Source organism: Haloarchaeobius marinus (assembly GCF_051207415.1).
Lineage (GTDB): Archaea > Halobacteriota > Halobacteria > Halobacteriales > Natrialbaceae > Haloarchaeobius.
The window spans coordinates 1-57,159 of sequence record NZ_JBPKGD010000006.1; the positions used below are offsets into that span (position 1 = coordinate 1).

Sequence of the window (57,159 nt, forward strand, 5' to 3'; positions counted from 1 at the left end):
CCATGGCCGTCGAGACGATGGAACCCGCCGACACCCAGGGCGTCCGCGTCGAAGAGATGGTCGTCGTCCGCGAAAACGGCGTCGAACTCCTCAGCCAGTGGCCCGTCGACGAAATCACCCGAATCGATTACTAGACGATAGCCCGGTCGCTCCCGGTTCCGGCATCGGCAGTCCGGGCGGCGACCGCATCACGCCGAGCAGTCGACGACCCGGTAGTACCGGGTGAACTTCACGTACCCCGGCGGGTCCTCGATAACACCGACGCAGCCTCGCTCGCCGTCCATCGCGGCGAGTTCGGTCTGGACGTGCTCGTCCAGTTCGTCGTAGTGACGCACGGTCGCGTCGACGGGCAACTCTGCCGGGTCGATGGGGCTGACTCTGACTCCCATTGTACACGAGTGAACGGACGGGTGCTGCAAACTGCCACCGGTATCGGTACTGCTTGCCCCGACCGACCGTCACCCGTTCGTTCCGTAGCGGAGGCTGATGTGTATCTCGTCGAGCGCCGCGAGCAACTTGTCGGGGAGTTCCGCCTCTAATAGTTGCCCCTTGACGCGGTTCGCGGGCCCGGAGATGCTTATCGCCCCGACCGGGTAGTCGTCCTCGTCACGGATCGGCGCACCGATGGCGTTCAGGCCGGTGATGGACTCGCCGATGTTGAACGCGTACCCGCGCGCCCTGATGTCGTCGAGTTCGTCGCGCAACTCCCGTTCGGACGTGATGGTGTTCTCCGTCGTCTCCTCGAGTCCCCGCCGGTCGATGATGTCGTCGAGTTCGTCGTCGGGGAGGTACGCGAGGATGGCCTTCCCGGCCGCGAGCTGGTGGAGGTCGCGACGCTGGCCGACCTTCGCGGACGTCACCAGCGGGTTCTCGCCGTGGGCCTTGTAGAGGTGCACGCTGGAGTCGCCCTCCTTGGCGACGAGCCAGACCTTCTCGCCGGTCTCTTCGGCGAGTCGGTCGACGTGGTCGCGGGCGACGTCGAAGAACTCGACGTTCTCGCGCGCCCGGTGACCGAAGTCGAGAAGGCGCAGTCCGAGCGAGAAGGTGCCGTCGTCCTCGTCGCGCACGACGAGGTCGTTCGCCTCCAGCGTCAGCAGGTGTCGGTGGATGGTGCTCCGTGCGATGTCGAACTCGTCCGTCAACTCCGCGAGCGTCTGTCCCGGGCGGGCCTTGAGCGATTCGAGGATTCGGATAGAGGATTCGGTCGTCGTGACCGCCCGATTCACCCGGTCGTCGTGTGCCATACGACACGCAAGTGGGGCGAGCGATTTAGTTCTTGGCAGAGCCGTCCCAGCTATCGGGACGGCGTGGTGCCGACCCGTCGACGACCGGGCCGTCCGTCGCCTTCTCTCCGTTGTGTCACGCCTCCAGTTCGAGCGAGTAGAGTCGCTTTCGCGCGTCGGTGAAGCAGTACCTGGATTCGAGGTAGCCGTCTTCCTCGAGCGTGTTGACGGCCTGTCTGACCGTCCGTACCGGGAGGAGGGACTCCTCGACGAGTCGCTGCTGGCTCAACTCCCCCTCGACGTCGAGGACCTTCGCGACGAGTTTGACGCTCGGTGGATACTCCGCGAGTGCTGCTGCTGCCCGTTCCCAGGGCTGGGCGGTCCGCTGTGCGTTGCAGGCCATCTCCGTTCGGTGAGGGACGATACCGAACGGCGAGCAAAAACCGTTGTGGTCTGACTGGCAGTGTGCGCCCGGCTCGACGCCCGTCCGAGCACTGTGACGGAGAGAGCGTCACCTGCGACCCGGACGGCTGGGCTGACGTCGCACGGTGGGGGCACTCCGCTCGGAATCGCTCGGTCCAAACTACTCGGACGAGGGGTCTGGAGGGGTGGCCGAACCGACCAGGACTGGACCAAACCGTAGCGACTTCCCGACGACCGGTCGCACGGTAAATCGTAATCGAGTCGAATCGACGTCCGTGTAGACAAAATCTGGATATAGAAGGAGCCCAGCAGTCGGCAACCCATCCTCGACGGTCTGACGACGGTCTACTACAGGCCTTCGTTCGGCAACCCTCCCTGCGAGAAAAGTCCAAGCTATTCGGACTCACTCGGTCTGTTACGGCGATACGAGCGTAACGGGTGACTCTGACCGCTCGTCCACGGACGCGTGTGTTTGAGATGGTCAAACGAACATGTCCGTCGACCGGCGACGAACTGCCAGGACCCGACGTGGGCGACCGCCGGTGACGACAGATTGCAGCAGTCGAAACTCGGGCAGGGAGGGTCACTGACCCAGAATCTTAATAACGTAGCCGTGTTAGGCTACCAGTATGCCGACGCTGGAGGTACTGGGCACCGCACAGGACGCTGGCGTCCCTCACATCGGGTGTCGGTGTGACCGCTGTAATCGGGCCCGGTCAGACGACGGCCGCCCCCGGTACGCGAGCGCAGTCCTGTTACGAGATGGGGGTGAGTACCTGTTCGACGCTACACCGGACATCCGGTTCCAGGTCGAGACGGTTCCCGACGGGGTGTTCCTCACGCACGCACACCTCGGTCATCTGCCGGGACTGCTGTTCTTCGGCCGGGAGGCCGCCAACGCCGACCGAACCCCGGTGTACGCGACCGACGGGATGGCGACGGTGATCCGGAAGAACGCACCGCTGAACCTCCTGGTCGAACAGGACAACGTCGACCTCCAGACGCTCACGCATGAGTCAGCCGTCACCCTCGGGGAGTCGACGGTCGCGTGCCACCACGTCGACCACAGGGAATCGCTCTCCACCGGGACGCTGGCGTACGAGATCAGAGGTCCCGACCGCTCGTTGCTCTACATGACCGACATCGACGAGTGGTCGCCGGCGACGCGCGAACTGGTCAAGCGCGTCGACGTCGCACTCGTCGACGGGACGTTCTGGAGCCAGCACGAACTCGACCGGAGCGAGGACGTCCCACATCCCTACGTGGAGCGATCTGTCGAGGTCCTCGACCCGGACCAGACGGACGTCTATTTCACACACATGAACCACACCAACCCGCTTCTCGATGCGGATAGCGAAGCGGCCAGGCGGCTCAGGGAGGCCGGCTTCGACGTTCTCGGCAGAGGGGCGACGTTCGAACTGTAGCAACAGCCAAACGCGACCGTATACGAACTCCCAGCCGGCGTCTCCGCCGACTGCGTCACACCATCCGTTCGTCGTCCTCCGTCTCGTACTCCTGTACGTGGTTGATGAGCCTGTTGAGCCCCCAGACGAAGGGGACGATAGTCACGCCCAGTACGACCAGTGCCGTCAGTATCACCTGTAATTGACTTGCTGCCATGGTATCACCCGAAGATGTCCCAGAGGTACGCAAAGAGGATTCCTGCTGGGTAGACGTACTTCCCCCAGTAGACGAACCATCCTCCGAGGTCGATGCCGGGACCGGCGTTTATCTGTTCCAGTGCGTTCTGGGCATCGTACGCCCAGAAGAGGCCGAGCGGTGCGAGCAACGCGGCGAGCGGGCCCGAGTAGAGTACCACAGTCGTGAGCGTGTCGAAGAGTTCTGACGACATCGCCGTCGGGATGGCGACGATGGCGATGAACCCGACGAGTACCGGTGTAACCGTCTTCCGTGACAGTCCGAAGTGATACCGGAGCGTGTCGACCGGGACCTCCAGTATCGAGATGCCCGTCGATATCGCCGCGAGAGCGGCGGCCACGAAGAAGCCGACGACGACGAGCGTCGAACCAGGGATCTGCTGTGCGATCTGTGGAATCGAGATGAACAGCAGCCCAGCCCCCGTCGATTCGGGTTCGACTCCCACGGCGAGGGCCGCCGGGAAGATGGCGAACCCCGCGAGGATGGCGATTGTGGCGTTCCCGAACGTCGTCGTGATCGCAGCCGTGACCGTATCGGCCTTCTCGCTCAGGTAGCTCCCGTACACGATCATGGGCGCGCCTGCCAGACTCGCCGTGAAGAACGCCTGTGCCATCGCGTTCAGGAAGACGGACGCCGTGAGTTTGTCGAAGTCGGGTATCAGGTAGAACCTGAGCCCCTCCATGCTCCCCGGGAGGAGGACACTCCTGATTCCGAGTAGCACGACGAGGACGAACAGGAGCCCTATCATCCCTTTCGTCGCCGGTTCGATGCCCTCTTTGACGCCGAAGTAAACGATGGACCCGACGAGGAGGACGGTGATGACGGCGAATATCGCCGAATTCAAGCCCGAATTCACCGTTCCGAAGAACGCGCTCGGTTCCTGCCAGAAGGTATCGCTCGCGGGCGCACCGATGTATCGTAGCGTCCACCCGGCGATGCTCGAGTAGAACGCGAAGACGACCAGGGGCCGGAACCCCGGTATCAACCCGATGTACTTCCCGAAGGGCATCCCGAGTTCCTCGTACGCGCCCGCAGGACCCTGCTGGGCGATTCGCCCCGTATTGAACTCGATGACGAGCCCAGTCCACACGAACGTGAACGTGAAGAAGAAGTACGGGATGAGGAAGGCTGCCCCACCGTTCTGTCCAACTAGCATCGGGAACAACCAGATGTTCCCGAGGCCAACTGCGGACCCGATCGCGCCTGCGATGAGCCCCAGCTCCGATGACCACCGTTCTCGTGTTTCAGTCATGGTATCACCTAGCGCAACAGTCGGTACCACCGAATCCACACGTAAATAACTACTATAATATTGCATATAACAGCAACTGGAAACATGTGTCCAACAGCAATGGCCAATCTCCAGGGCTGTGACGGTTCCCACGGATCCATGGCTGAGAGACGGCCTCGACGTGTGGGGTCGTCTGCACGACGCGCCCCGTCCGGAATCGAACGGTGGACCTGTTTGACGATGCAAAACTTTACGGTCGCAACGACAGTCTGTCGTCACATGTCATCGGACCGACGTCGAATCCGGGCGGTCGAAACGACGTCCAAGATACTCGCCGAACTCAAGGAGACCGGCGAGACGACGGTCGCCACGCTCGACGCGCGACTGGACGTGACGAAAGGGACGATCCACACCCATTTGATGACGCTAAACGCCCAGGGCTTCGTCGAGAAACGCGACGACAGGTATCGACTCGGGTCGGGGTTCATGACCTACGGCGCTCACGTGAAGAATCGTCACGTGGTCTTCCAGGCAGGGAAGGCCCAGGCGAAGGAACTGGCCCTCGAGACGGGCGAACTCTGCGAGATCGCCACCGAGCACGAGGGCCGCTGCGTCATCCTACATCGGTTCTACGGTGAGAACACGCTCGATACCGGGTACCAGCGAGAGAGCCTGGAGGAGTTCCGGCACCTTCACTATGGGGCGACGGGCAAATCGATGCTCGCACACATGCCGCTGGAGCGTGTAGACCAGGTCATCGAAGAGTATGGACTTCCAAAGCGGACCGAGAAGACCATCACCGACCGGGAGACGCTACTCGACGAACTCGAACGGATCCGTGGCCGCGGGTACGCCTTCAACGACGAGGAGGAGGTTCACGGCATCCGTGCCGTCGGCGCGCCAGTACTCAATTCGAACCGTGACCTACTCGGAGCGATCTGTCTCGCCGGTCCCCGCGGACGAGTGGACGACGAACGGTTCTCGACGGAGTTCCCGGCTCTCGTCAGCGAGGCTCGAAGCCTCGTGGAGGTGAACGTCGAGACGAACGAGTTCGATACGTTCAGTGTCTGATCCTTCTGGTTCTCGCCGACGATACAGGCTGGCAGGAGGCCCGCGTCCGATTCGCCGTGATGGACGCCGGCCGTCGTGGCGAGACCCTGTCGGAACGGGGAACGACGGTCTCGTCGCCGACGCCACCCGCGTATTACGGGCATAGTAGTGTAACACGACTCCGGGACGAGTTCCGACCGTCGGTCACACTGGTGGGTTCACCGAGCGACGCCCTGAGCCCGCACGTCCAGCAGTGGCCACGCCACACCGGACGATACTATCAGATAGTCTTAATTCATGAATATCTATCAGGCCGCCAGTATGGAATTTCGGACGAGAAGGCGTAGCTCCACGTCGTAAGCTCTCTAAGCGGTTTCTATACACGTATCGCGCACTATCCCATCCCTGAACAGTTTCAGCCACGACAGGTTTCGATAGAAGCCGTTTGTAGCTCCCAACCGGCCCTCAAATGCGATTTTGGCGGGTTCGGGCCGGCTTTTCCAGACGAGAGGAGTGAAAAATCAATAAAGTTATCTTAACGTACTATAGTCAGTTCACTTACTTCGAATACGTGGGTCCTGTTGACCTCCTCGCCGACCCGTCTTCGACGTCTCATTGCCGCGCGTCTGCCCGCCCCCGGTCGCGGCAAAGAGACCCGGTTCGGACCGTCTCAACACTGTGCACGTCGTGCAGGAACGTACTGGATGAGCACACCGTCTCCGCCGCCCGTCCGACCCCGCTCCGACGTCTACGACGCGGCCTACGCCGGCGTTCCGAACTGGGACATCGGGCGCCCACAGCGGGCGTTCGTCTACCTCGTCGAGGCCGGTCTCGTCACCGACCCGGTGCTCGACCTCGGCTGTGGGACGGGCGAGCTGTCGCTGTTTCTCGCTCGACGGGGCTACGACGTCCTCGGCATCGACCTCTCGACGGTCGCCATCCGACAGGCCCGTGCGAAGGCGCGCTGGCGACGCATCGAAGCCGAGTTCCTCGTCTGGGACGCGCTCTACCTCCGGAGGCTCGCCGTGGCAGGGCTGTCCTTCCGGACGGTCGTGGACTGTGCGATGTACCACGTCCTCGGAGAACTGGAGCGCGAGCGACTCGTGACCGAACTCGAGTCCGTCGTGCCGAGCGGTGGCCGGTACTGCGTCCTCGGCGACGCGCCGATGGGTCGTCGACCCGGCTACGGGATGACCCCGGACGAACTCAGGGCCCGGTTCTGCGACGACGGCGGGTGGGACCTGGAGTTCGCCCACCGGACGGCGTTCGACCGTCGTCGGGGGTCGAGTCCGGCGTACTTCGTCGGCCTGCGACGGAACTGACCGGACCTCGGCTGTTGCGTTCGAGGCGGGCGGCCCCCGGAGAGAGTCAGTCGGTCACTCGTCCTTCGCGAGGTCCTCCTCGCTCTGTTCGTCCTCGCGCTCTTCCCGTTCCTCGTCCGACTTCTCGATCTCCTCCAGTTCCTCCTCCATCTCCCACTCGCGCTGTCGGTCGTCCTCCTCTCGCCCTTTGTCTTGCCGGCCTTCTTTGGTGTCTCCCATAGTTGGAGCAGACGCGCTGTAGTCACATAATTCCTCGACCAGTCCACAGAGGTACTCCCGGGTCAGTCGCTGCAGACGACGCGGAGTCCCCCGTCGTGGGCAGGCAGCAGACGCTCGGCTGCCTTCGAGGGCGTCGCCAGGTGGGTCCCGACAGCGTTTATTATGCACCGATGAGCAACTACTACGTATGGACCCCGACACCGCCGCGTTCCTCGCCGGGTCCGACGACCGGCTGGCCCTTCTCACCTACCTCACGGACCGGTCCGCGGCACCGGCGACCATCTCGGACGACCTGTCGCTCCCGCGCAGGAGCGTCCAGCGCCACCTCTCGCAGTTCGTCGACCGGGGGTGGGCCACCAGGGACGACGGCGCGTACGGCCTCACGACGCTCGGCGAACTGGTCGCCGCCGAACACGCCTCGTACCTGGAGACGCTGTCTCGCCTCGACGAGTTCGGCCAGCTCTACAGGCACCTTCCGGACCGGGAACACGCACCGGACCCGCGACTGCTCGAGGACGCCGACGTGGTGGTCGCGTCCGACGCGGACCCACAGGCGCCGATGCACCACTACCTCACGGCGATGCGCGAGTTCGAGTCCGACCGCATCAGGATGCTCTCGCCCGTCCTCAGTCGCCTCTTCCACGACGCACACGCCGACCTGGCCATCGAGGGCGCCCACACGGAACTCGTCATGACGGACGACCTCGTCGACCGGGCGCGCGAACTGAACCCGGTGGAGTTCGACGTGGTCGTCAGCGTCGACGTCCTCGACCTGTACCGGCACCCGGGTCCCATCGACTTCGGGATGACGCTGGGCGAGAACCGCGTCCTCCTCAGCGCGTACGCGGACGGACAGCTTACGGCGTGCGTCGATTCGACGAATCCCGACCTGGTGACGTGGGCGGGGGACCTCTTCGAACGGTACCGGGAGGAGGCAGCGGAGATGGAGCCCACCATCTCGCTCCCGTTCAGCCTCCGGAACCGGTGAGTGACCCGGGTCGGGCCGCCTACCCCGCGGTCGACCGGCTCCCGGACAGGGAGTGACGGGTGTGACGCCGGGTGGCGTACCCGACCGGAGGTGACGTAAACAGTCTGCAGTGCGTCCGTCCACACATGCACGTACTGCTGGTCGGTGGGACCGGGTTCGTCGGGTCGGCACTCGCGCGAGAACTGCACGACCGCGGCCACGCGGTGACGGTGCTCGCCAGGACGCCGGACGACGCGTCGCTCCCCGACGGGATCCGGACGGTCGCGGGCGACGTCACCGACTACGACTCCATCGAGGCCGCCTTCGAGGGCCAGGACGTCGTCGTCAACCTCGTCGCACTGTCGCCGCTGTTCCAGCCACCCGGTGGCGCGGGGATGCACGAACGTGTCCACCTCGGCGGGACCGAGAACGTCGTCGAGGCGGCCGAGGCGCACGGCGTCGACCGACTCGTCCAGGTGTCGGCGCTCGGTGCCGACCCGGACGGCCCGACCGCGTACATCCGGGCGAAGGGGGCCGCCGAGGCCGTCGTCCGGTCGTCGTCGCTGGAGTGGACCGTCGTCCGGCCGTCGGTGGTCTTCGGCGACGGGGGCGAGTTCGTGACGTTCACGAAGAAGCTCACCACGCCGTACGTCACCGGCCTTCCCGGCGGTGGGAAGACCCGGTTCCAGCCCATCTGGGTCGGCGACCTCGCACCGATGCTCGCCGACTGCGCCGTCGAGCACCGCCACGTCGGCGAGGTCTACGAACTCGGTGGCCCCGAGGTCCTGACGCTCGCCGAGGTGGCGTCGCTCGCGTACCGTGCCGACGGTCGCTCCGTCGCCGTGCTCCCGGTGCCGATGCCGCTGGCCCGCATCGGGTTGACCCTCGCCGACGTGGTCCCGGGGATTCCGATGGGTGTCGACCAGTATCGCTCGCTGAAGTTCGACAACACCGTCGCGGAGAACGACGTCGCGGCATTCGGTCGGTCTCCGGGCGATCTCCGGACGCTCGCGGCGTACCTGGGGGTCTCCGAACCCGACCGGACGGACGCCGAGCAGGAGCGACGCGCCGCGCCCGACGGCGGTGGTCGAGGGGGAACGCGGACTGATACCGCGTCTGCCGTGACCTCCGGGCTCCTTGCCTGGGCCGTCGTCGTCGGGGTCGTTCTCGCGGCGGGGCTGGTCACGGGCATCTGGGTCCCCGGTGACGTCTCGGCCCACGCCGACGAGCTACTCTCGTTCTTCGGGTTGCAGTATCTCGCGACCACGGTGCTGCTCGTGGGCGGGCCGGTGGCCGTCTACCGACGGTACGGGCTCGTGACGCCGCTGCTCGGCCTGCTCGTCTACTTCGGTGTCTGGGTCGTCTACGGCGTGTCGTCTGGCTTCGGCGGCGTCCGGAGTCTCTACATCGCGTTCCTCTACGGGGGGTTCGGGCTCGTCGGACTCGTCGTCGTCGGACTGCTCGAATCCGTCCTGCGCGCGCTGCTCCCCGGTCGGTCCCGACGGCCGAACGGGAACGGGAACGGCGACCACGCGAACCGACAGTAGCGCCCAACACGAGCAGTTCTCCTGCCCTGCACTGGTCGTCGTCCGGCCCCTCGGTCACTGCTCTGCGAACGAGCCGTCGAACTCCTCGTCGGTGAGTCGCCGGGGACTGTTCGGATGCGCGGTCAGCACGTCGTCTCGACCGATGACGTCACGGTAGGTGCCGTATGCCCGGTACTCCGTCCCGCCGTGCTGGAAGCGGTCCGGGCCGAACTCCGCGTCGAACACGCCCCAGTCGGTCCCGTCCTTCTCGACCGCGTGGTCGAACCAGCAGGCCATCCTGACGTCGTTGTCCGCCATGAAGTCGTAGACGGACGCGATCCACTCGTCCTTTCGCTCCGGGCAGTGGCCGTCCTCGCAGTCGGCCGAGGCACCGAACTCGCTGAACGCGGCCGGGACGTCGGAGAACTCGCGGACGGTCCGGAGTGCGTCGCCGTAGATGCCCTCCGCCGTGTCCCAGCCGCCCCAGTTCGACCAGTTGTAGCCGGTGATGCTGACCCAGTCGGCGTACCGGTCGCCGGGGTAACACTCCGCGAGCGGGACCGACCCGCTGCTCGTGTGGTTGACGGTCCAGACCCACTGGACGTGGTCGGATTCGAGGTCCGTCGCCATCACGACGTCGTGGATGTGACGCCACATCCGGATGTAACTGTCCGGCGTGGTCTCCGGCGTCGGGATGCCCCACGGCACCCAGCTCCCGTTCAACTCGGGGGCGAGGTTGAGGTAGACGCGACGGTCGGTCCCGTCGGGGCGGACCGCCCACTCGGCGATGGCGTCGGCCCACGCGTGCAGCCGGTCGTCGTACTCGCCGTCCGCGACCGCCTGCGTCACCCGCTGTCTGTCGTCGTCCGACGCCCCGAAGTACGGTTGCCAGAACATGAGCGGGACGGCCCCCCGGTTCCAGACGGTCTCGAGCGTGGACACCCGCTGTTCGATGCCCTCGTCGGAGCGGTCCATGTCGGCGAAGAAGACCGTGATGGCCTGCCGGGCGCCGAGCCACTCCTCGACCGCCTCGGTGTACGACGACGAGAACGACCGGGGAGACATCCCCGACAGCGTGCGTCCGGCGCGCGTCTCCGCCTCCGGCTTCGAGGTGGCAGTCGAGTCCGCGGGGGAAGAGCCGGTGGCCTCGCGCGTGTCCTCGGCCGGGGTCGTTCCGCTGCCGTCCGACCCGGGGACGTCCTCGCGGGCATCCCTCGTGTAGAGGCCGTACGCGCCGACGCCGACGCTCAGCACACTCCCGGAAGCCGCCAGGAACGTCCGTCGGTTCATACTGGTACTCGAACGCAACCAACCATCTAATTATTCTCTCCATTACTGCACTATACAGACGCTATGCGTGGGTAATGCGTCCATAGAAAATACCTACTGGAACGGGGTTGCTGACGTGCCTTCGCAAGAGCGGTACTCACAGGCGAGCGTTCCGGCCCAGGAACCGGCACGGGAATCCGTTCAGTGCCCGGGCTGTACCGGAGCCACGACCGAGATGGCCGTCTACGAACACCCGGCGTGTGGGTTCGTCGGGTTCTACGGTGACTGTCGGACGGAGTCCGGGCCAACGTGCCCGAAGTGCAGCGAAGCAATCGAAGACCCGGAGGAACTGGACCGACTGGGCGAACTCTACGTCTGTGTCGACTGCGAACGGCGGTTCGAACTGGAGGACGCACAGACGGCGGACGACGCATGATCGAGTCCGGACAGACGAGACAGCTCGGCAGGGGACAGACCGCGTTGCTCGTCGCGGTCGTCGTCGTCGCGTACGCGGCCGGGTTCCTGGTGCTCCCCGACGGGACGTTCGCCCTGTCGACCGCGTTCGTCGCCACCACCGGCGTCGGACTACTCGGGTCGTACCACGCGTTCGGCGATGGGGTGGTCCCGATGCGGTCCCACATCGGCCTGCTACGGTGGTTCCTGCTCGGACTGACCATCGTCACTGGACTCGCGGTCGTCGCCGTCGAGACCGGTCGACTGGACCTCGAAGCAGTCGGCTTCGCAGCGTTCGTCGTCGTTCCCGGGAGCTACCTCGTCTCCCTCGTGGCTCGAACGGTCCGTCGCCGGGCGACGCCCCCGTCCTACGCCGTTCCCCTGTGGCTCGGCGGGACGATGCTCCTGTTCGGGGCGACGGCGGCTGTCGGTCGATACGTCGTCGACCTGTCGCCGTTCGAACTCGTCTTGCTCGGGGGCCTCGAGGTGATGGCGTTCTACGTCGGCTTCATCGTCCCGGTCGGAATCTGGGAGATCATGACCGATAGCGACCCGCCAGACGCGACCGAACCGTACCCGGAGGTCAGCGTCGCGATCCCCGCCTACAACGAGGAAGCGTGGATCGGCAAGTGCCTCGACAGCGTCCTGGCGTCGAACTATCCGGCGGAGAAACTGGAGGTTATCGTGGTCGACGACGGGAGCGAGGACGCGACCTACGAACGCGCCTCGGAGTACCGTGACCGGGGCGTCCGCGTGGTTCAGCGGCCGAACGGTGGCCGCGACGCCGCGCTTAACTACGGGTTCTTCTGCTCGAACGGCGACGTCTTCGTCATGGTCGACGCCGACAGTCTGCTCGCCCCCGACGCGTTGAGCAAGATCGTCGGCGCGCTCCAGGCCGACCCGGACCTGGGGGCGGTCGCGGGAGACATCCGGGTGCTGAACACGGACCGCCTCATCACCAAGATACAGGCCATCGAGTACGTCTTCTCGATAAACACGTTCCGACGGGCCTGCTCGTTCTTCAACGCGGTCCCCATCGCCCCGGGGGCACTGAGTGGGTTCCGTCGGGAGGCGCTCGAGGCGGTCGGCGGCTTCGACCCGGACACGCTGACGGAGGACTTCGACACGACGGTGCAGATTCTCGAGCACGACTGGACGGTCCGGCAGGTGAGCGCCATCTCGTACACGGAAGCACCGTTCACGCTTCGTGACCTCTACACCCAGCGCATCCGGTGGTACACCGGTGGACTCCAGTGCATCCTGAAGCACGTGAACGTCTTCGCGGGCTCCCGGTCCAGCTATCTCCACCGGTTCACGTTCCCGTTCCTCTCGCTCTCGTACGTGTTCCGGCCGATCGTCGGACTCGCCGCGACGGGCATCATCGTCTACGGTTTGCTCACCAGCCAGGCCGTGCTGACGCTCGTGGGCTTCGGCTACTTCGTCGCCGTCGTCGGGGTCGTCGCCGCCATCACGCTCTACATGCTGAACGTGTCGTTCCGCATCCTCCCCTGGTACGTGTTCCTGATGGTGGGGTACAAGCAGTTCATCGACGTCGTGTTCCTCCGGAGCATCGTCAAGGTCGTCACCGGCGCGGAGGTCGAGTGGGGCACCATCAGGCGACAGGCGGAGGTGGACTGGTCGTCCAGGCGGTAGGGGTTTCCGCCCGGGTCGATACGTTACCCGTCTTCGACAGACGGTCGGGGGCGAAAGCGTCGGCCCCCTACAGGTCCGAGTCCACGAACCGTCGATAACCGACCGCGAGGGGGACGAGGCTCCAGGCGACCAGCAGCACGAGGCCCATCCACCAGTCGACGTAGACGGGGACGCCGTCGCCGAGGTACTGGCTGGCCCGCCCGACGTCGAAGCCCACCTGGAGGAGTCGGAAGTACGATTCGCTCGGCTGGGCCAGTCGGAACAGCAGGGCCCAGTCCGGCACGTCGCTCAACACACTGATGTCGAACCGGTGGAGGAACAGCAGCGTCAGCGTGTGGAAGGTGTTCCAGAAGCTCACCAGGAGGATGTACCCGCCGAGCGCGCCGAACGTTATCCACCGGTCGACCGTCGTGGCCATGGACAGGCCGACGGCGATGCCGACGAAGGCGACGCCGTAGAGCGCGGTGGCGAACAGGAACCAGGGGTACGCGAGTATCCCGTCGGTCCCGTAGAGGACGGCGCCGACGCCAACGGCGAGCACGAGTGCGACGAGCGTCGGCACGAGCAACACGAGCGACCGGCCGACGAACGTCCCGACGGCGAGGTCCCTGCGCGAGTGCGGGAGCGACAGCGTGAGGAACAGGCTGCCGCTCGTCCGCTCGTGGATGATGGACTTGTAGCCGAGCAGCAGTGCGAACAGCGGCAGGACCAGCGCGACGACGCCGGCGAGGCCGTCGACGAACGCCCCGAACTCGTTCTGGCCGAGGTACTGGTGGACGAACGCGTAGCCCAGGGACACCACGAGCAACAGGGCGAACAGGAGCCAGATGGTCTTCGACCGGCCGGCGTCGTGGACGTCCTTGTGGGCGATGTCGCGCCAGCTCATGCGAGGTCCCTCCCCTCGAAGCGGAGGTACGCGAGTCCCAGCGGCCCGACGAGCCACAGCGCGAACAGCACGAGGGCGACCCACTCGCCGAGGTACCACGGTCCCTCGATGGTGCTACTCGGGTCGACGAAGCCGGTCGTGAGACGGCCGAACAGGCGCCCGGGTTCGAGTCCGACGAGGAACCGTATCGGGTCAGGGAGGACCGGTTCCTCGACGAGGCCGGCAGTGTAGAGTCCGAGCGTGAGCGCGCCCTCGACCACGTCCATGACGACCACGAACAGGAAGAAGAGCGTGGACCCGAGGACGAGCGCACGCCGCTTCGTCGAGACCGCGAGCGAGACTGCGACCCCCATCCCGGTCCAGATGGCCCCGAACAGGACGCTCAGGAGGACGAACCCGAGGAACGGGAGCAGTGCGAGTTCGCCGAACGGGTAGACGACGAGGGCGCCAGCCCCGGCCATCGCGACGACGATGGTCGCAGCCAGCAGGCCCGTCCGGGAGGCGTACTTCCCGAGGACGACGTCCTCGCGGCCGAGCGGGAGCGCCAGCGAGAGCAGGAGCGACCCGGACTCGCGTTCGCCCACGACCGCGTTGTAGCCGAGCAGGATGCCGACCAGGGGGACCAGAGTGGTGAGCGACCCGATGACGAACCCGGAGAACCGCGCGGTCGTGATGGGGTCCGGCGCGAGGACCGGGTAGACGTAGCCCGCGAGGAGGACGGTGAAACCCACGAGCCCGAGCAGGACCTTCGTCGACGTGGCGCCGACGGTTTGCCTCCAGTCCCGCCGGGCGACGACCGTCCACCTCATCGGTCCGCGCTGCCGGTGTACTCGATGAACATGTCCTCGAGCGACGCCTCCTCCGTCCGGAAGTTCATCACCTCGAGTCCGGCGTCGTCGAGGCCGACGAGGACGTCCATCTTCGCGTCGTTCGTACAGGTGGCCTCGATGGTCGTGTCGTCGGGCGCCATGGCCGTCTCGACGCCCTCGATGGCCCTGATGTCGTCCAGGGTCCCGTCCCGGACCTCGTCGAGCGTGATGACGAGTTTGGTCCCGCCGCCCAGTGAATCGCGGAGGCCCTCGATGGTGTCGACGGCGACGAGTTCGCCGCCCTGCAGGATGCCGACGCGGTCACAGACCGCCTCGACCTGTTCGAGGATGTGCGACGAGAAGAAGATGGTCGCCCCGCGTTCGTTCTCCTCGCGGAGTATCTCGCGCATCTCGGCGGCGCCGTTCGGGTCCAGGCCGGTGCTCGGTTCGTCGAGCAGGAGGAGGTCAGGTTCGCCCACGAGCGCCATCCCCAGCACGAGGCGCTGGGCCATGCCCTTGGAGTACCCGCTGGCCTTCCGGTCCGCGGCGTCGCGGATGCCGACCCGGTCGAGGACGTCGATGGGGTCGGCGTCGGCGTCCTTCGAGCGGATCGCGTACTCGACGTGCTGGCGACCGGTGAGGCGGTCGATGACGGAGTAGCCCTCGGGGAGCACGCCGATGCGGTCGCGGGCCGCGACGCCGTCGGCGTGACAGTCGTGGCCGAATATCTCGACCGACCCCTCGGTCGGGTTCACGAAGTCGAGGAGCACGTTGATGAACGTCGACTTCCCGGCCCCGTTCGGGCCGAGGAAGCCGAACGTCTCGCCCTCCTCGACGGTGAGGTCGACCCGGTCCAGCGCGGTCGTCGTCCCGTAGCGCTTCGATACGTCGGTCGCTTCGATCGCTGCCATAGCGGGTACAGACGGACGGGGTTTATAATTCCTTCACGACGGTTTCGGAGGTAGAAATACTGGGTGTCGAGGACGTTCGACGCGGATACGCGGTCGACGGTGGACCGGCCGAATCGGTCCTCCACGGGCCTGACTGCTCCCTCGAACGGCGTGCACGGTCGCCTTTACGGGAGTCGACGACGGGCGAGACGTGCCGACGGAACCCGACTGCGGTTCGCTGGGTGTCGTTCGAGCGAGCAGTTCAGAGCAAGAATTAGATGCGATGCTGACCAATTAGTTCCCATGAACGTCCTCTATCACCTCGCGGCGTTCCCCACGTACTCACAGACGTTCGTGACGAACGAGATACGGGAACTCCGGAACCGGGGACACGAGGTGGCCGTCTTCGCCCACAGCTCGGAGGACGACGTCCCGGAGGACCTCTCCGATATCGACTACCACGTCGCCCCGCCCCGGTCGCTGTCCGGGGTCCTGACCCTGTCGCCCAGTCACTTCGACCCACGGTTGCTTCGTCGGCGGTTCAGGTCCCTGTCTCCCCTGCGCCAGGCGTACGCGTTCTACTACGCGATTCTCGAACTGGAGTTCGTCTCGTCGTTGCCGTACGACGTCGACCACGTCCACGGTCACTTCCTCTCTACGCCCCAGATACCACCGTCTCTCGTCGCGGGCGCGCTCGGCGTCCCGCACACCGTGACGGCACACGCCCACGACCTGTACAAGTTCGACCACGAACCCACCCGGCAGCACCTCTACCGCCACTGCGACAGGATAATCAGCATCTCGGAGTACAATCGAAGGTTCATGACGGACGAGGCGGCCGTCGACGTCGACGTCGACGTCATCCCGGCTGGATTCGACGCGGACCAGTACCAGCCGACGGACTCGCACGTTCCCGGCCGGATCCTGACGGTCGCCCGGCACGTCCCGAAGAAGGGGATCCGATACGCGATCGAGGCCGTCGCGGCGCTCGACGACCCGGCCATCGAGTACCACGTCGCGAGCGACGGGCCGCTCACGCCGGACCTGAAAGCGCTCGCGACCGACCTGGGGGTCTCCGAACAGGTCGAGTTCCTGGGTCGGATCAGCGACGCCCAGCTTCGGCGGGAGTACGACGAGGCACACCTGTTCGTCCTCCCGTGCGTCGTCACGGAGGAGGGTGACCGTGATGGGCTTCCCGTCGCCATCAAGGAGGCCATGGCGATGCAGACGCCCGTGGTGACCACGACCGTCTCCGGCATCCCCGAACTGGTCTCGGACGACTGTGGCTATCTCGTCCCCCCGAGAGACGTCGACGCGCTCGCAGAGGCGCTGTCGGCCGGGCTGTCGTCCGACCCTGCGCCGTTCGGCGCGCGGGCTCGCGAGCGCGTGGGAGCGCACGACGTCGAGGAGACGACGGCGCAACTCCTCCGGTCGATATCGGAGCTACAGGACGCTCCAGCGTCACAGAGACGCGAAGCGGACGAGGTCACTCCCCGCCAGCAGCGATGAGCCCGATGGGTTCCTGCCGCAGTGCCGGCCAGACGGCGAGCACGGTGCCCAGGACGACCAGCGCGAGGCTCGAGGCGACCGCGACGGCCAGCGTTCCCGGGTCGAGGCTCACGGGGGCACTGACGCCGTAGACGCGGAGGAGGCCGAGTCGGTCGACGACCATGGTGGCACCGAGTCCGAGGGCGACGCCGAGCAGGGTGGCGACGATGCCGACGTGGACGCCGTCGCGGACGACGATGCGGAGCACCTGCCCGCGGGAGGCACCGACGGCGCGATACAGGCCGAGTTCGCGGTAGCGAGCCTGCACGCTGCGGGCGAACGCCGCGGTCGTCCCGCCGACGGTCATCACGCCGGCGAAGGCGACCAGTGCGGCGACGACGACCTGGACGTTCCCGAACACGGTCGCGACCGCCCGTCCGAGGCCAGTCGTGCCAGCACCGGTCCCGGTGTGCGACGCGATGGCCGAGGCGAGGCGTTCGTCGCCCTGCACCGTGGTCGTCGCGTGGGCGAGTCGGTCGCCGTCGCTGGTCGCGGCGAAGGCGTAGGAGTCCGGCGCGAGTCGACCGACCGGGACGGCTATCGCTCGCGATTCGCCCGGCGCGAGCGTCGTCTCGACGACGCGCTCGTCACCCGGGACGTCGAGGACGACAGTCCGCGTCAGCGTCTCGTTCCAGGGGTTCGAGAGGGTGACCCGTGCCTCGATGGGCGTGATGGGCGTCGGCGACTGGGGAACGTCCCACGAGGCGACGAGGCGACGCCGCGACCCCTCCTCGACCTGGAGGGAGTCCGTGGTCTCGTAGTCGCCGTGTGCGACGCGGACCTCGTGGGACCCGGTCGAGGGAACGGGGACCGTCACGCCACCGTCACCGCCCGTCCGAACCGTCTGGCCGCCGAGGGTGACCGTCGCGTTCGCGACGGGTGCGCCGGTCGCGACGTCGACCACCCGGGTCCGGAGGTCGGAGTCGGGCGGTGCGACGCCGGGCAGCCACGCGAGTTCGACGGCGTCGGTCGGGAGGACGTCGAGGGTCGCCGTCTCGTCGCCGGCGCGAACGCGGAGCGGACCCGTCGCGTTCGCGGTGACCGTCGTCGAGACGCGCCGCGACCCGAACGACCGGACGGACACCGTTCGGGTCCGCGTCTCGTCGCCGACGACGAACCGGACGGTCCTGTTGGCCGACTCTGCGGTCGGGTTCAGCACCGTCGCGGTCACGCGAACCGACGACCCGACCGTCGTCCGGTCCGGCGCCGAGAGGGAGACGACCTGTAGCCCGTCGGTCGCCGTCGACCCGGCCGGTCGGTCCGACAGTCGGACGAAGTTCACCGCGTCGCCGCGCTTGTTCGAGAGGTGTCTCGCGGTCGCCAGCGACACGAGCAGGTGGTCGTCGAAGTAGCCGGGTGCGTCGTACGTCCCGACGACCTCGACCCGCGTGAAGGCGGGCCGCGTACTCCCGCCGATGGTCACCTCGTCGCCGGGGTGGACGTCGAGGGCGTCGGCGAGGTCAGACCCCACGAGTGCCTCCTGGCGGGCGGCCGGTCGGCGACCGTCGACGAGCGTGGCGTCGCTCACGTCGGCGAACCGGTCGTAGTCGGCACCGCGGTACAGGACGGCGGCGCCGTCGAGCGTCGTGAACCCGAGTATCTCCGGGCTGGCTGTGACGCCGGACTGGGATTCGAGGAGCCCCCCGTAGTGAGCCGGGACGCTGCTCGCGATTGGGTGGACGGCACCCGGCTGGGTGACGGTCGCCCCGTCGCCGCCGGCCAGCGGTCCGAGTGCGCCGGCGAACGACGACACGAGGAGCAACACGGCGACGAAGACGGCCACCGCGGCGGCCGTCGGGACCACCCCTCGCCAGTCGAGGAGTTCCGGGTCGGCCAGCCGTCCGAGTCGCCCGGGGAGCAGGGTTCCGGACGGCGAGTCGTCGACGTCGGCGTAGGGCGCACCGCGGACGGCCGGCAGCGTCGCGAGCACGCCGGCGACGCCGCCACAGGCCAGCACGACGGCGAACCCCCGGAGCAGGCGCGACGCCGCACGACCGGTGACCTGCATCGAGAGCGAGGTCGGCAGGCCGACGAAGACGCCGACGTTGACCGCGACGTTCACGCCGATGACGCCGACGGCGTACCCGAGCGCGATGGCGACCCCCGTGAGCAACAGCGCACGGCCGCCGAACAGGCCGACGACCTGGTGTCGGTGCGCGCCGACCGCACGGACGAGGCGAATCTCGTCGCGCCGGTCGCGGACCGTCATCCGGACGACGCTGTAGACCACGACGCCCACGAGGACGCCGGCGCCGACGGCGACGGCGAGCAGGAGCGTCACGAGCGACTGCGTCCCGGCGACGAAGAAGGCGAGCGCACCCCGGAGCGGCGTCCCGTCGGCGGGGACGGTTCCGGTCTGTCGGACCTCGAACCGGCCGCCAGTCCCGGCGTCCGCCGCGACGCTCTCGTTGCTCAGGTACCAGTTTCCCGGTATCGAGGCGTGCGACGCGGGGCGCGACTCGACGGTGAGGTTCTGCGTCGTCCCCGAGGACGTGACCGTGACGAGGCCGGACGACGGGGTCGCCTCGACGGTGGCCCCGGTATCGGGCGGGACCGGGAGGACGATGCCCGCCGCCCGGAGGCGTTCGATCGTCCGGTTCGAGACGCCCACCAGCGTCGCGTCCGTGCCGTCTACGGTGACGACCGTCGCCGGGACCGTCACGGCCTCGTCCGACCCGTTCGTGGCTGGCCCGGGGACGTACTCGACGCTCGCGGTCGACCCGTAGTCAGCCGCGATCTGCGTGGTCTGCGTCGAGACGGCGGTCACGGCGACGACGGAGCTCGTGAAGAACGCGACGGTGACGGCGATGGTCAGGACTGCCAGGCGGTCGCGTCGCGTCCACCGCGCGAGGACGAGTCTGCGATAGGCCATCAGCGCGCTCGGCCCCGGTGGGTCATTCGTCGTCGACCACGGTGGTCGCGGACTCGAACTGGCTCACGTCCGGTGGGGCGATGCGTTCGAGGGCGTCGTCGACGACGCCTTCGGCGGTCACGTTGCCGAGGTCCGCCTCGGTGCTGAGGACGAGTCGATGCCGGAGCACCTGCGTCGCGAGCGCCTTCACGTCGTCCGGGATGACGTACGACCGCCCGTGAATCGCGGCCCGCGCCTTGGTCGTGTCGAGGAAGGTGAGACTCGACCGCGGCGACGCGCCGACCTCGACGTTCTCGTCCTCGCGGACGGCCCGGACGACGTCGAGGACGTAGTCCTTCACGGCCGGGGCGACGTACGTCGACGAGACGATCTGGCGGAGTTCGAGGACGTCGTTTCGGTCCAGCACCTGCTCGACGTCGTCAGCACTGAGCGTGGCGTCTTCGTCGAACCGGTCGAGCATGGTTCGCTCGTCCTCCCGGGAGGGCGTGTCGACGACGAGTTTCTGCTGGAAGCGGTCGCGCTGGGCCTCCGGCAGTTCGAACGTCCCCTCCAGTTCGATGGGGTTCTGCGTCGCAATGATCATGAACGGCTGGGGGAGCGAGCGCGTGACCCCCTCGAGCGACACCTGCTCCTCCTGCATCGCTTCGAGGAGTGCAGCCTGGGTCTTCGGCGTCGCGCGGTTGATCTCGTCGGCGAGGACGAGGTTCGAGAAGACCGGGCCCTTCTGGAGTTCGAACTCGCCGGTCGACTCGCGGAAGACGTGCGTCCCAGTGACGTCCGCGGGGAGCACGTCGGGCGTCATCTGGATGCGGTTGTACTCGAGGCCAAGCGTCTGTGCGAAGGCGTAGGCCGCGGTCGTCTTCGCGACGCCCGGCACCCCCTCGACAAGGACGTGTCCCCGTGTGAACAGTGCGATGGTCAGGTGTTCGACGAGGTCTTCGTTCCCGACCAGGACCGTCGAGATCTCGTCCTGCAAGGCGTCGTAGGCGTCGGCCGGACTAGCCATCGTAGGACCTGTTTTCGGAAGCCGTGTTAATACTTTTCGCGACACGCTGGATGCGGTCTGCATCCCAGTCGGGGTAGCGCCGTTCGAGCAGGGCCACGACGTCGTCGGTCGTCAGCTGTGCGTCGACCACTCCGTCTCGTGACCCCTGGCCCGGGTGACGTCGGCCCCGGACCAGGAGCGTCGCGGCGAGCACGACGAGGCCACCGAGCCCGAGCAGCGAGAGCGGGGACGTCTGGAGGAGCCGTTGCACCTGGACGAGCGGGGGGAAGCCCCCGCCGTGGGAGTAGTCGAAGAGGACCGTCTCCGAGTCGGCACCGAGCGACCGGAGGAACGCCTCGTTCGACCGCTCCGCGAGCATCGTGTTGATGAAGACGCTGGGGTCGGAGACGACGAAGACGCGACCGTCGCCGACCGGTTCGACGGTGACGACCGGGTAGCTGTCGAGGCGCTCGCGCTCGTCGAGGCTGCCGTCGCCGTCCTCGTCGAGGTAGGCGGACGGTGAACTGTTCACGAGGACGGTGCTGTCGGCACCCGGGTCGACCGCCGTCGCGTAGTTGAGCGCGAGCGCGTCGACGTCGGCGACGAGCGGGTGGTCCCGTACGTCGGTCGCCACCGGCATCGCGGGCGAGTTCGTGTAGCGTCGTTCGTCCCTGAGGACGGCCCCGTCGAGGCGAGACGCCGCGCCCACGTCGCGGAGGAGCGCGTTCGTCTGGCCGTCGTAGTCGCCGGCGACCACGAGGGTCCCGCCGTCCTGGACGAACGTCCGGAGGTCGGCCGCCGCCGCCGACCCGTACGGCTCGTCCGGCGAGAGCACGACGGCCGTCGTCGTCCCGGGGTCCATCGTCCGGTAGGTGGCCGTCTCGCGGGTGACCGCCACCTCGGCACCGGCCTCGGCCGCGACCTGTCGCGCCTCCTGGGAGCCGTCCCAGGCGGGGTTGTACGCCCCGAAGGAGTCGGCGGAGGTGACGCCAGCCCAGAGCCCGGCGACCAGACAGAACGCGAGTAGGCCGACGAGCAGCAGTTGCGGGTACCGGACCGTCCGCCCAGCGACCTCCACTCAGAGCACCCCCGGCGGGAGGATGGACAGGATCCTGCGAACGACGACGTAGGCGAAGACGAGCAGGCCGACGGCGATGAGCCAGCGAAGCCGCTTCCGCCAGACGGGCGTCACGTTCACCGCCGCGGTGAGTTCGGTCACGACGAGGACGCCGATGAGCGAGCAGACGAAGAAGAGTTCGTACTCGAGTGCGCCGAGCAGGCTCAGGACCAGCGCGCTGGCCGCCAGCCACGCGACGGTCCCGTGGACGTACTGCTGTCGGCGCCGTGTGGTCATCGTGCCTCCGTTCGCAGGCACCGCTGAAGAAAATACTGGCTCGTCGCTCACCCGTCGTCGAGTGGCCCGTCGCTCACCCGTCGTCGAGTGGGTTCCCGCACTCCTGGCAGACGTCGGACTGCCAGCTGACCGTCTTGACGACGCGAACCTCGCCTTCACAGTGCGTGCAGTACGCTGTTCTGGACATCCCCCTCGGTCACCCCTATACCGCGTCGGACTGTGTACGAAGACGTCGCGAAGCCCAAACAAGGCGTTGGCTGATATACCAAGGTCGTACATGCTGTTCGAACCGCCGCACCTATGCCGACGGTCGCCCAAGTACCGTCCGATGTGGCCTTGGGGACACGCGGCGCTCGGGTACCTCTCGTATCGGCTGTTCTCGGGTGAGGCGTCGGTCGAGCCGTCGCGGCTCGAACTCGGCGTGCTCCTCGTCGGGACGCAGTTCCCCGACCTCGTCGACAAGCCGCTCGCGTGGTACTGGACGGTCCTCCCGACCGGGCGGTCGTTCGCGCACTCGGTGCTGACGCTCGCGGCGTTCTGCGTCCTCGCCTACGGGGTCGCCCGTCGGTTCGACCGGCCGAGACTCGCGCTCGCTGCCGCGGTCGGGTACGCCTCTCACCTCGTCGGCGACGCGCTCTCGCCGGTCGTCCACGGCGAGTTCTCCTTCCTGACGTTCCTGGCGTGGCCGTTGCTCCCTTCGCCCGAGTACCCGACCGAGAAGAGCTTCCTGGCGCACTTCCAGAACCTCGAACCGACCGGGGGCGTGCTCTTCGGCCTCGCCCTCTCGCTCGTCGCGCTGGCCGCGTTCGTCACGACGGAGTACGGCCACCGGTGGAGAGACTGACCGGGGGAGCGGTCACCGGGACTCGTCGTCGGTTTCGTCGTCCGCCCGGGCGTCCTCCGTCTCACCGCCGTCGCTCTGCGGGGGACCGCGTCGGGAGACGTACGCGATGGCGTCGTCGAGCGTCGTCCCGCCGCCGAGGACCGACCGCAGGCGTTCGAGTTCCCCGCGGGTCGGCCCGTCGTCAGACGGGAGGAGGCGCCACGAGAGCAGCATCGACGTGAGGAGCGTCGTCAGGAGGCCGAGGAGGAAGTACCACGGCTTGCCCTGGACCGGCCGGTAGACGCAGTTGTCCGTCCGGGCCGAACAGAGGAGTTCGCCGTCGGGGAACCCGAGGGCGAAGACGAACAGGAACGCGAGCAGCACGAGTGCCGTCGTGACGTGTCGCCGGAGCAGGAGCAGGAACAGGATCAGACCCGCGAAGATGCCGAGTTCCGTGGCGTGGACCTCCATCGGGGAACTGAACCACGACTCCACGTACCAGTCGATGGAGGGACCAGACTGCAGGGCGACCGCGGCGACCGCGCTCCAGGGCTGGAGGGACACGATTGCCACATCTGCGGGTTCTGCACTCGAAGTTATACGGGGACTATCCAGAGAAGGGCCTGCGTTCGTGTGGGTTACCGGCCGTCGTCGGCGTACTCCCACGTGAAGGTCGCCGTCCAGCCCGTCTCAGTCCGTTCGACGGCCAGGAGTCTGACGGGGCCGTCGTGGGCCGCCGCCAGTCCGACGCCGAGGAAGGAGACGGCCGGGTGGTCCGGTCGGGTGAGGCCGTCGATGGCGACGCCGGTGAGGTCGAACGACGCCCGGCCCTCGGAACCGTCGACGGAGGCGTCGACCGAATCGACGAGTTCGAGTTGTTCGACGAGCCCGTCCGCGAGGAGGGCACCGACGTCCTCGGACTCCGACTCGGCCACGGGGGACGCCCGTTCGAACTCGTCGTACAGCGGCGCGCCGGTCGGCGCGAGTGCCACGCCGCGTTCCGACTCGTCGTCGGTGACCACGAACAGGTCGTCGAGGCTGTCCGGGACAGAGTACGTCGCGTGCAGGGGGACGAACAGTCGCGCCGAACCGTCGTGGCCGACGTACAGGCGGTCGTCGCGGAGGCCCAGTTCCTCGACGAGCGCCGAGATGGTGTCCGCGTGCGCGTCGTAGAGTCCCTCGGTCACGGTCGCGGTGAGCACGCGCTCGGGCGTGAGGTACCACGTCAGCACGCCGGCGAAGACACCGATGGCGCCGACGATGACGAGCGGTTCGCGGACGGCCGGGAGGACCGCGCCCCCGGCGAGCGCCAGGAGACCGGTCGCGAACAGGGCGGTCGCGGTTCGGCGGTACGTCGCCTGTGTCGCCCGACGGTACTCCTCGCGGAGTCGGTGGTTCTCCTCCTGCAGCACGTCGACCTGTGCAGCCAGTTCCGCGCGTGGGCGTGGCTCGCGCTCGTGTTGCTCGTCGTCGGTCCCGTCCGCGTCTATGGGTTCGTTCGTGCTCATCTGTGGACGAGTCCCAGTGTCACTCTCTCGTACCGATGTACGCCGTAAAGAACTAGCGCTACGGTGCTCCCGACGGCGAGGGCGAGCAGCCACCCTGCCATCCCGGTGCCGAGTCCGACCGCGTAGCCGCCCGCGAGCGCGACCGTCACCGGCGTGGCGACGGCGACCGACGCCCGGCCCGCCGTCGTCCGGAGCGACGGGGCGCTGTCCAGGAGGAGGACGAGCAGTCCGACCGCGGTCAGCGCCGGTCGGAGACCGGTCACCGAGTCGAACAGGGCGGTGAAGGCCACGACGCCGAAGGCGACGCCGAGCGGTGCGGGGGCGAACGCGGCGGTGACCGCGAGGCCGACCGCGGCCACGACGCCGACCGGCGACTGGAGCACGAGTCCGACGCTGGCGAGGGCCACGCCGAGGGCGGCGAGCCAGTGCGCCCGGACCGTGGCGAGACGACTCATCCGGTGACCTCCGGGCGCTGTTGAAGCACCGCCTGGAGCGTCTCGTCGGGGGCGACCTCGTAGGCCTCCGATCGGCCGAGGGCCACGAGGCGTTGCCTGAACGATTCGAAGTCGAGGTAGTCGTCGTACACGGTTTCGACCGCCTGCAGTCCCTGCGGGCCGAACGCGACGCCGGGGGTCACGAACGCGGTGGCGTACCCGCCGCGCCGCCGGGCGTGCCTCACCGTCTCGACGAGTTCCGGGCGGTCGTCGTCGTCCGTCAGCAGGACGGCCCACGGGTCGCCCGGGGTCGAACCGAGCGTGACGTCGGCGGCGCTGAACAGCGGTGCGGCCCCGACCGTATCGACGTACGTCGTCGCCTCCTCGACGTAGGGCCGGAGCGTCCGGGCGAACGTGGAGTCGTCGTCCAGCAGGTCGGCCGTCGTGCGCAACCGGTCAGTCTCCCGCGCCGTCGCGTTCGCCGTCGTCTTCGCCGTCGGTTCGAGGTCGTACAGCGCCAGTTCGAGACGTCGGTAGTGTTCGCTGTCCGCCGCGGCCTCGAAGCGACCGGTGATGCCGTCGTCACCGACCGTCACGAGGCCGACCGGGTCGCTCCGCTGTCTCGCCCGCCTGAGCAGCCAGACCGCCACCTCGCGCAGGTAGTCGAGACGGCGATGGCCGTCCCGCCCGCGTCCGGTCGACTCGCTGTGGTCGACGAAGAGGAGGGTCCGCCGTTCGGAGCTGGACTCGTACTCCCGGACGTGGGGTTCGCCACGGCGAGCCGTCGCCTTCCAGTCGATTCGGTTCTGCGGGTCCCCGGGGACGTACTCCCGGAGTTCGCCCGGTTCGATACCGCTGCGTCCGATGGCCGCGTCGTGCTCGCCGATGCCGGCCACGTAGCGCTGGCCGCCGGTCCCGACGTGGACGTTCCTGGGTGCGTCCGGGTCGACCTGGAGCGTTGCCCCGGTGCCACGCTGGAGCGTCTGCTCGAACAGTCCGCGGTCGTCACGCAGCGAGAGCGTGGGCGGGTCGATGGCGTAGCGACCGGCGACCGTGGGTCGGAACAGCACGCCGATGGTCGTCTCCGGCCCGGTCGCGCGGGCGCTGGTCGAGGACTCGGGGGTCGTCCCGGCTGGGGTGTCGACGGACACGGACTGCAACGGTCCGGGGCCGTCGGGCGTGGTGACGGTCGTCTGCAACCGGACGGGCTGTGACGAGACCGTCTGGCTCGGCGTCACCTCGTGGCCGATGGTCGCCTCGTCGAGGAGCGTCTGCACCCGCAGCACGAAGGCGACCTGGTGGGCGAGGAGCCAGCCGGCGACGACGAGGCCGCCGACGGCCAAGGACGGTCGTTCGAGGACGACGCCGAGTGCGATGAGCGACGCTGCCGTGCCCCCGGAGACCCAGAACCGGCGCGTCGCTCGCATCACCGCAAGGTATCTCCCCCGTACATTGAAACTGACGGTCGCCCCGACACCGTCGGACAAAAGAGGTATTACGCGCCGGGGACCAAACCTGTCAACGAATGGGTTGCGCCGTGACCAGTCGCGTTCTTCTCTCCGCCCTGGTACTCCTGTCGCTGGTCGCGGCGCCAGTCGCCGTCGCTGGGTCGTCGCTGGACGCTGGCGACGCCGCCACGGAACCGTCGGTCGTCGAGGGGCAGCTCCAGCCGAACAACACGACCACGACGCCGCAACACCGGAACCCGGACGAGGTATCGGAGGATGGGGACCTCGACGAACTGCAGGGATGGCTGGCCGGCCGGCTCGGGGGGTCACTCCGGGAGAGCGCCGTCCAGATAAGCCAGGGCGAGTACGACCGAGCACGGTCGCTCGTCGGCGAGGAGTACGACGGCTACCTCGCGCAGTACGTCGACGTCGCGGGCGAGACGCGGTCGTCGGCCGACGACGAGACCGGCGACCAGCTTGGGGAAACACAGCAGACGCTCCAGAACTACGTCAATGCCTCGGAGGCGTTCGAGGAGACGTACGACGCCTACCGGGAGGCGAAGCGCAACGGGGACCAGGAGCGCGCACGCGACCTCGCCCGGGAACTCGACAACCGCTCGCGGACGCTCTCGGAGACGAGTCAGGAACTCGTCGGGCAGTACGAGACGCTCGGGAACCTGACGGGCCAGAGCTTCGCCGACTCGCAGGCACAGATCGAGGACGCCACGGAGAACCTCACCGTGCAGGCCCAGGAGGTCCGGGAGGAGGAGTTCACTAGGACGCGACTCTCGGTCACCGGCGACGCGCAGGTCGTCTCGTTCACCGGCCCGGTGACGCTCACCGGGCGACTGACGCCGGTCGACGGGTCCGCACCGCCCGACACCGCCGTCCTGCGCGTCGCGGGCCAGCGACGCACGGTCGACCTCGGACCGGACGGGGACTTCAGCGTGCAGTACCGTCCGGTGCGACTGCCCACCAACGCGACGAGCCTCATCGTGGAGTACGTCCCCGCCGCCAGTTCGCCGTTCTTCGCCGCGACCGACACCGTGCCCGTGACCGTGGAGTCGGTCACGCCGACCGTCGCGGTCGACGACCCGTCGCAACCGGTGGCGTTCGGGGACTCGGTCGCCGTCTCGGGGACGGTCCTCGTCGACGGCGAACCAGTCCCGGACGCACCCGTCGTCCTCTCGGTCGACGGCACCCCGCTCGGACAGGCACAGACTGACGCCGACGGGTCGGTGACGGTCCGGTCGACGCTCGGCGCGGCCGTCCCTGCTGGCGAGGTCGACGTCTCGCTGCGAGCAGGCGAGGCGGGTCTGGCCGTCGGTCCCGGGACGGCGACGGGGGGCATGACCGTGCGCGAGAGCGCCACGACCCTCTCGCTGTCCACCGACCGGTCGGGTGGCAGCGTGGCCGTCTCCGGCGTCCTCACCACGGCCGACGGCGACGCCGTCCCGGGACAGCCCGTCGCGCTCACGCTGAACGGAACGCAGGTCGGGACGGCCACGACCGACGACGGTGGTCGGTACGCGACGAGCGTCGAACTCCCCCAGAACATGTCCGGTTCTCCAGCGCTCGTCGCACGCTTCGACGGGACCGGCACGAACCTCGCGAGCAGTAGCGAGCGACTGACGCTCTCGGGGACGCTCCCCGGGTCCGGCCCCGGTGGCTCGGGTGGAGGAGGAGGCGGCGGCGTGGGGACGCCGTGGCTCGTGGTGGGTGGCGTCGTGGTGGTCGGCGTGTTGCTCGTCCTGGCGCTGACCGTCCTCGACCTCGGGCCGTCGGTGTCCGCCGACCGCCCCGCCGAGGACGTCGTCGACTACGACAGACGGGACACAATCGAGAGCGACGACGACGTCGTCGAGCCCGTCCCCACACCCGAGTACGGGCCGCTCGTCGACCGGCTCGACGCGCTGACCGACGATGCAGCCGAGAACCCGGGCGGGGCGGTGATCCGGGGCTACCTCGACGTCCGCGAGACGGTGGCGCCCGCGCTGGACCTGCCCGACACCGCCACCCACAACGAGTTCTACCGGGCGATCGTCACCGAGCGCCGCGACCTGAAGCGCCCACTCGGTCGGCTCGCCGGGGCGTTCGAGGTCGCGGTGTTCGCCGATTACTCGGTGAACTCGTCGCAGGCAGTAACCGTGCTCGAAGGAGTCCGTGACGTCGTCAACGAGGACGTGCAGGCGGGAGGCGGCAAGTCGTAGCGGGGTCGGGTGGGCGTCAGTCGAGTCCGGTGGGGGCGGCGCTTCATTCCGGTACGGGAACGGTACGCTACTGTCTGGAGTCCAACCACATCGTTTAACCCCCCGGGGGAGAGACGGAGTCACGATGGCTGAGGACCTCGACCTGCGACTCCTCCTCCCCGCGGGCGTCCGCGACCTCCCGGCCGACCTCGCCGCGGCCGTCGTGCTCGCGCTCGCGACCACCCTCTCCGTGTTCGTCCCGGTGGTCGCCGAGACGCCGCTCCGGGTCGTCCTCGGGTTGCCCTACGTGCTGTTCCTCCCCGGCTACGTCCTCATCGCCGCGCTGTTCCCCGAACGTGGCGACTCACCGGTCAACGACGAGAGTGGTGGGTGGGACGACGGCGACGTGACCGCCACTGGCGAGGTATCGGGCATCGACGGCATCGAGCGCGTCGCGCTCTCGTTCGGGCTCAGCATCGCGCTGGTCCCGCTGGTGGGACTGGTGCTGAACTTCACGCCGTTCGGGATCCGACTCACGCCCATCGTCGCGAGCCTGGACCTGCTCGTGCTCGGGCTGGTCGTCGTCGCCGCCCGTCGCCGACTCGCGCTCGACGCCGACGAGCGGTTCGTCGTGCCGTTCCGCACGTGGTACGGCGACCTGCGTCGGGAGCTGTTCGAACCCACGTCGAGGGCCGACGCGGTGCTGAACGTCGTCCTGGTTATCTCGGTCCTCCTCGCCACCAGTAGCGTGTTCTACGCCGTCGCGATGCCCACCTCCGGCGAGGAGTTCACCGAGTTCTACGTGCTCACCGAGGACGAGGACAGCGACCTCGTCGCCGACGGCTACCCGACGAACTTCACGGCGGGCGAGGCACAACCGGTCGTGGTCGGCGTGCAGAACCACGAGGGCGAGACGGTCCGCTATACGGTGGTGACCGAGGTGCAACGGGTGGAACTGGTCGACAACGGGACCAACGTCTCGGTGCTCGAGGCGACGGAGCTGGACCGCTATCGCACCGAGGTGGCGCCGAACGGGACGTCGCTGCAGAACGTCTCGCTCCAGCCGAACGTGACCGGCGAGCGCCTGCGCATCGCGTTCCTCCTCTACGAGGGCGACCCGCCGGCGAATCCGACCGCCAACAACTCCTACCGCGAGTTGCACCTCTGGGTCAACGTCACGGCTGCGAACGAGTCGGCGAGGCTGGTTCCGACAGGGGAGGAGACACCGGCAGTGATGGCGGCTCCTGCCTGACGTTCGAGAGATTGTGTTCGAGTGGGGCTACTGGGTTCGAGTGATGGCGCTGCCGTGATTCGCCGTCGGCGTCGCTGGGTTCTGAGATGCTGAGACGAAGAAGGTTCGGGTATCGGTGACTGCGAGGGGTCCGTATACAGGGCGTTGGACGTCCCGTTCAGCGGAGACCGATGATCGGATACCAGATGTCCACGGACAGCCCGATGACGAACCCGAGGAACAGTCCGTAGACGACGTGCAACCCAATGACGACCAGATACTCCCTGCGGCTGTCCTCGGCGAGGACGCCCCCCATCTGTTTCGGGTGGTCGACCAGACCGAGGACTCGGAGTATTGCCCACGGCCCCAAGAGGAGGAGGCCGAAGACGAGACCAGTCGGCAGGGTGTAGGGATTGTCGTTAATCCACATTGGTGATAGACCGAGTACGCCCCGGAACGTCCACGGGTAGAGGGCGCCCATGAACCCACCGTACCCGAGGTACAAGAGCACGCCGCTGATCTCGTGTGCACTCGGCTGGTTTGCGTTGAGCATCCGCTGCAGGAAGACGGTCGTGGGGAGCGATTCGTCGGAGAAGTACTCGTCGTAGATGGTCCCCATCACGAGTGCAGCGAGTATCCCCGACCCGAATCCGAGTACCGTTATTGGATGTGGCCACGCCATGGTTGTCCCACTAGTACTGTCGTGGTATATATCAATTGGCCATTAGTCTACTACGTGTTGGTGACCAAACACGGTGATTTCGGACGGTCATCACGTTCGGAGGGTATCGTGTCCGGGCTGGGCTCTCGAACTACCGCGTACCAGATTCCAGTTACTATCCCACACTGCACGAGTTGAAAGCAGTTTGAGATATGTCTACTGGATATAGTGATTGGATTTGCCGAGAGCCTGTATATTCAAGACGAGTGGGCACCTGGGGCAAGAATGAGCAATAATCTATTAGTAGAAGGAAATTAACCAGTAACTAAATGGGGAGATATCCACGGACGGTGCGGGGGTCGCAACTCAAGTGCATCGGCTGCAACGCGCCGGTCGTCCAGACGGTAGACGAACGCTACGTGTGTGTGCAGTGCGGTGAATCGCCGATCAGACGCAGATGAAATCGACGGGGAGTAGAAAACATGTCGACACAGAGTAAAGGTGAGGCAAGGGCTCACCAGGTAGATTCGAAAGGGGAACAGAAGCAAGAGAAGCGAGGGGGCGGTTGGGACCCGCTCCTGCCGGCAGACAGCGAGCAGGACCCGGCAATCAGCGTCGTGATGCCGACGATGAACGAGGAAGATGGCATCGTCGAGTGCATCGAGGACGTGAAGAGCGGGCTCAAAAAAGTCGGGCTGCAGGGCGAGGTCATCGTCAGCGACGACTCGGAGGATAGCACGCCCGACCTCGCCCGGGAGAACGGCGCCATCGTCGTCGAACCCGAGGGCAAGGGGTACGGCCACGCCTACCGCTACGCGTTCGAGAAGACCCGCGGCGAGTACATCGTCATGGGCGACGCCGACACGACGTACGACTTCGAGCAGATTCCGAAGTTGCTCGAACCCGTCCGGAACGGGGAGGCCCACATGGTCATGGGGAGCCGCCTCGAGGGCGAGATCCGTGACGGTGCCATGCCCGCGCTCCACCAGTACGTCGGGAACCCGTTGCTCACGAAGTTCCTGAACGTGTTCTACGGCGCCGGCGTGAGTGACGCCCACTCGGGCTTCCGGGTGTTCACACGCGAGGCGTACGATAAGATGGACCTGACGACCGACGGGATGGAGTTCGCCAGCGAGATGATCATGGAGGCCGGTGCCAACGACCTGACGATCGAGGAGCGACCGATCGTCTACCACGAGCGCGAGGGCGACGAGAAACTGGAGAGCTTCCAGGACGGCTGGCGACACGTCCGGTTCATGCTGTTGAACGCGCCCGGGTACCTGTTCTCGGTCCCCGGACTCGTGATGGGCCTCGTCGGGCTGGTGCTGATGACGCTCGCTGGCTCCGGCGTTGCAATCGGAGCGGCGACGTTCGGCATCCGGACGATGATCGCTGGGAGCCTCTTGACGATCGTCGGGTTCGAGGTCGGGAGCTTCGGCATGCTGTCGTCGATCGCCTCCGACCCGATTCGAGAGCCGAGCGACCCGATCACGCGACGGCTCAGGGCCGGCGCCACCCTGGAACGCGGTGCCATCGCCGGGACCGTACTGTTCGGCATCGGAAGCGCGTACGTCGGGTACACCGTCGTGCAGTGGGTCACCGGGGGCTACAGTACGCTCCCGTCCCTGCTACTCGACGTGGCCGCGTTCACGCTGGTCGTAATCGGGCTGCAGACGCTGTTCGGGTCGTTCTTCATGAGCTCGCTCGCACAGCAGGACTAAATCAGGCGTATTTTCAACCAACCCATTGGTGTCAGCCCGAGACTGAAATGAACTATTGGAGGTATCCGAGGTCTTCGAGCCTCTGCTTAGTACTTCGACTCATTTCTGTCGCCTCTCCATCAGAGGCGTGTTCGAAAGACGAAAGCCAAGAATCGAGTTCTGCTTCGAGCTCTTTAGCAGTCGCTCTTTGAATCTCCAGTACGTCCTCTTGCTCTTGGTCGTTATTATCGAGATCGAAGAGTTTCCGTATACCATCCGAATAACGGACGAACTTGTGCTCATTCGTTCGAACTGCCTGAATCTCTCTGCTGTACTTCTCGAGTTCACTACTTGGTACCCCCGTTTGTTCACTCAAACGTTCGATGGCAGGTTGGGGAGAGATGTACTCGGCGAATACGTGCTCCCGAGGCTTGGCAGTGGAGTTGGGATGGAAAGAACGGCCCTGAGAATCGTCTGGAATCGATGCTTCGGCGATGTCCAAGATAGTCGGGAAGAGGTCGACGACTTGAACCAGTTCCTCTGACTCTCCAACTGCATCAAATCCTCCCCCATTTACGAACAATGGGACGTGAATCAGTGTATCATGGATGGAGTATTGATGATCCATTAAGCCATGGTCGCCAATATTTTCGCCATGGTCACCGACCACAATGAAGACCGTGTCTTCCCACTCTCCTTCCTTCTCGAGTGTCGCCCGCAATTCTCCAATCTGCTCGTCGAGGTACGCAATCTCGGCCCGATAGAGCCCTTGTAAGAGGCTTAAATCGGAGTCAGATAGTTCCAATTTGCCAGCGACGTACTCCCACGGCTTCTGTGGGACATTCATCGCCTCATCGTACGAACCGTCCTCTAGGAAGGGTTCAGTGAATTCACGCGGCGGTTGGTAATCGAGGTGTGGTTCAAGATAATTTATAAAGAGGAAGAACGGGTCGTCTCCATTCCGTTCGCTAAGCCACTTTCGAGCGAGTCGGTTCGTGCGTTTTGCACCATAATCTGACCGACGGTACAGGAATTGGCCATAGATACTGTTCACTACGTTTGCGATAACATCGTCACTAAAGAGTGCGGTAAGCCCTTCCTTGAGGCGGTCCGTCCCGTACGATGTAAGTTTGATTTCGCCAAAGTCGGTATCCGTCTGGATGTACTGCCAGACCTTGTAGAATCGATCGAAACCTCTAGAGAGACCGAACTCACCGGTTACCCAAGCGTTGTTCGTGATGCCGACTGTCTCGTACCCCTCTTTTTTGAGGAGTTCTGCCAACGTCGGGAATTGTCCCTCGTAGTACTTGTGCCCAGCATGAGTTCCATGCTTTGAGGTATACGCACCGGTGAACATCGATGTATGAGACGGAAGTGTCCACGGTGAATTCGAGAATGCGTTGACAAAGTCTGCTCCCTCTGTGGCGAGCCGGTCAAGCGATGAATCTGAAAGTGTTTCACGGACGTACCTTGTATCGAAGGCTCTCGCTGTGTCCATCACGAGGAGGACTACATTTTTGTCCATACTGGATGTCGTAGCGTATCCATTCGCGTCAAGATGCTAAAGAGTCACTGTTCGGAAAGCGTACCACCTGGAGATACCAAAAAACTCTAAACAGAATAGAGGAACATTCAGGTACTAGACTCTAATGGGACAATCGATTGTGGATGAAGAAGGCAGCGAGGAGACGCTCCGTATCCTCGCCCTTAATAAGCGAAGTTGGGAGCATCCGAAAGCAGGGGGGTCGGAACTTAATCTCGAAGCCACGTTGAAACGACTATCGGAGCGAGGTCATGAGGTCCACCTACTCACTGGCTCCGACCAGGGTCAGCCACGACTCGAGACTGATGGGTCGGTCGTGATTCATAGAGTTGGGTTTGACGGTCGATTATCAGCTCCATGGGACGTCGTGGTTTCGTATCTTACCATCAGTGTCTACTTCTACTGGGCTCTCTTCAGGCTCTCACCAGACACTGTTTACACAGTGGACACACCTCTCCCGTGGCCAGTCGTTACCCGGCGCCCGCGAATCGCGATTTTCCACCACGTCGCAATCGATTCGTTCTTCGACACACACCCATTCCCGCAAAACTTGTTTGGCTATCTTTCACAGTGGGCGGGGGTTCTACGGGAGCGGAAGACGCCTACTGTAAGTGTGAGTCCGAGTACGACGCAGGAACTCGTATCGCGTGGGCATAATCCGGAGACGGTGTACGAGATTCGGAACGGGATGGACCTGGAGCAGTACAGCCCAGGTAGGAAGTCGGAGACGCCTCGAATCGTGTACGTCGGTGGACTCGAACGATACAAAGGGGTCGACCGCATCTCCGAGATTCATCACCAACTACGTGAGAAACACGAATCGCCTGTCAGACTCGACATCGCTGGTCGGGATGGTCCAGTCCGGGCAGACATCGAGGACTACTGCAACAGAACAGAGAACGCTCACTTCCACGGATTCGTTTCGATGGAGAAGAAAATCGAGTTGTTACAGTCCGCCTGGGTGTTTATTGCTCCGAGTCGGGTAGAAGGGTGGGGAATAGCCGTTCTAGAGGCAAACGCGTGCAGGACACCTGCTGTAGGCAGTGACGTAAGCGGTCTCCGAGACTCTATCCGTGATGGGCAAACGGGGGTCCTAGTTGATGGCGCAAACCCAGAGGAGTTCGCATTGGAAATCGACGCATTACTGGATAACGACGAACGACGTGAGACGATGGCCGAGGAGGCTCGTCGTTGGTCAGAAGAACATTCTTGGGAGGAGTCGGTCACACAACTGGAACAGCTGTTCCTATCCGTCACTCTTGGAAACGAGTGACTCGTAACAGGCTTCAAGCCGATCGATTCGGGACTCGATCGAGAATTCTTTTTCTGCGCTCTCACGGGCGGACTCGCTCATCGACGACCGCAATTCTTCGTTGTCCAAGAGAGCTTGCATCGCTTCTGTCAATGCATGTGCGTCCCCGGGCTCGATGAGGATGCTATTCTCCCCATCTTCGATGCCGCCAACCTCCTCACTAAGTTCGGATGCGATGACAGGGGTCCCTGATGCAAGGGATTCGATCATTGTCAAAGCCTGAAATTTCGAAGCTTTGGAATTGATAACAGTAAAAACTTTAGCCGGTAAGTTCTCTTTATCGAATTAATACCACCTCAATGGTCTCTATCTGTCTCGTGAACGCGGTATTCCCACCCGATTCCTATGGAGGAGCAGAGAACTACGTCTTCCGTGTCGCGTCTGCGCTGCAAGAACGGGGACACGATGTGTGTGTATTGACAACAAAACCGTTCGATGGTGTGCAATCACTGAACCTACAGCGCCAGGAACAAGACGGGATTGCCGTCTTTCGGTTCTATCCACTGAATATTTCACATCGGAGCAAGGGCACCGGTGAGAATGTTGTTACAAAGGCACTCTGGCACCAGTTAGACACCGCCAACATTCATGCAAGAAAAGTCATCTCAAAGTTCCTTACTAGGAGGAAATTTGACGTCGTCCATACGAATAATTTCATGGGCATTTCGACATTAGTGGGATCTGCAATCGCAAAGTCGGATGCCCGGTTTGTGCACATGCTCCACGACTACAGCCTCATTTGTCCAAAGAGCAATCTTCTACGAGAGCGCACGCTTCCGGATGACGACATTGACGTCTGCAAGAATCCGCCAGTCCCCTGTCGAATGTATGGAGCAGCCAAAAAACGCTCCATCGGCCGTCCAGATTTGGTCGTCTCACCTAGCCACCATGTGATTGATGTTCATCGTCAACACGGATTTTTTGAGAACGTTCCAACGAAACGTATTCAGCACGGAGTGACGGAAATTGCAGATTCACCCCCCACTGGGAAGCCGAACCGGGCCGTGCTCTATGTTGGAAAACACCTTCGTGCGAAAGGACTAGAAACGATATTCGAGGCCGCACAGTACTTATCGGACGTCACCTTCCACCTCTGCGGGACGGGACCGTACGACGATAAAAGCAAAGCAGCCGCAGCTAAACTGGAAAACGTTGAGTTCCATGGATACGTCTCGGATGAACGGCTGCATGCCCTTCGACGTAACGTCGGTGCAACCATTGTTCCGTCGATATGGATGGAGAATTCACCACTGGTAGTCTACGAAAGTTTCGCAGCGGGACTACCAGTGCTCGCGTCATCGGTCGGTGGACTTCCAGAACTGGTCACCGATGGACGTGGTGACCTCTTTCCACCAGACGACCCTGAAGCACTCGCAGGATGCGTCCAGCGACACCTCAATGACGACGAAAAGATGACGGATAGACGTGATAATGCACTCTCGTGGGCAGCTAATCATACAATTGAGGATCACGTTGACAGGCTCATGGATTGCTATGGGTCTATGGAGAATTAATGATTTTCATACTATAACTAACGATTTGAATCCATATGAGGCAAGTCCTCCCCTCCTCAACCATAAATATATTTGACTTAGAAGATTCTCGCTCTTAATGATGGATTTCACAGGTTGGTTGGGTGATTCCTACAGAAACGTCCGTTCTGACGGATGGAAAGGGCTGAGGCAGTCCATATGGCCTGCTTACAGGAAAATCATTGAACAGGGGCGGCGGTTTCAACCCGCGGGCGACAACATCTATGACTATGAATGGGACTTATTGATCGTGGTAGATGCCTGTCGGCTAGACTTGATGCAGGAGGTTGAACCAGAGTATTCGTATATATCGGATGTCTCCTCTCACTGGTCGCTCGACAGTACAACTGCACTCTGGATGGAACGGACGTTCAAAAGTCGAGATACTTCAGAAACGACGTACATTTGCAGTAATCCGTTCTCCGACGAACGTCTTGATGCCGCATCATTTTCTGAGTTTCAGGAGGTTTGGAAGGATATTTGGGTGGATCCAGGAACAGTTCCTCCACGTCCGGTTACGGATGCAACTATCGATTCGATGCGGAATAATCGATCATCGCGGACAATCACCCATTACTTACAACCACACTGTCCCTTCATTCCCCGGCCGGAACTGTCGGCCGGCAAGAAGCGAGAGAGTTTCAGTGATCAAGATCATCGAGACGTTTGGGAATTATACCGAGATGGCGACATCGAGGTCGATGACCTCTGGGACGGCTACCGGTCGAACCTCGAACTAGTTCTTGACGAAATCGAATTACTTCTTAATAATGTTACTGCTGAAAAGATCGTCATTACAAGTGACCACGGAAATGCACTAGGAAAGCTCGGCATTTATGGGCATCCACCACGGATGCCACATCATTCTCTCAGGGAGGTGCCCTGGATAGAGACGACTGCAGAAGACTCCGGTGAACACACCCCTGAGACTGAATTTGAAGATCCGGTGAACATGGATAGAGAAGAGCAGTTGCGAGCACTTGGATATTTCTGATGCATCACCCTTGGCGCTCAGTTTTATTATCGAAGGTAGTGTTCAGATTAGCTGATTCCATGCGAAGGCGAACGCTTGCAACCAATTTTCGACAGTCTCTGCGTGAGCATGGCTGAAACAGTTTGAGAACTGGTTTGTTCTGCGTTTTACTTCTCTAAAGACACGTTCGACGCTATTTCGATTCCCATGTGTTTCCTGCTGGAATCGGAGTCCGTGACGGTGACAGGCCGCTTGCAACCACGGTGCACCGTCGACGAGAAAGACTGCATCGTCGACGAGATGTTTCTCGCGGAGTTCGGAAAGGAACATCTCGGTGAGCGCTTGTGTTCTCGTCGGATAGAGGCGGACGTGCAGCAAGCGGTTCGTTGCAGGATCGACGGCAGCGTACAGCCAATATCGCTCATCGTTCAGCTGGATCACGGTCTCGTCGACCGCAACGTGATCCGGGTCTGCATCGTCTGTGGGCTGTAAATCAGCTTTCTGCACCCAGTTGTGGACGGTTGAGCGGCAACGGTCGACACCCCATTCATCGAGGATAGAGACTGTATCCGAGAGTGATAGCCCAGCCAGATGAAGTCGGATACCGAGCTTCATCGCGGGCTCGGGTGTCGCTTCTCGCTCCAGAAAGTCTAACTCGAAGCAGTCGCTAGCACCGATGAGGCGGTCGATTTCTGGCATGGACACCTAGAAATTCCACCGCCTCGTTCTTCAGACCTTATCTGAACACCGCCTTATCGAAGATGGAGCGCATTTAATAGGTAAGCGAACAAACTTTGTAAATCTCTGGTCTCTCGTCAGATGGCTTAGTTTCCCAATTTCTGAATTGACGAATTTCTTTACAATTGCTTGCAATCCTAATTCAAAACTAGTACGGACAGCCCACTCATTGAATATATTTCGTCCTACTACCCAGCATGACGAGGTTTCTGAATTGATTGGCGACGAAGCAGTTCCCACAAATAACAACGGAGGAAAGTATCGCATTAGGGGTTGCTTGGACAACCACGTTAGGTGTACTGAAGACGATTGACGGATACCTCCTTGAGATGGACTACATGAATAGATTAAACCACCAGCAAGTTTCGTTGATGGAAAACGTATATAGTCACCCTCTCCGATTTGTTATCAAATGTATACCCTATCCGATTTCGTACGCGGAATACGGGACCCTGATGTTGCCGCCGTTGAATTAAACAAACTCTATCATTCAGTTCGAACTAGAACGGATCACAATCCAGGAGGTATCGATATCTTTGACCGTGACTGGGACAACCTCGTTATCCTCGATGCGTGCCGATACGATATATTTCATGAAATTTCAGGCCTGCCGGGTTCACTTAGACAAGTTAAGTCGAAAGCCTCTGCGACCAAACAGTTTGTAACTGCTAACTTTCGTGGAAAAAAGCTTCACGACACGGTCTACGTATCTGCAAACGGATGGTATCTTTCCCTTCAAGATGAAATTGATGCAGAGATACACGACTTCGTCCCGCTTCACACTTCAACATTCCGTGAGAACCGGTACAAGACTACCCTTCCGGAGTCCGTTACCAAAGCGGCTCTTGATTCAAACGAACAGTATCCCAATAAACGACTAATAGTACACTACGTCCAACCACATCGGCCATTCATTGGGCCGACTGGCGACAAGTACTTTTCCGAACAAAGGGGACTCAACTTCCAGCGTGCAGTACACTCATTAGACAAAACAGACCGTCGGAAGATATCCAGACAGGCGTACCGGGAGAATTTAGAGATCGTCTTAGAAGATGTTCAGAAACTCCTTGCAGAGCTCAACGGGAAGACCGTCGTCACCGCAGATCATGGCGAACTATTAGGAGAGCGCCTTCGACCAATACCAGTTCGCGGGTATGGTCATCCCCTAGGAATATATCATGATTCACTCATCAAAGTCCCGTGGCTGGTGAATGACTCAGAGGAGCGAAAACAGATAATATCGGAACCGCCTAGTCGCGAATCCAACAGGTCAGTGACACCAGAAGAAACTATGGAACACTTGAAAGATCTAGGTTATGCTGTTTGAGAATGGCGTCATTCAGATACGGATGCCAAGCAAAGCGCAGCAGGTTTAGATAGCTATATACCAAAAACCGCTAACCTCATGGGCGATCAGTAAATAAACCAACACAGTGAAAAAGAGGTCAAAATTCACACTATTTTAGCTTGTATTTCATTTCCCAGTGCTCCTATCTCATCAAGAAGGCCCACTATATCCAGACGCTTCCGCAGTCGGGACAGAGCTCATTGTTCTTCTGGTAAGCCCATCCGGAGGCAGGTGCTCCGCTAAGAATTATTCAAATCCGATGCAAATAATCAGTTTCAAAAAAGACAGAAATTAATTATTGACCTCATGAATGAGTCTCGAAGATTTAGCTGTCTTCATTCGTTCTGTACCAATTGCCACTGGATTCCCTGTTTAAACGTACCGAGATCGGCTCCCGAGTGTCGTTCAACCATCTCCACTAATTCGATGTCTGTCCTGTCAAAACTTCTGGTAAGGAATACAGATATTGGTAAAGTCATGGTGAAAAACATCCCAAGTCCTATTAGTGCGAGTAGTCCCAAGTTGTCTGGGAGGATTATTGCCGCTACGATAGCAAGCAGCGTGGTCGGGAATAGAGGCTTGAGAACATTCCACCCAACTGGACTTGCTCCTGTTTGACGGTAGATCGCTATTACCTCGAGTCCATTGTAGACTGCGTATCCAGTGACAGTGGCGACTGCTGCACCCACGAGCCCATATTGAGTGATGAGTACTATATTCAGTCCGAAGTTGACAGAGAGACCACCTGCTGCAGAATAAAGTTCGACCTTTGGCCGATCGATCGCTCGGACCATGTCGCCATCAAGTCCGCTCAGTGCTCGGATGAACAGCCCACCGATGAGTACTGCTAGTGCTGAAGATGCTGGTGTGTATGCTGCCCCGAATATCGCGGCAATAGCGTCTGATGCGAAGAACGTGAATACCAACACAAACGGAAGCGTTGCCAGAGAGATCCACTTGGTCGTGACAGTAAACAATTCATTCAAGCCACCTAGATCTCCAGATTCGTAGTACTCCGTAGCGATTGGCAAATAAAGAAACGAGAAGGAACTAACGACGAAGGTCGTCGCCTGCTTAAGTGGCTGGATAGAGCGGTAGTACCCGACGGACGTTGAATCCAGAAAATAGCCTATCATCAACACGTCCATGTTCGAAAGCATAAGAAAGATAACAGAGCTGGTTGCAAGTGGCCACGAAAACGACCAGAGCCTATTCAGCGTTCTGGAATCTGGAATACCGACGACTTTGCGAAGCTGATATCTTTGTCTCAATAAGAGGGTGCAGAAAAATAGAATGAAAAACTGGAACGATATCCAATAAGCAACAGCTCCGATCTCAGAAGAAATAGTGAAGGTTGCTATTGCGAGCAGGCCTAGTGCGAAAACCCGGGCCCCGATTTTTTTTGAAAGAACAGCACCTACCGTGCGTCCTTGGCCGCGGAGTACGCCAAACGCGATACGGGCGAGTGGGTAAAGTATGAAGAAGATTAAAAAGAAAGGTATCCACTTGGTTAGCGACGGTTGGCCCATCAGTCCTGCCAGCCAATTTCTAAGAAAGTATAGCCCGAGGATGCTTATCACTGCCGCAACGAGGGTTATGATGAGAGCGCTCCTCAGTATTGAAAGTCGCTCTACTGAGTCATCCGCTGCCGAGAGAAATCGGGTGACTCCATCATGAACCCCTAGTAGAGTGATGTTCGCGAGAGCGAATACCACAGTATACGCGAGTGCTACCTCACCAAACGCACTTGGTGGCAGCGCTCGAATTATCGCCGTCTCGCCAACTAATCCGAGGGCTCTACCTACAATCGATCCAACGAACACAACCGATGCACTTTCTGCCAATTTTCCGAGGCTGTCAGCGACCTTAGTCATTTTTAAAAACGTAGATTTGTAAGATTGCTTGATTTCTACCCGAGATTATAGTTCGATATCTCAATTTCATTTAATCCCTAGTGCTCAGGCCTACACTTCCTATCGAAGTGCATCAATGATTTGTTTTTCTCTAACCATATTCTCATGACGGAGAAGCCACAGCCATTTGTATTGGGATACAGTTAAAAATTTATCCAGTATTAATCCAACCACAGTCCTTTAGTGTTTTATCTTGTTCGTACCCATTCCCACTATTTACTGTAGTCTCAACCAATAGAATGCATGGAGATAATCGTTGGCATTCTCGTAGATATCCGTATACACTTCAATTACCTACCTCATTTCTATTCAGTTGTATCATCACCCAAGCTGGACACCATACTTGGAGGAATTTCAATGTCTGATGTCTTACCAGACGGTCTCGAGAGCTATTATTCCATCCCGACGTAGGTACAAGACGTCCTGTCGCTCTAGTTGACCGAATCCTTCTCGCAGTCTCTTCTTCAAATGGTAATGTCGAGACATCCACTGGTACAGATCTCTAACCCAGCTCACGAAGCGAACTACATATATGTGGGTCATACGAGTGGTTGAAGAGTGAATTTTTCTACAATCAAATTGCTTATAGCCCATCGTGGTCTAAACGGGCTTAATCATGTCATCCCGTAATATGGTCTTAGTCACAATTGACAGTGTTAGAGCGGACCATTGCGGATTTCTCTCTGAAAGTGAAACAACACCTACACTGGATGAGATTGCTTCAAACTCGGTCGTCTTTGAAAATGCGATCGCTCCAGGGCCCCAGACTCTATCTTCTGTACCGGCTATCCATACCGGGACTCCGTTACCCGTCACTGATCACCAAATTACGAGTTACGGTGAGCGTATTAACAGAATTAAGGAACACATTGGGTCTCACCGGACAATCGCGGAGGAGTTTGGGGATATGGGCTACTCAACAGCATGTGTTGAAGCGAACCCTTGGACTTCTAGTACCGCGAATTTCGATAAAGGGTTTGACTATTTCTATGATGTTGGGGGCGAACAACGCAAGCACGTCTCTAATCGGTTTGAGGGAACAGCTCTCGGACCACCGATTCGTACATTAAAGCGATGGTACAACAAGGACGGGTGGTTCTCTCGATGGCCTCAGTTCTACGACCAAATTATTTCAGTAATCGAAGAACTTTCGGAGCCGTATTTTGTGTGGATTTTCTTACTAGACACCCACAATCCATACTTTGTAGGACGAAAAGACCGGGTAGAATCATCAGCGATTGGGATGTATTATTCGCTAGCCCGTGCAAATAGCGTTCTCGGTGGAGCGAATGACGGGACAAATTACAAAAATCGCCTCCCACCACACGTTGAAACCCGTGTTAAGAGAGCTTACCGAGACAGTATTCGCTCGGTTGACCGATTCATCGATGCTCTACTCACAGATACCGCTGATGATGATCCTATACTAGCGCTCTATTCCGACCATGGTGAAGCATTTGGGGAGCATGACACCTATGGACATCAACACCAACTCTATGAGGAGAACATACATGTTCCATTCCTAGTGTATAATGTAGGAATGGATGAACGTGTTTCTGACCCAATTAGCTTGCTTAAATTAACAGAGACATTAAAGAAGTGTGTTAGCGATGATTCGACTTCACTATCTGACTGGACCAATGATTACGTTTTCAGCCGTACAGAGGACAGTAGTACTGTAACTGTCCGTGGTGAACGTTGGAAGTATATCTCAACGGATAGTAGCGAGCAGCTATTTGATTTAAAGAAGGATCCGGAGGAACAGGTAGACCTTTCGTCGGAAGAAATGGACCAACTTCAACGGTTACGGTCGTTAAAGGAAAGGCGCATGGAATCACTCCCTCAAAAAGACGTGTCCTTAACCGAAAATACAAATGAGGAATTAAAAGAGAGACTTGATGCCCTCGGGTACGTTGGATGAGGTGTGCTCTGTCCCACGGTCTATATGTCACGACTCGTGACCTATCTTGGTCAACGACGGATTTCATGGATATTTGTTCAGGTCGAAACAAAGCCGCCAATTAGTTCCGAAAGAGAATAGTGTTTTCACAGTGGTCTACAAATCGCTTCTCATGAAAGTCGTGCTTGGCTCTCACTATTTTTTTCCACACATTGGTGGGATTGAGTCTGTCGTTGAATCTCACGCCGAAAGATTAGCAGGAAGAGGGCATGATGTTACGGTGGTTAGCAGTAATGCAGGTGCAGACTCATTTAACTCTCGACAAGATGGATACAAAGTGCGACGCTTCAAAGCATGGAATCCCACTGAGTCGTTCGGGGTGCCTTATCCTGTACCGAGTCCTATAGATGCAGGACGAAAGCTGAGAGACACCCTTGAAGATCGCGAGGTCGACCTTGTGCATGTTCATGGGCTAAACTATTTGACGACAACGGCGATTCTCCGACATGTGCCATCTTCCACTCCCGTAGTTATGCATCAGCACACTCCGTTCGTTGAGTATCCCTTTCCAATTCAACAGATTGAGCAAGTTAATGATCATCTCGTCGGTCGATGGAATTTACGGCAAGCCAATCTTGTGTTCTGTATTAATCCAAACATTGAACAATATGTTCAGAAGCTAGAGCCCAGTACAAATACAGAGTTACTCATGAATGGTGTAGATACGGAATTCTTTAATCCTCGTCGTGGACAAGAAGCTTCCCCATTTAATTGCGATTCAGATGCGACGGTATTATTTACTCTCTCGCGGATGTCTCAGAAAAAAGGTATTGATGTTTTATTGGAAGCGATTCAAAGGATAGGCCAGGAAAGCATGGGTATCCACTTTGCAGTAGCGGGCGATGGACCAATGCGAGGAGAAGTTGAAAAGATTGCTCAAAAGACTAAAAATATGGAGATTATGGGGAGACTCACCGACAACGAACTAGCAAGTTGCTATGCAGCGGCGGATGCATTTGTCTTCACCTCAAAAAGTGGTGAAGCATTCCCTACCCTGACCATGATAGAGGCCCTTTCATCAGGGACACCCGTCATCGCATCTGAACTTGCAGAAAATCCCATTGGAGTCAGAGATAGAACTAACAGCATCCTTTTTGAACCGGGTGATGCTGGAGGACTTATAAATGCAATTACGGAAATGGCCACAGACAGAAATCATCTACCAAAGATGAGTGAAAAAGCACGAGAGGCAGCAGAAAAACAATTTTCTATTGAAGATCGAATTGACCAACTCGAGATGAGCTATGAGTCGTTGATTGAACTCAGCAACTGAGTAGAAAAAGTCTACTCTGAGTCCTAGAATAGTCTAAGAATGTTCCTCAGGTCAACCACGACCATGTTTTCAATTCTTTACGAGCATTACCAGCCTTTAAAAATATTTCGCCGGGCTCGCATATCCGTGTTTGAACAGAGCACGTAGCTGTTTCTGCTCTAAATCCCAGCAGAACCAATGCCGCGGTTCCCCCCGAAATCATTCAGGTCCTGAGGATTCACCCGCTCCGAGTTTAGCATCTCCCAAGAGCATAAGATACCTAACAGCCACTCAACTGCGCTTTGGCAGTCACACTCCCTCCAATCGGGGGCCTGCCCGAGACTGAGTACACCTGGTTCCGGCTCTCCACCAGTCCAGAGTACCGACTCTCACCCACAACGCGCTGCTGTTTCGGATACAACTGCGCGGTGGTCCACAAGTGCTAACTCAACAGCAGACAGCCAAGTGCTCGATCGCTCACCAGCCACTCGTAGGTCGGCGCCACGCCAGCACCCCGGTCTTCCCGACCCACCGACGAATAGTACCACGACACTCACGACAAGTGGTCGTCGCTTGAAGACCGGGCTCATCGAACGGGTTGCGGACGCAATCGCCAGTCACATGGGCAGTCCAGAGTGGGGGGATGCGAGCCCAGCGTCGGAGACCCCCTAGAGCAGCCCATCCACGCATCGAACATGGCCGCCCCCTCGAAGAACGGCACCTAGAACGTCTACCAGAAGCCCAGGAAAATCCAAGAGCCCTACCCGAGTCTGCCCGAAGCCGACTTGTGACTCTCGGGGCGGTGAGTACTATCGCTACCGTTCTAATCAAGCGGTTCTCAATAAGAGTAGCGTATAGAAGATTGTACTGATCGTGAGAAGGAGACCGTAGATCAGCACCGGAAGGCCAAAGAGAACTGTTATTGCGCCTGTTTTCAGAACCAATTCGAGTGCATGGCGGGACCTCGTCGGTGGGACTCGCCAGAACACGACAGCTGCAGGCGCACTGGAAACTCCACCCAAAATAGCAGTACAAGCCCGAATAGTTCTGAGCCGACTCATACCTGCTATCGTACCGAAAATCACCCTTCACCGGTATCCTTTATGAACAGTTTCGCAGCGCCATTATTGTAAGTTTGGCTGTACTCTGGCTGGGCTGCCATTTCCGCGGCCGGATCCCACGTGAGTATCCACCGGCCATCATCCATACGATAGACGCCTGGGTCACGAAGGAGGACAGCTTCATACCCATCATCAACGAGTGTGCCGTTCGTCAGAGCCGTCGTCAAGAGTTCGTCACGGAACTCGCTGGGGACGGTCGTTTGATACTTGGAATCGCCACTCGCAGCGGCGGCCTCAAAATCAAGGACTGTGTGGCCATATTGCGCGTCCATATAGACCGTGCCACTGTACCTGTCCGTGGCGAAGTGTTTGGCTTCGACCTCGCCTGCTGTAAGATACTGGCGCGGGCTATCGCGATAGTCGGGGGCTGCACCCACCGCAAATAATTGTGAAACGAGGACGACAGCGATGAGGAACGTAGCGACGCCCGTGACAACAGTTCCGCGGGAACTCGTCACCCGCCCGTATCCAACCGCGAGCAGGACACAGACAGGGACCGCGGAGAAAATCGCCGTCCGTGTGAACCCACCAGCTGCACTGAATACGAATCCGGGAAGGGCGATTCCGACGGTGACGGCGACAACCCCAAGCAACCGCGTCGTTGGTGGGTGGTCGTGAAAGATGATGAGATACAGCCATACCAGACCACCGATGCCGAGCGTGGCAAACACGTACCCGTTCCCGATGAGCGTGTACGTCGTTGACGGGCTGAACGGAACAGCAGTAGCCCGATCAGCGATGACGACGGTCTCAACGCCCAGAATCGAGGCGATGCGAATGAGTGCATCGACAACATACGTTGTCAGAAACAGCCACTGGATGGCCAACCCAATGCTGAGGAGTTCAGTCAGCGTGTATATTGGTCGGCTGGAACTCGCGTCGAACGGTTGTCGAGGGCCGCGATCCGCTGCCAGAAGGGTTACGCAGACGACAAATGCGATGAGGACGGCGATTTTGTGCGACACGATTAACACCGTGGTAAGAACACCGAAAATGAACAGATAGCGGCGGCGGGTGGCGTTGTGATAGGAGATGAGCACCAGCGTGAACGTCGAGAACACCAACCCCGAGTAGAAGAGGGGGATTGGTCGAATCGCGAACTGGATTGTCGGCGCGAACAGGACGACGATGAGTGCCGCGATCAGACTCGTCCGCCTGGTGGGAGAGAGACGGCCAGCCACGGCAGCTGCAGTCAGTGGGAGGATGACGGCTGCCGCAATCGGGATTACAGCTTGGACGGTATCCGCGGGCAGGTCTAACAAGAGGATGTTTTCGCCGAGAAACGTTGCATAGATCGCTGCATCGCCGTAGAATCCAAGCGTGATTCCACTGATTGACCCTGTATCCGCAATCAGTTGACTCTGGACGCCAAACGCGCTTGGGTCGTTGCCAATCAGGCTCTCTGGAATTACAAATGCGAGGACACGATAGGAGAGTCCTACTCCCATGATTACCACAAGCACTGCGGGCAGGGATGCTCGCTGCTGAGAGAAGACGAGTCCTGCGAGGGCGAGGATGGAGATTATCACAGTGAGAGGGAGATACGGCCATACTGACTCCGTCGCGTGGGCAGCGTAGACACCAACTGCCAGAGAAAGATAACTTATGGAAAGCGCTGCTTTCCCCCTCGGATTCATTATCTATGGAGTAGTAACCCGATTTGTTATACCTGTCCATTCAAACCGAGATGACGCTTCCTTGAGACAACCATACGCTAGGACCCTCCGAATTAATCAGACGGACGTGCCCTGCGCATCGACCCACCCACTTTCATCGTACTAGATGGGTTGCCCGAGGTCGGTGTCGAAGAACCGTTGCCCAATCTGGGGAGATGAGGGGCGGTTCGCCGTCCTGTCGCTCTCCCAGACGACATTCTGCGACGGCGTGCCCACTCGTCGTGTCGAGTTCGAGGTTGGTGTAGTCCGCCGAGAGCGAGGGGCCGCGTTCGACGTAGTCCGACTGGTTGCTTTTCGCTGCGACACCAGTGAGGTTCGGTTCGTCCAGCGGGTCGTTACCTGAAAGAGTACTCGGTCGCTCGTGATGAATCACTTGAAAACTCGGTGACGGGTCACGCCCCGAGTTCGTGGAAGGGGACATCCGCGATCGTGACCTCGTGGACGACGCCGACGCCATGGTCAACTTCGCGGCGGAATCCCACGTCGACCGCTCCATCGAGGGCTCGAAACCGTTCGTCACGACGAACGTCCAGGGCACGCAGACGCTCCTCGACGCGGCCAGGGACGCGGACGTCGACCGGTTCCTCCAGATATCGACGGACGAGGTGTACGGCCAGATTCTCGACGGCACGTTCTCCGAGGACGACCCGCTCGAACCCCGGAACCCCTACTCCGCGACGAAAGCGAGTGCTGACCTGCTCGCGAAGAGCTTCGAGACGACCCACGACCTCCCCGTGCTCATCACGCGGACCTGCAACAACTTCGGGCCACGCCAGCACCCGGAGAAGCTCATCCCGAAGTTCATCCAGAACGCCGCTGCTGGCGAGACGCTCCCCGTGTACGGCGACGGGTCGAACGTCCGCGAGTGGATATACGTCGAGGACAACTGCAGAGCGCTCGACGTGGTCCCCCGCGGTGGAGCAGTCGGTGAGATCTACAACATCGGTAGCCACGCCGAGAAGTCGAACCTCGAAGTCACCGCGGCGATCATGGACGCCGTCGGCGCGTCCGACGACCTCATCGAGTTCGTCGACGACCGCCCCGGTCACGACCAGCGCTACGCGCTGGAGACCGAGAAGATAGAGGCACTCGGCTGGGAGCCCAGGTACTCCTTCGAGGAGGGACTCGAACGGACCGTCGACTACTACCTCGACTGAGCGATGGTCGACGAATCGAAGCCGATTCCCCAGGACGAATGGCAGTCGGTCGTCGCGAACGTGCCACTCGTCTCGGTCGACCTCGTCGTCGAACACGACGGTGGTGTCCTCCTCGGGAAACGCGAGAACGAACCCGCGAAGGGCGAGTGGTTCGTCCCGGGTGGCACAGTGCTGAAGAACGAACCCCGTATCGAGGCAGTCCACCGCGTCGCCGACGAGGAACTGGGCGAACCCGTCGTCGTCGACGAACGGCTCGGCACCTACGAACACTTCTACGAGACGAGCGAGATCGGCGGCGTCGACTCGAAACACTACGTGGCGACCGCGTATCGCTGCCACTTCGAGCGCGACGGCCCCAGTATCGTCGGCGACGACCAGCACAGTGCACTCGACGTGTTTCGGCCTCCCTTCCAGGAGTTCCATCCGTACGTCGAGCGCTACCTCGACGAACTCTGATACCGAGCGCGAAGCCGTCTCGAAGACTCAGAGTGTGTGAGGCCAGTCTGTCTCCGGTTCCGACTCGAACAAACAGCGCTTCGGCCCGTCGCCTCCCACCCTACGTCGGAGTCAGACGGCCGGTCCGAAGTTAGGCTCCAAATCTCCCGCTCAGCGGTACTGCCGACAGACCTCCGCAATCCCCTCCTCGAACCCGATCTCGGGCTCCCACCCAGTCGCAGCACGTATCTTCGAGATGTCGGCCATCGTGTCGTGGACGTACACGTCGTCGGGGATGGGGTTCTCGACGTACTCCGGGTCGATGTCCGTCCCCAGCTCCTCGTTCAGCAGGTCGACGACGGTGTTGAACGAGTAGCTCTCGCCTGTGCCGAGGTTGTAGACGCCGTCCAGTCGCTCCTCTGCAGCCACGACGAGGCCGCGGACGATGTCGTCGACGTGGGTGAAGTCGCGGGTCTGGGTCCCATCGCCGTAGAGGACGGGCGCCTCGCCGCGTGCCATGTCGTCGGCGAACTGCGCGATCACGTTCGCGTACTCGCCCTTGTGCTCCTCGCTCCCGCCGTAGCCCTGGTAGACGGAGAAGAAGCGCATCCCGGCAGCGGTCACGTCGTGGAAGTTCGAGTAGTACTCCGCGTACCGCTCCCGGGCGAGTTTCGACGCCTCGTAGCCGGTCCTGGCCTGGACGTCCATGTCCTCAGGAGAGGGCTCGGTTCGACTCCCGTAGATGGAGGACGTCGACGCGTAGACGAGCGTGTCACAGCCGGCCTGCTGTGCCTGCTCGACGACGTTGACGAACCCGTCGACGTTCACCGCAGCCCCCTCCGTCGGGTTCTCCTCGTGCATGGCGTACGAGGAGAGCGCGGCGAGGTGGAACACGACGTCCACGTCGGCCGGAATGTCGTCGTCGCGCACGTCCGCTTCGACGAACTCCACGGCGTCGTCCAGGTTCTCGGGCGTCCCGAGGTAGCAGTTGTCGAGAGCAATGACATCGTTCGATTCGGCGAGGTGATTGGCGAGGTTCGAACCGATGAAGCCGGCCCCGCCCGTGACGAGAATTCGGTTACCGTCCATACTGCTGGTGTCGCCAACGGTCGCAAAAAGCTACTGGCCCACGTACCGGACGGCGAAGTTCTGTCGAAACCCGCAGAGAGCTGCAGGTTCGACCGGCAGTGTGACCGAAATCAGACCCTCCCGAAGTCGCGGTTACGCCGTTTGGCTCTGGTGAATCGCCATACGGCGTTTGATTTCACTGTGCCACGGCTCGCGTGATGTTGTGAACGACACACTTCAGAACGAGTTCACGAAATTCGCGGTCCCAGGTTCGCACTCGCACGGCGTCGCCGTGCGTGCGCTTGATCCCTGGAAACCCCGATGTCGGTCTTCGACCCCTGAGAAGCCCGGATTCGGCCGAATCGCGAGCAGCACTATCTCGCAGGAAGCCTGGAGTCCCGTCCAACGAAACCCCTCACAGACAAAACCGCACGACAGCAACCGATTGTGAAAAATCAGGTCTCCCAGATGGGCCGCTCGACACGGCAGGTTGCGAACGTCGAACGACCCATGAACGCCCCCATCAAGAGCCCTGGCCTCCGATTTCGACGATATTGGAGTCATACTCACTCATCGACCCCGCGCTGGAAACCCTCTCCACAATCAGTTCACAAACCGGATTACAGCCCTACTTGCGGGTGTTCAGGCCGATTGTGGAACGAACAATAGCAGCGTAGCGAGTCTTTAGAGCGCTCTGCGGAACGGAAATCGCTTCGAACCGATTGTGGAACTCGGATCAGAGAAATCATCGTGAACGGGCCGCGCAATGGACGAATCTCAATGTGGAAGTTCAAACGCGATTCCGCACCAGTATCCCTGTGAGTCATCCACCCAGCAGTTCCAATGTAACTGCGTCGCCGAAGATCGAGTCACGCAGCCCAGCGGATCGGATTGGGTTATACAAGCAACTCGAGGATGTCCCGGTTCACAGGTGACTGAGTCAGTACGAATCCGAGTACGAGAACCGTGATGTCTAGGATGAGTTCCTGGCAGAAGTATTGCTCGAAAGATGCACTTCTGGCCGGTCCTCGGATCGGCAGCTACGGGTACAACCTCGTGCACACGTACGTCAGTCCGCTCGCGCTGGCCGGCGTCGGCCTCTGGCTGACCACCCCGCTCGCCGTGCTCGTGGCGCTCGTGTGGGCCGCCCACATCGGGGCCGACCGCCTCGTCGGCTACGGTCTGAAGTACCCGACCGGGTTCAATGACACCCACCTCGACGAGTCCGGTACAGTCCCGTCGAACGATCCCTCGACGCACCACCCTACCGCCGCTCGCTGACTGCGTCAGAACATCGTCAGTTTGTCCCGCCGGTAGAGGTCGAGTTCGCTCACCGTCGAGCCCTCCCGTCCGGCGGCGAACGCGATGGCCTCGGCGACCTCGACCGGTTCGGTGACGTCGCCCTCGTCGTACTGCTCCTTGAACGGCTCCCCTCCCTCGGGGCCGAACTCCGTGCGAACCTCCGAGGGGTTGACGACGGTGACTGCCACGTCGTCGCCGCCGACCTGTGCCGCGACGCTCAGCGCGAACCCCCGGACCCACCACTTCGTCGCCGCGTAAACCGGGTTGAACGGCCGGGGGTACTGACCCGCGAAACTCCCGACGTAGATCAGGTGGCCGGCCGACTCGCGGAGATGTGGCAGGGCCGCCCGGGTGGCGTAGAAGACGCCGTCGACGTTGGTCGCCTGCATCGTCCGGAACTCGTCGTCGGTCATGCTCTCCACGTCGCTGCCCCGCAACAGGCCCGCGTTGTTGACCAGTACGTCCAGTCCGCCGAGTTCTTCGACGGCGGCGTCGACCAGCGCCTCAACCTGGGCGGGATCGCGGACGTCCGTGGAGACCGGGAGCGCCTGGACGTTCTCGTCACGTCTGATCTCGGTGGCGAGTTCTTCGAGTCGCTCCTCTCGACGGGCGGCGAGCACGACGTCAGCACCGTCGCTGGCGAGCGACCGAGCGGTCGCAGATCCGACGCCGGAACTGGCGCCGGTCACGATTGCTACCCGATCATCTAACGGTTGCTCCGTCATACGTAGCGGAATGTCGCCCCTCCACATGTAGCTTCTGACCGTCTCGATGGATCCACGGGCGGAACGCCTCTTCCGGCCGGGCTACCTGACGAATTTGATCGACGAGTGGATTCCTTCCCTCGATGGGGTGGAAACGATGCTTCAGGAGGGAGTGCGCGTCGCCGACGTCGGCTGCGGGCACGGTGCAGCGACGATCATCATGGCGCAGGCCTACCCGAATTCGACATTCGTCGGGTTCGACTACCAAGAGGGTTCGATCGAGGTCGCCCGCTCGCGCGCGGCCGACGCCGGCGTGACCGACCGGGTGAGCTTCGACGTGGCCACGGCCCAAGCGTACGACGGCACCGACTACGGTCTCGTGACGATGTTCGACTGTCTGCACGACATGGGCGATCCGGTCGGGGCCGCAGCCCACGTCCGGGAGACGCTTACGGCGGACGGGACCTGGCTGATCGTCCGCCGGTTCTTCGAAGGGACACAGAGCCGCGATCTTGACGTCGCGCGACGAATAGCGCTGCCGTCTGGAGACAGCCGACGCTGAACGTCGAGGAACTGTCGAGAGATGACAGTAACTACCGTTGAGACGCCGTAACCGGGGCTGTCAGAGTTGAATCTGAGGTCGGTCAGGCCTCGGTCCGGTATCGTTCGCCCGACTCGTCGTAGCGCGCGTCGAGGATGCGGTCGAACTGGTCGCGAGTGAGGTCGACCTCGATCGCACCGAGATTCTCGTCGAGCTGGTCGACGGTTCGCGCCCCCACGATGGGAACACACGTAAATTCGTCGTGTGCCGTTAGCCACCGTATCGCGACCTGCGCCGGTGTCGCGTCGACTTCGCTCGCGACGGCTCGAATCTCGTCGAGGACGTGCCAGCCGCGTGCGGAGACGTACCAATCGTCGAAGTAGTCGTCGATGTCGCCGCGTGATCCGTCCGGCGCTTCGACGTCGTACGTGCCATCGCCGACGCGTTCGTACTTGCCCGTCAGGAACCCGCCTGCCAGCGGCGAATACGGGCAAACCGCGAGGTTCTGGTCTGCACAGACCTCGAGGTAGTCGGCAACGTCCTCGTAGTACGCCGCGTGAAAGAGTGGCTGGGTGACGGTGAACGGTTCGAAGTCGTGAACGTCGGCCTGCCAGAGGCCCTTCGTGAGCTTCCAGGCGGCTGCCGTCGAGAGTCCGACTCGATGCACCTTCCCTGCTGAAACCAGATCGTCGATCGTCCGGAGCGTATCCTCGATGGGCGTCGCGTCATCCCACCGGTGCAGGTACAGAATGTCGAGGTAGTCCGTGTCGAGACGCTCGAGGGAGCCCTCGACCTCTGCCCGGACGTTCTTCCGCGAGAGGTTCTCCTGAAATCGGGATTCCTGTGACCAGTAACACTTCGATGCAATCACGAAGTCCTCGCGGTCACGGTCGGCGAGCCACTCTCCAATCCACCGTTCGCTTCGCCCGTCGCCGTACCCGTTTGCAGTGTCGATGAAGTTTCCACCTCGGTCGGCGAACGCGTCGAGAAGCTCGTGCGCGCTTTCTTTGTCGGTCTCTCTGACCCCGTCGGATTCCTTCCCGAACCGCCACGTGCCCAAGCACAGTTGCGAGACCTGAAGTCCCGTGGAACCGAGTCTTGTGTACTTCACATGCTTCACACGGCAGACCAGTTAGTAAATCCCGGGGACTGTGGCAGCCACTCGTGGGTGACGCCTCGAGCAGCAGAGTGTTCCAGGTGGCTGTCTCTGCCACACTCGCGAGCACCCCGAGCGTCCTCAATTCGGCTCCGCAGGAACCGAGGGATCTGTTACAACTTTCAGTCATAACTACATTCAGCTTTAAAATGTGTTTCTTACAATGGGTGGGGCGATCCTGCGGTAAAGCTGTTTTTAGAGCCACTCCCGGTCAATATCTATCGATCCCAGTTTTTCTTCCTGCGGGGTCATCCAGAAGTTGATTTGGTAAACGTCGACATTTACAGTCGGTGAAGGCCTTCGACGGCAATTTTGAGAATACTCTCAGCCACCTGAATGATAACTTTCAAATCTATCGTAATAACCCTTATATTTGTGTGGGTGTACCACTGGTTTCGCTGTTGCTCTGCGGTCCGAACAGATCGAACGCCGTATAGCGATTCACCGGGGCTAATTTTTAATAACAGACATCTGCCTTTTCCACATAAAAGATATAATTGTTATATTTACCCGTCATCATAGAATATCCGATCTCGTTCGGCCAGACGTATAGATATGACTCAATAGATATCGATTTTTGTGAATTATATTCAGGTTTCAGGAGAATCACTCCATAACTGGTGAACGGTCCACCGGGAGAAACGGTTGTCCTAACCCGACAAACAAAATTATTTTAGGTATTCTGCATTCTTTATGTGTATTGCTCTCGGGTGAGCGAATTCTTCGGTTAGCGTTCTGTGAGAATGGATGTTACCTAGCCCAATACGTGTTATTTTTCTGTTAGTAACTACATGGGCCAGTCGCGTCTCATCGATCGGGAAATGGTGGTAGGCGACCAGCATCGTACGAATCGTCAGGAGTACCCGCTGGTAGGTCGTCCGAAACTGGCACTGTGGTCGCCAGCAGCTCAAGCCGGCGTTCGAGTTGATCCGGCGCGTGTGTGTCGGTCCCGACGACGAACTCGGCCCCTTCCTCCGCGAAGATGAGGAGCACGTCGGGGTGGGGATGAATTGTCCCGTACTCCCGTCGAGGTGCCCAGCGTTGATAGAGTTACGAGCGCATACACCCGTCTTCAGGCGCGGGAGGAGGTCAAGACGTCCTGCCAGAAGTCGTAATTCTCCTTGGCGTGGACGAGGGGGAGTTCGGTTTGGTTCTCGATTTCGATGGTGTAGTGTCCGTCGAACCCGACGTCTTCGAGGGCCTCGTACACCGCGTTGAAGTCGATGATGCCCTTGCCCAGGTCGGTGAACGAACGGAAGTAATTGATGACGTTATCGAGGTGGAAGTCCCCCTCAGTGAGAGCGTCGCGATTGAGTGCGAAGTCTTTCACTGGGTCGACGTCCTTGAGGTGGACGTAGGCGATATCGTCCGCGAAGCGTTCGATGCCATCGGTAACGTCCCCCGCCGGGAAGTTATCGCCGTATGGGTAGTAGTGGGCCGTGTCGAAGAGGAGTTCGAGATCGCCTACAGAGTCGAGGATGGCCCGCGTCTCGTCGTTCTGTTCGACGACGGTCGCGCCGTGGTGGTGTATCAGCGGTCGAATGCCGTGGTCAGTGGCAGCGTCGGCCATGCGACCGGTCCAGGTCTCGAGCGTCTGCTGGTCGACGCGGCCTCGCTGGGGTGGAAGTAGACCGACGAACTCGGCGCCAAGGTCAGCAATCATCGACATGTCATCGACCATCCGGTCGACGGCTTCCTCCTCCTCGGTCCACTCCGCCATCACGTTGTATATTTCTATTTCGTACTCCTCGGTCCAGGCCTTGACGTTGTCCGGCCCTGCCGAGCGAATCTTCTCGATGCCAATCTCGACGCCGTCGTAACGGCAGGCGCTGATGTCACCGAGAGCCGCTTCGATGTCCTCGGCGTTGTACATCATCGTCGTGTAGCCGACTCCCATACCGAATTGGTTCTCAGCCGTCCGAAAAATACTTTCGGGGTTGGAGCCAGCCCCGACGAGAAAACTTGGCTCGACGAGACAGCACCAGACCATGGTGCACCGGACGAACCCACTCGCTGTGCCTCCGCAGTCAACCAACACAGTCACGACAGGCACTTCCGAGTTGGGGATGATTGACTGGGTAGTACTACCGAACACCGCTTCGCCGGCCGGCGTGCGGCGATGGCCGCCGATAACCAGGTACCGTGGCTCGATGTCCTCCGTCACCGAGAGAATACTCTCCCTCGGTCCGCCGGCCCGGCCGATACCGGACACCCGCCCCTCGTCGTAGTCCTCAGCAAGATCGTAGGCGGTCCTGATAACCGGGTTCGAATAGTGCTTTTCGCCAATGGCAGCCAGGATGACCAGACGTCTATCCGGTACACGGAGGACTACATTTTTCGTCCAAGAACGGCTTGCGAGGCGCTTCCAGCCACTCGCCAGCCGGGACGGCGGTCGACTGCCCAGGGTCTTGCCAGCGGCAGCGGCGACACAACTCATATATTGGAGGCGGGAGACTGCTTCATATCGGACAACCAGTGGAGACAACTGGCAAGTGCATACAACCATGAAAGCAGCACGCCTCTACGGAGAAAGCGACATTCGCATCGACGAGGACGTACCTGACAATACCGTCGGCCCGGGCGACGTCCGCATCAACGTCGACACCTGTGGTATCTGTGGCTCTGACCTACACGAGTTCAGAAATCCCGACGCCACCCCAGCCGAGACACATCCACAGACCGGCGCGAAACGGCCGGTGGTCATCGGCCACGAGTTTAGCGGGGTCGTCAGCGAAGTCGGCGAGGACGTAACGCGACTCTCGGTGGGCGATCCGGTCGCCGTCCACCCCAACATCCCCTGCTACGAGTGTGTCTACTGCGAAGACGGCGAGTACAACCGGTGTGAGAACGTCGTTTCGATCGGCTTTCATACCGGAACCGGTGGATTCGGAGAGACCACGGTAATCCCCCAGGAACACGCCCACGTCCTCCCCAATGGGATTGAACTCTGGGAGGGGGCGCTCGTCGAGCCACTGGCCGTCGGTCTCCATGCCGTCCGCCGGTCCAGTTTCGATTCGGGCGACACCGTGGCCGTCTTCGGCGGTGGGCCGATCGGACTCACGACGGTTCGTGCAGCCAGGGCCGCTGGCGCAAAG

49 protein-coding genes and 4 pseudogenes (1 of these 53 only partly in view) are annotated in these 57,159 nt (G+C 61.5%); 24 read left to right on the forward strand and 29 right to left on the reverse strand.

All coding sequences use genetic code 11. The features are described from left to right. Window positions 1-134, forward strand: a pseudogene (locus ACSC1W_RS18245) (aminopeptidase P family protein); the annotation flags it as partial. Window positions 135-188: 54 nt separating this feature from the next. On the opposite strand, the gene ACSC1W_RS18250 reads toward ACSC1W_RS18245, so the two are convergent. The 3 genes from ACSC1W_RS18250 to ACSC1W_RS18260 form a co-directional block, all read right to left on the reverse strand. Further along, on the reverse strand, window positions 189-389 hold the full coding sequence (locus ACSC1W_RS18250; RefSeq protein ID WP_435349091.1) for a hypothetical protein: 201 nt from the start codon (window positions 387-389) through the stop codon (window positions 189-191). A gap of 69 nt (window positions 390-458) precedes the next feature. Further along, a complete protein-coding gene (locus ACSC1W_RS18255) occupies window positions 459-1,244 on the reverse strand; it encodes an IclR family transcriptional regulator (RefSeq protein WP_435349093.1) in 786 nt (261 codons plus the stop codon). A 115-nt stretch (window positions 1,245-1,359) separates the two neighbouring features. Beyond that, the gene (locus tag ACSC1W_RS18260; protein ID WP_435349094.1) at window positions 1,360-1,626 is read right to left on the reverse strand and encodes an ArsR family transcriptional regulator; all 267 of its coding nucleotides are present in this window, start codon (window positions 1,624-1,626) and stop codon (window positions 1,360-1,362) included. A gap of 649 nt (window positions 1,627-2,275) precedes the next feature. Here ACSC1W_RS18260 and ACSC1W_RS18265 point away from each other — a divergent pair. Continuing rightward, on the forward strand, window positions 2,276-3,070 hold the full coding sequence (locus tag ACSC1W_RS18265) for an MBL fold metallo-hydrolase (protein WP_435349095.1): 795 nt from the start codon (window positions 2,276-2,278) through the stop codon (window positions 3,068-3,070). Between the two features lie 55 nt (window positions 3,071-3,125). Here the strand turns inward: ACSC1W_RS18265 and ACSC1W_RS18270 are convergent, their stop codons facing one another. Next, complete coding sequence (locus tag ACSC1W_RS18270; RefSeq protein WP_435349096.1) at window positions 3,126-3,266, reverse strand: hypothetical protein; 141 nt, start codon at window positions 3,264-3,266, stop codon at window positions 3,126-3,128. 4 nt (window positions 3,267-3,270) lie between these two features. Next, window positions 3,271-4,557, reverse strand: coding sequence for a sodium-dependent transporter (locus tag ACSC1W_RS18275; protein WP_435349098.1), 1,287 nt, complete (start codon window positions 4,555-4,557; stop codon window positions 3,271-3,273). Window positions 4,558-4,815: 258 nt separating this feature from the next. On the opposite strand from ACSC1W_RS18275, the gene ACSC1W_RS18280 reads away from it, so the two are divergent. Together ACSC1W_RS18280 and ACSC1W_RS18285 are read left to right on the forward strand one after the other, a co-directional pair. Then, window positions 4,816-5,607 (forward strand): IclR family transcriptional regulator, encoded by a 792-nt coding sequence (locus ACSC1W_RS18280; protein ID WP_435349099.1) that lies wholly within the window; start codon window positions 4,816-4,818, stop codon window positions 5,605-5,607. Between the two features lie 683 nt (window positions 5,608-6,290). Continuing rightward, the gene (locus ACSC1W_RS18285; RefSeq protein ID WP_435349100.1) at window positions 6,291-6,908 is read left to right on the forward strand and encodes a class I SAM-dependent methyltransferase; all 618 of its coding nucleotides are present in this window, start codon (window positions 6,291-6,293) and stop codon (window positions 6,906-6,908) included. A 54-nt stretch (window positions 6,909-6,962) separates the two neighbouring features. On the opposite strand, the gene ACSC1W_RS18290 is transcribed toward ACSC1W_RS18285, so the two are convergent. After that, window positions 6,963-7,127, reverse strand: coding sequence for a hypothetical protein (locus tag ACSC1W_RS18290; RefSeq protein WP_435349101.1), 165 nt, complete (start codon window positions 7,125-7,127; stop codon window positions 6,963-6,965). Window positions 7,128-7,314: 187 nt separating this feature from the next. On the opposite strand from ACSC1W_RS18290, the gene ACSC1W_RS18295 reads away from it, so the two are divergent. Beyond that, entirely contained in the window at window positions 7,315-8,115 is an 801-nt protein-coding gene (locus ACSC1W_RS18295) for a helix-turn-helix transcriptional regulator (protein ID WP_435349102.1), read from the forward strand. Between the two features lie 125 nt (window positions 8,116-8,240). Further along, a pseudogene (locus ACSC1W_RS18300) lies at window positions 8,241-9,125 on the forward strand (complex I NDUFA9 subunit family protein); the annotation flags it as partial. Between the two features lie 570 nt (window positions 9,126-9,695). On the opposite strand, the gene ACSC1W_RS18305 reads toward ACSC1W_RS18300, so the two are convergent. Then, window positions 9,696-10,910, reverse strand: coding sequence for a glycoside hydrolase family 26 protein (locus ACSC1W_RS18305; protein WP_435349104.1), 1,215 nt, complete (start codon window positions 10,908-10,910; stop codon window positions 9,696-9,698). A 115-nt stretch (window positions 10,911-11,025) separates the two neighbouring features. Between ACSC1W_RS18305 and ACSC1W_RS18310 the strand changes: the two genes are divergently transcribed. After that, complete coding sequence (locus ACSC1W_RS18310; RefSeq protein ID WP_435349105.1) at window positions 11,026-11,325, forward strand: hypothetical protein; 300 nt, start codon at window positions 11,026-11,028, stop codon at window positions 11,323-11,325. Continuing rightward, complete coding sequence (locus ACSC1W_RS18315; RefSeq protein WP_435349106.1) at window positions 11,322-12,995, forward strand: glycosyltransferase family 2 protein; 1,674 nt, start codon at window positions 11,322-11,324, stop codon at window positions 12,993-12,995. The genes ACSC1W_RS18310 and ACSC1W_RS18315 overlap by 4 nt, the downstream gene beginning before the upstream one ends. A 67-nt stretch (window positions 12,996-13,062) precedes the next feature. Here ACSC1W_RS18315 and ACSC1W_RS18320 read toward each other — a convergent pair whose 3' ends face one another. Genes ACSC1W_RS18320 through ACSC1W_RS18330 form a run of 3 tightly spaced genes read right to left on the reverse strand, consistent with a single transcriptional unit; the run spans window position 13,063 to window position 15,601 of the window. Further along, entirely contained in the window at window positions 13,063-13,881 is an 819-nt protein-coding gene (locus ACSC1W_RS18320) for an ABC transporter permease subunit (protein WP_435349107.1), read from the reverse strand. Next, the gene (locus tag ACSC1W_RS18325) at window positions 13,878-14,690 is read right to left on the reverse strand and encodes an ABC transporter permease (protein ID WP_435349108.1); all 813 of its coding nucleotides are present in this window, start codon (window positions 14,688-14,690) and stop codon (window positions 13,878-13,880) included. The genes ACSC1W_RS18320 and ACSC1W_RS18325 overlap by 4 nt, the downstream gene beginning before the upstream one ends. After that, window positions 14,687-15,601: an ABC transporter ATP-binding protein gene (locus tag ACSC1W_RS18330; protein WP_435349109.1), complete on the reverse strand. Its 915-nt coding sequence runs from the start codon at window positions 15,599-15,601 to the stop codon at window positions 14,687-14,689. Before ACSC1W_RS18330 ends, ACSC1W_RS18325 begins: the two co-directional genes overlap by 4 nt. Before the next feature lie 282 nt (window positions 15,602-15,883). Here ACSC1W_RS18330 and ACSC1W_RS18335 point away from each other — a divergent pair, with 282 nt between their 5' ends. Next, a complete protein-coding gene (locus tag ACSC1W_RS18335) occupies window positions 15,884-17,089 on the forward strand; it encodes a glycosyltransferase (RefSeq protein ID WP_435349110.1) in 1,206 nt (401 codons plus the stop codon). Here the strand turns inward: ACSC1W_RS18335 and ACSC1W_RS18340 are convergent. From ACSC1W_RS18340 to ACSC1W_RS18355, 4 genes are read right to left on the reverse strand one after another with little or no spacing between them, the layout of a single operon-like run. Next, window positions 17,067-20,000 (reverse strand): ABC transporter permease, encoded by a 2,934-nt coding sequence (locus ACSC1W_RS18340; RefSeq protein WP_435349111.1) that lies wholly within the window; start codon window positions 19,998-20,000, stop codon window positions 17,067-17,069. The genes ACSC1W_RS18335 and ACSC1W_RS18340 overlap by 23 nt on opposite strands. A 22-nt stretch (window positions 20,001-20,022) precedes the next feature. Further along, complete coding sequence (locus ACSC1W_RS18345; protein ID WP_435349112.1) at window positions 20,023-21,006, reverse strand: AAA family ATPase; 984 nt, start codon at window positions 21,004-21,006, stop codon at window positions 20,023-20,025. Further along, on the reverse strand, window positions 20,999-22,063 hold the full coding sequence (locus tag ACSC1W_RS18350; RefSeq protein ID WP_435349113.1) for a DUF4350 domain-containing protein: 1,065 nt from the start codon (window positions 22,061-22,063) through the stop codon (window positions 20,999-21,001). The genes ACSC1W_RS18345 and ACSC1W_RS18350 overlap by 8 nt, the downstream gene beginning before the upstream one ends. Next, on the reverse strand, window positions 22,064-22,339 hold the full coding sequence (locus ACSC1W_RS18355; RefSeq protein WP_435349115.1) for a DUF8044 family membrane protein: 276 nt from the start codon (window positions 22,337-22,339) through the stop codon (window positions 22,064-22,066). Between the two features lie 328 nt (window positions 22,340-22,667). Between ACSC1W_RS18355 and ACSC1W_RS18360 the strand changes: the two genes are divergently transcribed. Next, window positions 22,668-23,183 (forward strand): metal-dependent hydrolase, encoded by a 516-nt coding sequence (locus ACSC1W_RS18360; RefSeq protein WP_435349116.1) that lies wholly within the window; start codon window positions 22,668-22,670, stop codon window positions 23,181-23,183. A 12-nt stretch (window positions 23,184-23,195) separates the two neighbouring features. Here the strand turns inward: ACSC1W_RS18360 and ACSC1W_RS18365 are convergent, their stop codons facing one another. The 4 genes from ACSC1W_RS18365 to ACSC1W_RS18380 all read right to left on the reverse strand — a co-directional run bounded on the left by ACSC1W_RS18365 (window position 23,196) and on the right by ACSC1W_RS18380 (window position 26,531). Then, window positions 23,196-23,735: a hypothetical protein gene (locus ACSC1W_RS18365; protein WP_435349117.1), complete on the reverse strand. Its 540-nt coding sequence runs from the start codon at window positions 23,733-23,735 to the stop codon at window positions 23,196-23,198. Window positions 23,736-23,800: 65 nt separating this feature from the next. Continuing rightward, a complete protein-coding gene (locus tag ACSC1W_RS18370; protein ID WP_435349119.1) occupies window positions 23,801-24,670 on the reverse strand; it encodes a DUF7982 domain-containing protein in 870 nt (289 codons plus the stop codon). Continuing rightward, window positions 24,667-25,125: a DUF8163 family membrane protein gene (locus ACSC1W_RS18375; RefSeq protein ID WP_435349120.1), complete on the reverse strand. Its 459-nt coding sequence runs from the start codon at window positions 25,123-25,125 to the stop codon at window positions 24,667-24,669. Before ACSC1W_RS18375 ends, ACSC1W_RS18370 begins: the two co-directional genes overlap by 4 nt. Beyond that, window positions 25,122-26,531 carry a DUF58 domain-containing protein gene (locus ACSC1W_RS18380; RefSeq protein WP_435349122.1) on the reverse strand — a complete coding sequence of 470 codons (1,410 nt, stop codon included), beginning with the start codon at window positions 26,529-26,531 and terminating at the stop codon, window positions 25,122-25,124. The genes ACSC1W_RS18375 and ACSC1W_RS18380 overlap by 4 nt, the downstream gene beginning before the upstream one ends. A 98-nt stretch (window positions 26,532-26,629) precedes the next feature. Here ACSC1W_RS18380 and ACSC1W_RS18385 point away from each other — a divergent pair, with 98 nt between their 5' ends. Then, window positions 26,630-28,762: a hypothetical protein gene (locus ACSC1W_RS18385; RefSeq protein ID WP_435349124.1), complete on the forward strand. Its 2,133-nt coding sequence runs from the start codon at window positions 26,630-26,632 to the stop codon at window positions 28,760-28,762. A gap of 124 nt (window positions 28,763-28,886) precedes the next feature. Then, entirely contained in the window at window positions 28,887-29,993 is a 1,107-nt protein-coding gene (locus ACSC1W_RS18390; RefSeq protein ID WP_435349125.1) for a DUF8471 domain-containing protein, read from the forward strand. A gap of 157 nt (window positions 29,994-30,150) precedes the next feature. Here ACSC1W_RS18390 and ACSC1W_RS18395 read toward each other — a convergent pair whose 3' ends face one another. Further along, on the reverse strand, window positions 30,151-30,654 hold the full coding sequence (locus ACSC1W_RS18395) for a hypothetical protein (protein WP_435349126.1): 504 nt from the start codon (window positions 30,652-30,654) through the stop codon (window positions 30,151-30,153). A 461-nt stretch (window positions 30,655-31,115) separates the two neighbouring features. Between ACSC1W_RS18395 and ACSC1W_RS18400 the strand changes: the two genes are divergently transcribed. Continuing rightward, window positions 31,116-32,354, forward strand: a complete 1,239-nt coding sequence (locus tag ACSC1W_RS18400; RefSeq protein WP_435349127.1) for a glycosyltransferase family 2 protein — start codon at window positions 31,116-31,118, stop codon at window positions 32,352-32,354. Window positions 32,355-32,406: 52 nt separating this feature from the next. Here ACSC1W_RS18400 and ACSC1W_RS18405 read toward each other — a convergent pair whose 3' ends face one another. Further along, window positions 32,407-33,858, reverse strand: a complete 1,452-nt coding sequence (locus tag ACSC1W_RS18405) for a sulfatase (protein ID WP_435349128.1) — start codon at window positions 33,856-33,858, stop codon at window positions 32,407-32,409. Between the two features lie 139 nt (window positions 33,859-33,997). Between ACSC1W_RS18405 and ACSC1W_RS18410 the strand changes: the two genes are divergently transcribed. Further along, on the forward strand, window positions 33,998-35,149 hold the full coding sequence (locus tag ACSC1W_RS18410; RefSeq protein WP_435349129.1) for a glycosyltransferase family 4 protein: 1,152 nt from the start codon (window positions 33,998-34,000) through the stop codon (window positions 35,147-35,149). Here the strand turns inward: ACSC1W_RS18410 and ACSC1W_RS18415 are convergent. Beyond that, a complete protein-coding gene (locus tag ACSC1W_RS18415) occupies window positions 35,123-35,404 on the reverse strand; it encodes a glycosyltransferase (RefSeq protein WP_435349130.1) in 282 nt (93 codons plus the stop codon). The two genes, ACSC1W_RS18410 and ACSC1W_RS18415, sit on opposite strands and share 27 nt — an antisense overlap. 101 nt (window positions 35,405-35,505) lie before the next feature. On the opposite strand from ACSC1W_RS18415, the gene ACSC1W_RS18420 reads away from it, so the two are divergent. Both ACSC1W_RS18420 and ACSC1W_RS18425 read left to right on the forward strand, forming a co-directional pair. Next, a complete protein-coding gene (locus ACSC1W_RS18420; protein WP_435349132.1) occupies window positions 35,506-36,702 on the forward strand; it encodes a glycosyltransferase in 1,197 nt (398 codons plus the stop codon). A 97-nt stretch (window positions 36,703-36,799) separates the two neighbouring features. Beyond that, window positions 36,800-37,714 (forward strand): alkaline phosphatase family protein, encoded by a 915-nt coding sequence (locus ACSC1W_RS18425; protein ID WP_435349133.1) that lies wholly within the window; start codon window positions 36,800-36,802, stop codon window positions 37,712-37,714. Window positions 37,715-37,756: 42 nt separating this feature from the next. Here the strand turns inward: ACSC1W_RS18425 and ACSC1W_RS18430 are convergent, their stop codons facing one another. Further along, the gene (locus ACSC1W_RS18430; protein WP_435349134.1) at window positions 37,757-38,392 is read right to left on the reverse strand and encodes an IS6 family transposase; all 636 of its coding nucleotides are present in this window, start codon (window positions 38,390-38,392) and stop codon (window positions 37,757-37,759) included. A 451-nt stretch (window positions 38,393-38,843) separates the two neighbouring features. On the opposite strand from ACSC1W_RS18430, the gene ACSC1W_RS18435 reads away from it, so the two are divergent. After that, entirely contained in the window at window positions 38,844-39,758 is a 915-nt protein-coding gene (locus ACSC1W_RS18435) for a hypothetical protein (RefSeq protein ID WP_435349135.1), read from the forward strand. A gap of 356 nt (window positions 39,759-40,114) precedes the next feature. On the opposite strand, the gene ACSC1W_RS18440 is transcribed toward ACSC1W_RS18435, so the two are convergent. Then, window positions 40,115-41,653, reverse strand: a complete 1,539-nt coding sequence (locus ACSC1W_RS18440) for a flippase (protein WP_435349136.1) — start codon at window positions 41,651-41,653, stop codon at window positions 40,115-40,117. A gap of 670 nt (window positions 41,654-42,323) precedes the next feature. On the opposite strand from ACSC1W_RS18440, the gene ACSC1W_RS18445 reads away from it, so the two are divergent. Together ACSC1W_RS18445 and ACSC1W_RS18450 are read left to right on the forward strand one after the other, a co-directional pair. Beyond that, a complete protein-coding gene (locus ACSC1W_RS18445) occupies window positions 42,324-43,613 on the forward strand; it encodes a sulfatase-like hydrolase/transferase (protein ID WP_435349137.1) in 1,290 nt (429 codons plus the stop codon). Between the two features lie 151 nt (window positions 43,614-43,764). Continuing rightward, window positions 43,765-44,925: a glycosyltransferase family 4 protein gene (locus ACSC1W_RS18450; protein ID WP_435349138.1), complete on the forward strand. Its 1,161-nt coding sequence runs from the start codon at window positions 43,765-43,767 to the stop codon at window positions 44,923-44,925. A 1,060-nt stretch (window positions 44,926-45,985) separates the two neighbouring features. Here ACSC1W_RS18450 and ACSC1W_RS18455 read toward each other — a convergent pair. Beyond that, window positions 45,986-47,662 carry a hypothetical protein gene (locus tag ACSC1W_RS18455; RefSeq protein WP_435349139.1) on the reverse strand — a complete coding sequence of 559 codons (1,677 nt, stop codon included), beginning with the start codon at window positions 47,660-47,662 and terminating at the stop codon, window positions 45,986-45,988. A gap of 425 nt (window positions 47,663-48,087) precedes the next feature. Here ACSC1W_RS18455 and ACSC1W_RS18460 point away from each other — a divergent pair. Both ACSC1W_RS18460 and ACSC1W_RS18465 read left to right on the forward strand, forming a co-directional pair. After that, a pseudogene (locus ACSC1W_RS18460) lies at window positions 48,088-48,858 on the forward strand (dTDP-glucose 4,6-dehydratase); the annotation flags it as partial. 3 nt (window positions 48,859-48,861) lie between these two features. After that, window positions 48,862-49,314, forward strand: a complete 453-nt coding sequence (locus tag ACSC1W_RS18465; protein WP_435349140.1) for an NUDIX domain-containing protein — start codon at window positions 48,862-48,864, stop codon at window positions 49,312-49,314. A gap of 150 nt (window positions 49,315-49,464) precedes the next feature. Here ACSC1W_RS18465 and ACSC1W_RS18470 read toward each other — a convergent pair whose 3' ends face one another. Next, complete coding sequence (locus ACSC1W_RS18470) at window positions 49,465-50,382, reverse strand: NAD-dependent epimerase/dehydratase family protein (protein ID WP_435349142.1); 918 nt, start codon at window positions 50,380-50,382, stop codon at window positions 49,465-49,467. 175 nt (window positions 50,383-50,557) lie between these two features. Further along, window positions 50,558-50,677 (reverse strand): annotated as a pseudogene (locus ACSC1W_RS18475) (IS5/IS1182 family transposase); the annotation flags it as partial. 662 nt (window positions 50,678-51,339) lie between these two features. Here ACSC1W_RS18475 and ACSC1W_RS18480 point away from each other — a divergent pair. Then, window positions 51,340-51,642: a DUF4260 family protein gene (locus ACSC1W_RS18480; protein ID WP_435349143.1), complete on the forward strand. Its 303-nt coding sequence runs from the start codon at window positions 51,340-51,342 to the stop codon at window positions 51,640-51,642. 5 nt (window positions 51,643-51,647) lie between these two features. Here the strand turns inward: ACSC1W_RS18480 and ACSC1W_RS18485 are convergent, their stop codons facing one another. Continuing rightward, window positions 51,648-52,388, reverse strand: coding sequence for an SDR family oxidoreductase (locus ACSC1W_RS18485; RefSeq protein WP_435349145.1), 741 nt, complete (start codon window positions 52,386-52,388; stop codon window positions 51,648-51,650). A gap of 136 nt (window positions 52,389-52,524) precedes the next feature. On the opposite strand from ACSC1W_RS18485, the gene ACSC1W_RS18490 reads away from it, so the two are divergent. Beyond that, entirely contained in the window at window positions 52,525-52,929 is a 405-nt protein-coding gene (locus ACSC1W_RS18490) for a class I SAM-dependent methyltransferase (RefSeq protein WP_492764728.1), read from the forward strand. An 82-nt stretch (window positions 52,930-53,011) separates the two neighbouring features. On the opposite strand, the gene ACSC1W_RS18495 is transcribed toward ACSC1W_RS18490, so the two are convergent. Then, window positions 53,012-54,019, reverse strand: a complete 1,008-nt coding sequence (locus ACSC1W_RS18495) for an aldo/keto reductase (protein ID WP_435349148.1) — start codon at window positions 54,017-54,019, stop codon at window positions 53,012-53,014. Window positions 54,020-55,136: 1,117 nt separating this feature from the next. Then, the gene (locus tag ACSC1W_RS18500) at window positions 55,137-56,501 is read right to left on the reverse strand and encodes a TIM barrel protein (RefSeq protein ID WP_435349150.1); all 1,365 of its coding nucleotides are present in this window, start codon (window positions 56,499-56,501) and stop codon (window positions 55,137-55,139) included. A gap of 67 nt (window positions 56,502-56,568) precedes the next feature. On the opposite strand from ACSC1W_RS18500, the gene ACSC1W_RS18505 reads away from it, so the two are divergent. Beyond that, window positions 56,569-57,159 carry the 5' portion of a 2,3-butanediol dehydrogenase gene (locus tag ACSC1W_RS18505; protein WP_435349151.1) on the forward strand. 480 nt of this gene lie beyond the right edge of the window, so the window shows 591 of its 1,071 coding nt (coding positions 1-591); its start codon is at window positions 56,569-56,571; its stop codon lies beyond the right edge, outside the window.

Excerpts from the sequence above, each read along its gene's own strand:
- ACSC1W_RS18355 (WP_435349115.1), bottom strand. The coding sequence starts at position 22,339 with ATGACCACACGGCGCCGACAGCAGTACGTCCACGGGACCGTCGCGTGG.
- ACSC1W_RS18450 (WP_435349138.1), top strand. The coding sequence starts at position 43,765 with ATGAAAGTCGTGCTTGGCTCTCACTATTTTTTTCCACACATTGGTGGG.
- ACSC1W_RS18425 (WP_435349133.1), top strand. The coding sequence starts at position 36,800 with ATGATGGATTTCACAGGTTGGTTGGGTGATTCCTACAGAAACGTCCGT.
- ACSC1W_RS18465 (WP_435349140.1), top strand. The coding sequence starts at position 48,862 with ATGGTCGACGAATCGAAGCCGATTCCCCAGGACGAATGGCAGTCGGTC.
- ACSC1W_RS18270 (WP_435349096.1), bottom strand. The coding sequence starts at position 3,266 with ATGGCAGCAAGTCAATTACAGGTGATACTGACGGCACTGGTCGTACTG.
- ACSC1W_RS18275 (WP_435349098.1), bottom strand. The coding sequence starts at position 4,557 with ATGACTGAAACACGAGAACGGTGGTCATCGGAGCTGGGGCTCATCGCA.
- ACSC1W_RS18295 (WP_435349102.1), top strand. The coding sequence starts at position 7,315 with ATGGACCCCGACACCGCCGCGTTCCTCGCCGGGTCCGACGACCGGCTG.
- ACSC1W_RS18360 (WP_435349116.1), top strand. The coding sequence starts at position 22,668 with ATGTGGCCTTGGGGACACGCGGCGCTCGGGTACCTCTCGTATCGGCTG.
- ACSC1W_RS18335 (WP_435349110.1), top strand. The coding sequence starts at position 15,884 with ATGAACGTCCTCTATCACCTCGCGGCGTTCCCCACGTACTCACAGACG.
- ACSC1W_RS18485 (WP_435349145.1), bottom strand. The coding sequence starts at position 52,388 with ATGACGGAGCAACCGTTAGATGATCGGGTAGCAATCGTGACCGGCGCC.
- ACSC1W_RS18250 (WP_435349091.1), bottom strand. The coding sequence starts at position 389 with ATGGGAGTCAGAGTCAGCCCCATCGACCCGGCAGAGTTGCCCGTCGAC.
- ACSC1W_RS18470 (WP_435349142.1), bottom strand. The coding sequence starts at position 50,382 with ATGGACGGTAACCGAATTCTCGTCACGGGCGGGGCCGGCTTCATCGGT.
- ACSC1W_RS18435 (WP_435349135.1), top strand. The coding sequence starts at position 38,844 with ATGTATACCCTATCCGATTTCGTACGCGGAATACGGGACCCTGATGTT.
- ACSC1W_RS18375 (WP_435349120.1), bottom strand. The coding sequence starts at position 25,125 with ATGAGTCGTCTCGCCACGGTCCGGGCGCACTGGCTCGCCGCCCTCGGC.
- ACSC1W_RS18290 (WP_435349101.1), bottom strand. The coding sequence starts at position 7,127 with ATGGGAGACACCAAAGAAGGCCGGCAAGACAAAGGGCGAGAGGAGGAC.
- ACSC1W_RS18430 (WP_435349134.1), bottom strand. The coding sequence starts at position 38,392 with ATGCCAGAAATCGACCGCCTCATCGGTGCTAGCGACTGCTTCGAGTTA.
- ACSC1W_RS18345 (WP_435349112.1), bottom strand. The coding sequence starts at position 21,006 with ATGGCTAGTCCGGCCGACGCCTACGACGCCTTGCAGGACGAGATCTCG.
- ACSC1W_RS18340 (WP_435349111.1), bottom strand. The coding sequence starts at position 20,000 with ATGGCCTATCGCAGACTCGTCCTCGCGCGGTGGACGCGACGCGACCGC.
- ACSC1W_RS18500 (WP_435349150.1), bottom strand. The coding sequence starts at position 56,501 with ATGAGTTGTGTCGCCGCTGCCGCTGGCAAGACCCTGGGCAGTCGACCG.
- ACSC1W_RS18320 (WP_435349107.1), bottom strand. The coding sequence starts at position 13,881 with ATGAGCTGGCGCGACATCGCCCACAAGGACGTCCACGACGCCGGCCGG.
- ACSC1W_RS18260 (WP_435349094.1), bottom strand. The coding sequence starts at position 1,626 with ATGGCCTGCAACGCACAGCGGACCGCCCAGCCCTGGGAACGGGCAGCA.
- ACSC1W_RS18330 (WP_435349109.1), bottom strand. The coding sequence starts at position 15,601 with ATGGCAGCGATCGAAGCGACCGACGTATCGAAGCGCTACGGGACGACG.
- ACSC1W_RS18315 (WP_435349106.1), top strand. The coding sequence starts at position 11,322 with ATGATCGAGTCCGGACAGACGAGACAGCTCGGCAGGGGACAGACCGCG.
- ACSC1W_RS18280 (WP_435349099.1), top strand. The coding sequence starts at position 4,816 with ATGTCATCGGACCGACGTCGAATCCGGGCGGTCGAAACGACGTCCAAG.
- ACSC1W_RS18445 (WP_435349137.1), top strand. The coding sequence starts at position 42,324 with ATGGTCTTAGTCACAATTGACAGTGTTAGAGCGGACCATTGCGGATTT.
- ACSC1W_RS18370 (WP_435349119.1), bottom strand. The coding sequence starts at position 24,670 with ATGAGCACGAACGAACCCATAGACGCGGACGGGACCGACGACGAGCAA.
- ACSC1W_RS18390 (WP_435349125.1), top strand. The coding sequence starts at position 28,887 with ATGGCTGAGGACCTCGACCTGCGACTCCTCCTCCCCGCGGGCGTCCGC.
- ACSC1W_RS18490 (WP_492764728.1), top strand. The coding sequence starts at position 52,525 with ATGCTTCAGGAGGGAGTGCGCGTCGCCGACGTCGGCTGCGGGCACGGT.
- ACSC1W_RS18265 (WP_435349095.1), top strand. The coding sequence starts at position 2,276 with ATGCCGACGCTGGAGGTACTGGGCACCGCACAGGACGCTGGCGTCCCT.
- ACSC1W_RS18395 (WP_435349126.1), bottom strand. The coding sequence starts at position 30,654 with ATGGCGTGGCCACATCCAATAACGGTACTCGGATTCGGGTCGGGGATA.
- ACSC1W_RS18255 (WP_435349093.1), bottom strand. The coding sequence starts at position 1,244 with ATGGCACACGACGACCGGGTGAATCGGGCGGTCACGACGACCGAATCC.
- ACSC1W_RS18455 (WP_435349139.1), bottom strand. The coding sequence starts at position 47,662 with ATGAATCCGAGGGGGAAAGCAGCGCTTTCCATAAGTTATCTTTCTCTG.
- ACSC1W_RS18385 (WP_435349124.1), top strand. The coding sequence starts at position 26,630 with ATGGGTTGCGCCGTGACCAGTCGCGTTCTTCTCTCCGCCCTGGTACTC.
- ACSC1W_RS18380 (WP_435349122.1), bottom strand. The coding sequence starts at position 26,531 with ATGCGAGCGACGCGCCGGTTCTGGGTCTCCGGGGGCACGGCAGCGTCG.
- ACSC1W_RS18405 (WP_435349128.1), bottom strand. The coding sequence starts at position 33,858 with ATGGACAAAAATGTAGTCCTCCTCGTGATGGACACAGCGAGAGCCTTC.
- ACSC1W_RS18305 (WP_435349104.1), bottom strand. The coding sequence starts at position 10,910 with ATGAACCGACGGACGTTCCTGGCGGCTTCCGGGAGTGTGCTGAGCGTC.
- ACSC1W_RS18480 (WP_435349143.1), top strand. The coding sequence starts at position 51,340 with ATGAGTTCCTGGCAGAAGTATTGCTCGAAAGATGCACTTCTGGCCGGT.
- ACSC1W_RS18400 (WP_435349127.1), top strand. The coding sequence starts at position 31,116 with ATGTCGACACAGAGTAAAGGTGAGGCAAGGGCTCACCAGGTAGATTCG.
- ACSC1W_RS18440 (WP_435349136.1), bottom strand. The coding sequence starts at position 41,653 with ATGACTAAGGTCGCTGACAGCCTCGGAAAATTGGCAGAAAGTGCATCG.
- ACSC1W_RS18285 (WP_435349100.1), top strand. The coding sequence starts at position 6,291 with ATGAGCACACCGTCTCCGCCGCCCGTCCGACCCCGCTCCGACGTCTAC.
- ACSC1W_RS18325 (WP_435349108.1), bottom strand. The coding sequence starts at position 14,690 with ATGAGGTGGACGGTCGTCGCCCGGCGGGACTGGAGGCAAACCGTCGGC.